Genomic DNA, 57,671 nt, shown 5'->3' with positions numbered 1-57,671 from the left:
GGTTTCACCCTGAAAATCGTCGGTTTGACTGACTTGTTTCTCGGTTCGGTGATTGGCCGCGAAGGGCTGGACGCCAATGTGCTCGCCCAATTGCCGGCAGTCAAAGGTGCATTGGCGCAACTGTCGGGTGGCGACGTCACAGCCCTCAATGAAGCGGTGATCAAGGATTGCGGCGCGGACATTATTGTTGAAGCCACGTTTACCAACCCGGTGGACGGTGAACCGGCGACTTCGTTCTGCCGTTGGGCGCTGGAGGGCGGCCAACATGTCGTCACCACCAACAAGGGCCCGATCGCTTTGCACGGCGCCGAGCTCAAGGCACTGGCTCGACGCAAGCATGTCGCCTTTGAATACGAAGGCTCGGTCATGAGCGGCACGCCGGTGATTCGCCTGGCCAGGCAGGCGCTGGCCGGCAGCTCCATTGTCGGTTTTGAAGGAGTTCTCAACGGCACGTCCAACTTCGTGCTGACCAGCATGGAAGGAGGCCTGGGGTTTGCCGAGGCCGTCAGCAAGGCTCAGGAGCTGGGCTACGCCGAAGCCGACCCGACGGCGGATGTCGAGGGTCATGACGTACGCCTCAAGGTGGTGATCCTGGCGAATGAACTGCTGGACGCGAAGCTGACGGTCAGCGACGTCACGTGCAGTGGCATTTCCTCCCTCAGCCTTGGCGACATCGAAAAAGCCCGGCAGGACGGCGCTCGCTGGAAGCTGATCGGGTCGGCGATGCGTCATGCCGATGGCTCGATCAGTGCCAGTGTCGAACCGCGGCTGTTGAACAACGACCATCCGCTGGCCAGTGTTGGCGGCGCAACGAACGCGGTGTCGTTTACCTCCGAACTGCTCGGTGCGGTGACGGTTTCGGGACCGGGAGCCGGGCGCACGGAAACAGCGTTTGCGCTGCTCTCGGACATCATTAGCATCCATCAATCCATTGCACGCAACCAGGAGTAAACCTGTGAAATTATCGCGCCTGGTTCTGGATATCGTGGAGCCGCCTATTGAAGTCTTTAACGCCTATGACGGTTCCCTCATAGGTAGCGTAACGAATGTCTGTGTGTCGCAAGTTCCGCAGTTATTGGAGACAGGACGCAGTGGTGCACGAGCGTGCGCCGCGTTAGCGCGTCATCGTCGGGCTCGCATTCTTGAGCAAGCCGCAATCAACGTCGAACATGATGCCGGTGTGTTTGCCAGGCTGATCGTCGACGAGGCAGGGAAGACCCTCAAACAGGCGGAAAAGGAGGTCAAGCGTTGCGTCAACACCCTCAAGCTGTCGGCCGAGGAGGCCAGGCGCAATGCAGGGGAAGTGGTGCCTTTCGACGCTTATGAAGGCTCCGAATCGCGTCAGGGCTGGTTTTCCCGTGAACCTCTGGGGCTGATCGTTGCGATCACGCCGTACAACGATCCGTTGAACCTGGTGGCGCACAAACTCGGTCCGGCCATTGCGGGCGGTAACGCGGTGATTCTCAAACCCTCTGAGCTCGCGCCATTGTCGGCCATTAAACTGGTGTCTTATCTGGTCGCGGCAGGCTTGCCTGAATCAGTGGTTACCGTCGCCACCGGCGGCGCGGAACTGGGCAAGGCGTTGGTCGCCGCCCGTGAGGTGCGGATGATTTCCTTCACCGGCGGTTTCGTCACCGCAGAGCAGATCGCCCGCACGGCCGGGTTGAAGAAACTGGCCATGGACCTGGGCGGTAATGCTCCGGTAATCGTCATGGGCGACTGCGACCTTGAGGCCGCTGTCGAGAGTTGCGTGTCCGGAGCCTTTTGGGCAGCGGGGCAGAACTGCGTAGGCACTCAGCGCTTGCTGATTCAGGCGTCGGTTTATGAAGCGTTCCGAGAGCGATTCGTCAGCCAGGCCCGTGCGCTTGCGGTCGGCGATCCATTGCTGGCCGATACCGATATCGGCCCCATGATTACTGCGCAAGCCGCGCAGAATGCCGAGCAAGTGGTCAGCGAGGCCTTGCAAGAGGGCGCCACGTTGCTCTGCGGCCATCGGCGTGTAGGATCGTGCTACGCCGCCACCGTGCTGGAAAACGTCGATCACGCCAGTCGACTCTGGCGCAATGAAGTCTTCGCTCCGGTGGTGGTATTGCAGCTTTTCGAAACCTTCGATGAAGCCATCGCTTTGGCCAATGAGCCCGAATACAGCCTGCATGCCGGGATCTTCACCAATGATCTGGCAACCGCGATGAGCGCCGCACGGAGGATCGAAGCCGGGGGAGTGATGATCAACGACTCTTCCGACTACCGCTTCGATGCGATGCCGTTTGGCGGTTCCAAGTACGGTAGCCTGGGCCGGGAAGGGGTGCGTTTTGCCTACGAGGAAATGACCCAACCCAAGGTGGTGTGCCTTAACACGTTGGGTTAGTCGATTCGCGGTAAATGGATCCACTCGTATGGCATTGGGTCGGTTTGGTCACCGGCCCAATGCGTTTTGCTGAATGGGGAGAAAGGAGAAGTTGAATATTTCCACTGAGCTGATAATCGCCAAGAAAGCGTCTGTTGCGATCTGAGGGGCGGTGAGATTTGAAGAATGACGACTTCTGGCCGTTTTGTGCATGTCGTGACTGACCCTTTGGGCTTAAGCGGTCGGTGGCAGGCCAGTGGCAAATCGAAAGCAAGCGGGCGCGCTATCACCGAATTAACTGAATTTTATAGCGATGCCCTAACCACTAATGGACAATCAACTGGCTGGGCTCCCGATACGTCGAGGGTCTCGATCAGGTGCAGGGCAGCCTTGCGACCGATCTCGTAGTACGGCAGTTGCACCGTGGTCAGCGGCGGGATGAACAGCTCAGCAATACCGATCATGTTGTCGTAGCCGAGCACGGCGACATCGTCGGGAACTTTCAGGCCACGGCCCAACAATAGCTGATAGGCACAAAAGGCAATGCGGTCGTTGCCACAGATCAGAATGTCGAATTGGGGACGGCCATCAATGATGTGCCGGTCGAGGATGGCTGCGGTTTCACCATAGGCGTCATGATCAGAAAGGTCGTATTGCAGCAGTGCGTCAGGCGCCAGGCCGAATGCCTGACAGGCACGCTGCAGACCTTTTTGTCGCAGGTTCCAGGCCAGACTCTGTTTTGGCAGGTTGATACACAGAGGGCGCCGATAGCCCTGGCTCAACGCGTGATGTACGGCTCGATACTGCCCCGCTTCGTCGTCTGGCACATAACTCACCAGGCGACTGTCATCGGCCAGGCAATTGGCGAGTACCAGGGGTTTACTTTTCAATCGCTCAGGAATGCACACCTGGCGTAACCCCATGGCACTGAAGATCAGCCCGTCGGGACGGTGCGATAGCATCAGGTCGATATTCTGGTCGGTGGGCGGGTTGCTTAGCAGGTTGAGGATAAAGACATTCCAGCCAGCTTGCTGTGCGGTCTGTTCGATGGACAGCAGTAACTCGACAGCAAACGGTGTTGTAGCAGTGTCCAGTGCGAACACACCGATGGTTCGACTCTGGAGGTTGTCGCCGCGAATCTTTCGCGCCGACATGCTCGGTACGAATTGCAGTTCGTCAATGGCACGACGCACCCGCTGATAGGTTTCGGGGCTCAATTTTTCCGGATTGCTGAGCGCTCGAGAAACCGTCATCAGGGACACGCCGGCCAGCTGTGCAACGTCTTTCACTGAAGTCATGCGAGGAGAAACCGGTCAGATTGACGAAGAATCATGACACATGACACATGGTTTGCGCTTCTCGCGACTCCAATGACGCTGCTCATAACCATCCCGAGGCGAGAGACCATGCCCTGGAAATCGAGACACGTCCGCCACTCCCGCTTGCAACAAGCTTCACACCCAAACTACCGGGCTGTGGGTATAGGCGACTGCTGAGGCTGAAGCGCCCGTTTTCGTCGAATACCTCAATGGACGAACGATCGAGGAACACCCGCAGTGCCAGCACCCCTTGTGTCGGGTCTATCGCCACGCTGCGCTGACCGGTGACTTGTGCGCCTGAGTGGCTGCGGTCAAGTACCAGGCGCTGCAACACCGCATCGTAGTAGAGCAGGGTCTGTTCATGGCCATCGTCGCTACAGCGCAAGGCGATCCCCAAGTGCCCATCGGTGCAGCCGAGCACATCCAGGTGCACATGGATTTCCAGCCTATCGCCATTCACGTGCGGCACGTCCCGGGTTCCCGACTCATCCCACCAGGGCGTACTCGGCAACGCTGCCTGGCGCAGAGCGGTGAGCTCCCGTGCCGGAAACATGCAAAGGCGATCTGCGCTGAGTTCAAGCTCGCGTGGCAACCCGAGCATGCCGCACCAATGATGGGCCTGGCTTGGCATCGGGCTTTCCCACATGTCGAGCCACGCCCACACGAGGCGCCGACCATCGGGGGCCAATAGCGTTTGTGCGGCATAGAAGTCGTGGCCATTATCCAGCTCGATAAACGGCCCGCCAGTGAAGTGCCACTCGTTGTCGAGTCGGCCCACGCGGTAACCCGTCTGGTACTTGTTGAGCCGTTCGTAACCTTCGGACTGCATACCTTGAGGGGAGTACAGCAGTACATCGTGTCCGTTTAGCCGAAACAGGTCCGGGCATTCCCACATATAGCCATCACCCTCGCTGCCGCTTGCCACATAGTCGAGAAACTCCCAGGCGTGCAGATCGGTGGAACGGTACAACGGCAGCAGCGGCGTATCGCCCAGGCGTGCGCCGACAATGAGGTACCAGCAGCCATTTTCCTTCCATACCTTGGGGTCACGAAAGTGCATGATGGTGTCTTGCGGTGGGGTCTCGATGACGGCGCCATGCTTGACGAACTGGATGCCGTCAGTGCTGGTGGCCAGGCACTGAACTTGACGGATCAAGCGTTCATCCCCCACTTCTCCCAGCCAGGTGTGGCCGGTGTAGATCAGGGCCAAGGTCTCTCCACACACCACGGCACTACCGGAAAAACAACCGTCACGGTCGAAGTCTTCGCCAGGTGCCAGCGCGATGGGCAGGTGCTGCCAATGAACCAGGTCGGCACTCTTGGCGTGCCCCCAATACATAGGGCCCCATTTGGCTTCGAAGGGGTAATGTTGATAGAACACGTGGTATTCGCCACGAAAGTACACGACCCCGTTAGGGTCGTTCATCCAGCCTGCCGGGGGGGCGATATGATAATCGGGTCGATAATCCTGGATGACGCGAGACAGGCCATCAGTCAGTGCACGCTGCGCAAGGTCGAGGCAGGAAGACATTGGATCGCTGATGTTATTTGACGGCATGGTCATAGGGCCTGTACTCGGACTGCGTGCAGGGAGACATCACTGCGCGGGTTTTCAACGGTGTGGGGGGGGCGCTTCAAGGCAGTGCCGTCCTCGCCGAACAGGTGCAGGTTGCCGATGTCCAGCTGCAGCTCGACCCGATCGCCAGCCTGCCAGCCGGCGCTGACCTCACAACGACAGATCAGTGGCTCGTCCTGACCTGTTTCGAGGTGCACATACGTTTCGCTGCCAAGGTATTCGACCCCGGTCACGACGATTCCGGCGTCTGCCTCTGCCGCTTTGAGCGAAATGTGCTCGGGGCGAACCCCCAGGGTCAGCAGCGTACCCGCCGCCAGGTCGGCGCTCTCGAAGGGCAGGGTGGTCATGCCCAACACGGGGGCGTCGACCAGGCTGGTGGCTCCCGGGGCCTGCAGGCGTGCCGCCAGAAAATTCATTTTGGGCGAGCCGAGGAAACCGGCGACAAAGCGGCTTGCTGGACGCTCATAGAGTTCACGCGGTGAGCCGACCTGCTCTACGCGACCGCCGTTGAGCACAACAATTTTATCCGCCAGGGTCATCGCCTCCACCTGATCGTGGGTGACGTAGACCATTGTCGAGCCAAGTCGATCATGCAGCCGGGCGATTTCGTTGCGCATCTGCACCCGCAAGGATGCATCCAGATTGGAGAGCGGCTCATCGAACAACAAAATGTCCGGTTCGCGCGCCATGGCCCTACCCATCGCCACACGCTGACGCTGCCCGCCAGACAGTTCCTTTGGCTTGCGTTGCAGCAGTGTGTCCAATTGCAGGATTTGCGCGGTTTTCAGCACGCGCTCGCGCAGGCTGCTCTTTTCAGTCTTGGCCAGTTTGAGACCAAAGCTGATGTTGTCGTAGACGCTCATGTGCGGGTACAACGCATAAGACTGAAACACCATGCCGACGCCACGCTCGCGCGGCTCCAAGTCGTTGACCCGTCGCCCGTCGATCAGCAGGTCGCCACCGCAGATCGAGTCCAGTCCGGCGATCAGTCGCAGCAGGGTCGACTTTCCGCAACCCGAAGGGCCAACGAATACCACGAATTCACCCGCAGCAATCTCCAGGCTAACGTCGCGGAGAATCCGCGCTCCGCCTAATTGTTTGTTCACGTTTTCTAGCTTCAATTTGATCACGATGCTGTTCCTTGTATTTGTTGGGCATCAACCCTTTAACGCGCCGGTAGTGAGACCGGAAACGATTCGGCGTTGGAAGATCAGCACCAGAATCACCAGTGGGACGGTGACCAGTACCGATGCGGCCATCAACAGCCCCCACGGCAGCTCATGAGGGCTACCGCCGGAAATCAAGGCGATGGCGACCGGCACCGTGCGTTGCGTGTCTGTGAGGGTGAAGGTCAGGGCAAACAGGAACTCGTTCCACGCTGCGATAAAGGCCAACAAGCCCGTGGTAACCAGTGCGGGCCATAGCAGTGGCAACAACACCCGGGTAAGCGTGACCCAGGGCGAAGCGCCGTCCATGATTGCCGCCTCTTCCAGTTCATGAGGGAGTTGCCCCATGAACGTGGTCAGCACCCAGACAGTGAAGGGCAAGGTGAAAATCGTGTAGCTCAGGATCAACGCCCAAGATGTGTTGTACAGACCTAGGGCGCGGATCACTTCGAACAGCCCCGACAGTACAGCGACCTGGGGAAACATCGACACGCCGAGAACCATCATTAATACCGTTCCACGCCCACGGAATTTCACCCTTCCCAAGGCATAGGCGGCAGTCACACTGAGGAACAGCGCCAGCGTCACCACGCAAAGCGCGACCACCAGCGAGTTACCGATAGCCCGCAGGAATGAGGCTTGGTGGAGTACCGCTGCGTAATTGGAGAAGTCGGGGCTATCGATCCAGTAGCTCACCTCGAACAAGGCACTGGACGGCTTTAGTGACGTCACGATGGCGTAATAGAAAGGGAAGACCGCATACAGCAGCAAAACCCCGATCAGGCACCAGAAACCGAGGCGCAACAGTGCTTTTTTGAGTAGGCGCAGGCTCATGACCGAACCTCCATTTGACGGCGTCCGAGGTAGAGATAAAGCATGGCGATTACCGCAACGACCAGAAACAGCAGAGTCGAGGCCGCGCTGCCATAGCCAACATCCTGGAACTCCACCAGGTGTTGGCGCGCATAGACCGACATGCTCATGGTGCTAGAAGAATTTGAGGTCAGCACATAGATGACGTCGAATACCCGCAGGGAATCGAGGATGCGGAAGATCGCCGCCACCAACAATGCCGGCATCAACAGTGGAAGCGTGACGCGCCAGAACACTTTCAGCGGGTGAATACCATCGACCTTGGCGGCTTCATAGCAATCGCTAGGCAGCATCTGCAAGGCAGCCAGCATCAGTAGCGTGACAAAAGGTACGGTCTTCCAGACGTCGACGATGATGACTGCCCACATCGACAGATCTGCATCTGCTGTCCAGGCCAGAGGGGCATCAATCAGGCCGACGCTCAGCATCATGTGATTGATGATGCCGAACTGGTCGTTGAGCATCCATGACCAGATCTTCGCCGAGACAATGGTAGGTATCGCCCACGGAATCAGAATCAGCGCACGCACCAGGGAGCGGCCTGTGAACTTGATGTTCAGCAGCAACGCCACCAGCAGCCCCAGAACGACTTCCAGTCCCACCGACACCACGGTGAAATGCAACGTGTTGCGCACAGCGTTCCACCATTGTGGATCAACCAGGATGCCCGACCAGTTGGAACCGTCGTGGAACAGATAATTGCTCAAGCCCACGAAGGATCCGCCACCGGTGTCCGCCAGGTTGGCGTCGGTCAGGCTGAACCAGAATGTTCGCAGTAGCGGCCAGGCCGCCACCAGGGCCAGACACAGCAACATTGGTGTCAGAAACAGCCAGGCGGCGCGTACTCGTCGACGCTGTATGGGCGTTTCCCTGGTGAGCAGGCGCTCATCATGGGATGCATGGGTAATAGAGGCAGACATGGTGATTTTCTTCCTTGTGGCTTACCAGTTCTTGCGTTTGATGCGCGTGAGTTCGCTTTCCAGTTCGGCCAGCGCCTGATCGACAGGCAACTCGCCCGCCAGCACACCATGTACTCGATCGAAGAACGCATTGGAGACCCGTGGATAGCGCTCGGCGGTTATTGAAGCGGGACGCATGACCCCGTCATTGAGAATGCTGTGGAGCTGACTGTAGTAAGGCATTGCCGCGAGCAGTTCGGGATCTTGATACAGCGACTCAATAACCGGGTTATAGGCGCCTATCAGGGCACGATGTTTTTGCTGTTGGGAACTGGTCAGGTAGCTCACCAGTTCCGCGGCAAGTTTTGGATGAGCGCTGTAACGCGATACCGCCAGGCCCCAGCCACCGAGAGTGGATGCATGGGTGCCGGACATGCCGCCTCGGGGTAGGGGAGCGACTCCGACCTTGTCTTTTACGACACTGTCCTGGCTTTGCACCAGTGCCCAGACATAAGGCCAGTTACGCATGAACAACGCGTTTCCCGACTGGAATACGCCACGTCCTTCTTCCTCGGTGTAGTTGAGTACTCCGCGCGGGGAGATGTCTCCTACCCAGCTTTTTGCCAGGGTCAAAGCAGTTCTTGAGGCCAGACTGTTGACTACAATTTCTCCGCGCTGATTGACCAGCCCGCCTTCCGGCTGGCTGCTGATCCACTCCAGCGCATTACACGTCAGCCCCTCGTAAGCGCGTCCCTGAAAGATGTAACCCCACACGTTGGCGTTCCCGGCGTTGCGTTCAGCCTGTTGAACATCCCTGGCGGTAGCGGTCATTTCCTCCCAGGTCTGGGGAACCTGCTTGTTGTACTTCTCGAGCAAGTCCTTGCGGTAATACAGCAGACCCGAGTCGGTGAACCACGGCATTGTCACCAGCCGTCCATTCACTGTCGCGTTATCCACCTGTGCCTGGAAGTAGCCTTGGGTCGCGTTGGCGGGTAGCACCTCGCGCAGATCCATCAGATGTTTGGCCAGCATCCCGGGCCACACCATATCGATTTGAATGATGTCGATGTCAGTGGACTGCGCGCTGAGAATTTGTTGGTAGAACGACAACCTCTCGGTCGCCGAGTTAGGCGTGGAAACCACTTGGACGTTGTGGCCGGTCTGTTTGGACCATGCCTCGACTGCCTCTTTGCAGAGTTGCAGCTCCGCACCCACCGCGCCGCACGAGATCGTCAAATCGGCTGCGTTCGAGACGGATGGAAGTCCGACACAGAGGGTGAACAGTGCGGCAGGAAGAAGAGATTTCAGATGTTTCATTGATCACCCTTTATTTTTGTTTTTAGAGAAGTTAACGTTAACACAGCCAAATGTATCAGCGTATTTGCGATAAGGCATCCTTTTTTCGTCAATTGGAACAACTCGCAACTCACGCAAAAAAGCCCGGTCGCGGGAGCAAACAATAAAAAAATAGGAAATCCACCATGCGGAAAGGATCAAACTGGCTACTTGCAGGTGTGCTCGGCACATCGGCGGCAACCTCTCAGGCCATGACTCTGGAAGAGCGCATGGCCGCGTTTGAAGCCCGTGCCAGCGCAGCAGAACAGCGTGCAGCCGCGGCTGAACAGCAGACCCAAGCACTTGCCAGGGAACTGCAGCAGATCAAACTCGCCACACCTCCCTTGCAGCCCGCCGCGTCTACAGCGACAGTCATTGCGGAGCCTGCTTTGGATACCCGGGTGGCGAAACTCGAAGCCCATCAGCAAAGCCTGGAGAAAGAGGGCAATACCGGACACCTCACGGATGGGTTCAGCTTCCACGGCTATGCCCGCTCTGGATTGCTGGTCGACGAAGGGCTTGGTGGTGGCCGTGGTGGCCCTTATACAACGCCGGCCGGCTCGGTCGGTGGCGCAGTCGGGCGACTCGGTAACGAGGACGACACCTACATGCGCATAGACCTGTCGAAAGAAATCTATGCGCAAAACGGTACCCGTTCCAAATTCACGGTCTCCATCGCCGACGGGGTGGAAAGCTCCAATGACTGGACGGCCGACGAGAGCAAACTGAACGTACGCCAGGTGTTCACCGCGCTCGACCATGTGGCGGCGTTCAAAGGGAATTCAGTGTTCGAGAACGCCACACTGTGGGCAGGCAAGCGATTTGATAGAGATAATTTCGATATCCACTGGTTGGACTCTGACGTCGTCTACCTGGCCGGCACCGGCGGTGGCATTTACGATGTGCAGATGAACAAGAGTTGGCGCTCCAATTACTCCTTGATTGGGCGTAGCTACGGTGATTTCAGTCAGGGCGGTATTAATGCCAATGTGGAAAGCTACATCCTGACCTCCAACCAGTTCTTCGAGGAGGGTCAATGGCAGTGGATGTACAACGCCATCGGCGCAAAGAAAAACGATTTCGGTACCCGCACCAATAAGGCAGGTTTGACGCCTGCGAATTCCGGCTTGCACACCATGTTGGCCAATCACCAGAAAAACTTTTTCGGCAGAGAAGGCTTCTTCAAAACCGCGCTGCTCTATGGGCAAGGCCTGGGGGCCGAGGTCAAGAACGTTGGCTCGGACGGTGAACTGATTGACGACGCCCGCGCTCTGCGTCTTGCACTTTACGGTGAGACGCCTATTGCGCCTGACTGGCGCATCGGGCCCAGTTTGCTGGCCGAACAGAGCAAGGACAGATACGTCAAGGGTGACGACTACCGCTGGCTAACCCTCAACGTGCGATTGGCTAACCAAATCAACAGCAACTTCGAGATGGCCTACGAAATGAGTTGGCAAACCATGAAGCTCGACCCCAAGGGCTATCTACAACGTAATGCGGTCGACGGTAACTTCTGGAAATTCACTGTCGCCCCGACATTCAAACTTGACGTTGGAGATCTTCTCACACGTCCCGAATTGCGAGTGTTCGCAAGCTTCATGAACTGGTCTTCGGATCTGGACAGATTCAGTACCACAGACTCCTTTGGCATGACGGACTTCCACGCTGGAGGCGTATGGCAATACGGCATACAGATGGAAACCTGGTTTTAATATTTGAACGCGTCCGGCCAACCGCCTTCAGCGCACCTGTCGGCTGTTGTCGCAAACAGAGATGTCGGCTGCAGACATCTGCTTTGAAGTCGGCTATGAAAACCTCTCTAACTTCAACAGACACTTTCGCATCGAAATGGAACAGACACCGAGCGAATATCGTCGCGGAACAGGCGATGACGTTATTCAATCGAAACGGTGCTCATCAATCCCTGCCTTTCACCAAGGCGCATTGAGTAAGTGATTACCGGTCGAAGCTGATCAGCCAGCAGTTGTCCCTACGACAAGAAAATGAGGAAATGACGATGATATTGCCTCGCGCAGTAGTATTTGGCGAAGCCCTGACTGACCTTGTCCAAGGCACTCCTGGGCAGTGGAAGGGCTACCCAGGTGGTGCTCCCTGGAACGTTGCACGAGCGCTAAGTCGCTTGGGTGTTAGCAGCGCTTTTGCTGGGTCGGTGAGCATGGATTCACTGGGTGACGAGATAGTTTCGCAGTCGGAAGCGGCAGCATTAGATATGAGGTTTATTCAACGGGTAGACCGAGATCCTTTGGTCGCCATCGTTCCATCGAGCCGTCCTCCAAGATACTTTTTTGCTGGAGATGCCGATCTGTTTTTTGATCCAGATCTGATGCCCGAAGGATGGATCAACCAAGCAGAGCTGTGTCATTTCAGCTGCATTAGTTTGGCTCGACAGCCACTCGCAGACAGGCTGGTTAAAATTGCTCAGCAGGCCAAAGAAGCCGGTAAACGGATTAGCTATGATCCGAACTGGCGCAATTTAATGGATAGCCATTATCGGGAGCAGACCTTCCCTACGATGACCACCCTTGCTGACATGATTAAGCTTTCCGACGAAGACCTTCGGCAAATTTATCCAGGGCTGACAGAACACCAGGCAATGGATGAGCTTCGCGCTCTTAATCCTCAGGCGCAGATCCTTTTTACCCGAGGGGAACACGGGATGATTCTCCATACCCCGGACAGCCAACTCGATCAGCCGGCGATTGCCGTGAAGGTGGAAGACACGGTTGGAGCAGGAGACGCTTGTATGGCTGGTTGGTTGGCTGCGCAGTTGCTGGGGATCGTGGACTTGAGAGAGCGCCTGCAATTTTCAGCGGCTTGCGCATCCATATCTTGCCGCCATGCCGGAGCCCATGCTCCAGCGCTAGCTGATGTGGAAGGTTTGCTGCAGCTGCTAAAACATACTTGACCATGGTTGCCGACTCCGAGGAGTTGTCTAAGTAAAAAGACGCTGCGCCGAATTCACAATCCGGCATGCCCGGACTACCGGTAAAAACTATACTCTCGGCGATTTTGATGGCCTATCCCTTTGGGTGACTAAGTTGGGCGGCAAGCTGTGGCTGTTCCGTTATTACTGGGAAGGAAGCCAACAGCGCATGTCTTTCGGCGCTTACCCTGAAATCAGTCTTAAACAGGCACGTGCTCGGCGTGACGAAGCGCGACGATTGTCGGCCGATAACATCAGCCCCTGTGAGCACCGCAAGAAACAGCGCCATGAGGTTGGGATTGCCGTAAAGCAAACCTTTGAAGCAGTGTACAGCGAGTGGGTGAGCCTAAAGGAAGGGCGTTAAAGCACGCTTTCACTTTAAAAAAGACATTCTGCCCACCCTTGGCGAGCGCCTATCAAGGGCATTATCACATCCATGCTGCTTTCTTCTTCAGCGGCGATGAAGTGAGTGCCGACATCTATAGGGCACAGCGGATCGGAAATCTGCGGCAACGCATCACCCGTGGTCAGGGCTGCTTCAACAACTGCAACCTCGAGAAAGATAAATATCAAGACAGGCTGGGGGTTGGCCTGATCCACAGGCGTGACCTGGGCGCGCGCGGTAACATGCATTACGCCATGCGTTACCTAGTCAAGAATGATCAACATCTATGGCTCAAGTCTGTAAGGGCTCGATGCTTGCGTCAAGGCCAGGCAAAGAAGGTTTCTGGTGCGCCCAATCGATCCACTGTTCGGCGGATGTAATCTATTTGAGCAAGTTGGGTTTATGTCACACCCGGTGATGCGCTACCTGGTCAAGAATGCTCAGCATCTGCGCTTGAAACCCGAGGGGCACGATGCGTACGGATGGGCCAATTGATAGGTGTTTGCCGGCGCTGATCGGCTAAGCCTCGGGCGGCGCGGTGGGTGTTATTTCTGCGGCAGCGCCCATACCCCTCACGCTTCGATAAAGCAGCCGGGCTGGAATGTTACGTTATTTCTGGCTAAGGATTGTTATCGAAAGTCCGGAACAACGAAGGTGAAGTGGTGAGTTAATAACAGGAAAGGTCTGATTTCTGACGAGTCAGCGCTTTTTGAACATCTACCAACGAGGGTATCAAAAAACGCTGACTACTTCAGATCCTCCTTAGACGCCTCCATGCTATAAATGAGATCAATTAGAAAGTTCGACGAGCAATCTGCGTTACCTCGAAGAACTAAAAATCCAAGCAGTCAATCAAGTGACCGAAAAGAAACTGCCCTCGCTGATGTGGCTGCACGCTTTGGATAGCCTTGCCGTTGCATTTTTGGGGAGTGGTAAAATATTTTGTAATATGTATTAATGTTTTGAGCTTTTTTGTTACATGCCGGAAATATTATTGGCGCGTTTTTTTGAAATGCTGGGTTAGCTTGTTTTTGCCGTGATTGAGTGCTTTATATATAGCTCTCTCGAGACTTTTAGGTCTTTTTAATATGGTTGTACTGACTGGCTTTAGTTTCGGTTGACGCCGTTCGTTGTGCGAAGTCGATCATGTTGCCCCCCCAGTGTCCTAGGCGCGGAGTTGTAATGACTATGGAAGGTCAAAAGTTGAAGTTGTTGGTGTTTGGTGTGGACGGTGCTTCTTATGAAGTGCTGGGGCACCTGATGGCTCGCGGCCTGTTGCCTAACTTCAACGCGCTGCGTGAGCGTTCGTCTAGCGGGGCCCTGCAATCGACCTTCCCACCGCATACCGCACCCGGCTGGGCCTCCATATTTACAGGGGTTTCGCCGGGTGCGCATGGCATCTATCAGTTCTGGGCAACACAGTCCAAGGATTACCAGTTTCGCGCGATGAATGCCTCCGATTATGGCGGCGATCCGATAGCATTCAACGGCGATAGGGAACTGTCGCAGGTGATTTTTCGAGAAGAAGATTGTTGAGCCTCAGGTTGGGGGCATCCTTTTCAAACCATCTAAAGCATGCCCTCAGATGTGCCCCCAATGTAGCAATCCACTGGAAGTGAATGGAGCTCCATGGTTTGTTGAGAGGCAAAAATGATCAGATAAACAGGCTGTCCGACGACGCCTAAAGACTCTCAGGGTCGCCAAAAAACATTTTGACTGGGCTCTAGCGCAGTATTTTCAGGTCGGAAAAACTAAAATATGCCCCCAGTTTTGCCCCCAGTAGCGCGGGATATGCGGGCGATCGAGATTGGCGATCTCTGAGGCGGAGTAGGGTGGTCGTCGATGGCTTTCAGTGTAACTCCTCATCGGATCTGGCGGGGGGCAGGGCTCATCAAGGACCAGCTAATCCGCTCTCGGTCGAGAACAGCTACTCCGATCGACTGTGTTCAACCTAATATTTGCATCCGCCTAATTGGTTTGCTGGGCTTGGAGGTATCTACGAAACCAAGAGCGATTCATTTTGAGCGCAGTGGTCTTCCTCTTTTGTCCAAGGCTGACGCGAACTTTGAGGGAGCGGATTTACCCGCGAACGCCAACAAAGCAGGTGCCATTAACCTCGGCTGCTTTGGGCTCGCGTTCTAGCAATAATCGACAGCTAATTCCGTCGTCAGCCGACTGTGGTTCTCCATACAAGCGCATCTGCGCACTCACTCCAGCGTGTTTCGCGTCAGGACGTGTGTCGCGCAATGACCCATTGCTTGAGCATTCCGAAGGAGTGCTACGAACCTACGCATTGATAACGGTAAGGTTTGTATCGTCATTTCGTAACGAGACCGTCGGCAAAATAGGTTGCCAGTCAATCTCAGTTCAAAAATCTGAGTTTGATTGACAGGCTAGGGCTGAAAGCTCTCTCGATCTTTTTGATATCAAGGATGGATATGGTGAGGCGGTGGTTATCCCTGCTGGCAGTTTTTATGCTGCCACTGCTGTCGATGGTGTGCAGCGGTCAGGTCCGAGAAGTGCAGAGAGACCTCGATGCATTGAATGCTGAGCGTCCGATGCATGTGGCTATTTGGTATCCGGAAGGCGTCTGCACCGCAGGTGCGCAAGAGCTGTGCCTTGATAAGTCAGCGATTACTCATAAAGTCATCGTTGTTTCACATGGCAGCATGGGGGCGTCAGACGATTACGCCTGGGTTGGTAATGGCTTGGCATCCAAGGGGTACATTGTCGTTGGTCTGAATCATTTCGGTGAATCTCGGGTATACGGGAAGCACACACAGAGCTTGCGTGCCACGGGTATGGTGTGGGAGCGGGCGCTGGATGTGTCGCGGGTGCTGGATGCCCTGGCCAAACTGAATCTCTTTCAAAAAAGCGTCGCCTGGGACGACGCCATCGTCATTGGTCACTCCGCCGGCGGCCAGACTGCCGCGCTTCTGGCGGGAGCACGCTTTGATCTTCATGCGTTCGCCAAGTACTGCGAGTCCCTGCCAGACGGTGTTGATCGTTCGTGTTTTTACGCGCTGGATATCAAGCGAGCACCAAGCGCCTATATCGCGTTGTTCAACGGCAGCTACCGCGACCCGCGGGTCAGAAAAATAGTATTGCTTGACCCCGCCCTGGGCCCTGCATTGGTTGAGCAGTCCATGGCGGGTTCGCATATTCCAGCACTGGTGGTGGGGGCGCTGCACGATGACTTCCTGCCGTGGAGCCATCACGGTGCTCGCTATGCGGCGGCCATACCGGATGCAAAAACCCTGTTGCTGGAAGGCAACGAGGGGCACTTTGTGTTTCTTTCCGTTTGCCATTATGACGACAAGGTCAACGGTATCCCGCTCTGTACCGACAAAGCGGGAGTGGACCGCAAAGTCGTGCATGAGCGTTTGTTGTCTGGGCTGCTTGCTTTTGTTGCACCCGATGACGAGATCCCTCTGTCTGGAAAACGCGTAGTGCCCGCAGTTGCCGATGTCCCGGCTGCACAACTGACCGTGCTGGAAATCCTCCACTACACCCCGCGTTGGGTATTCGGTTTATTTTTCGCGCTTTGCGTATTGGGATTGATGCAGACACGTACGCGACAGGTGCGGTTCAGCCTCGCTTTGCTGCTCCCCATCGGGATGCTGATGTTGTCGGTGGCGGGCGTGTTTCAATACACCGATTATTGGGGCGCCGGCTTTGGGTTCTGGCTTGCTGGCCTTGTTGCTATCGGTACGATCGCCTCGCGTTTTATGGATGCCAACGTCGTGACAAGGAATAAGGCTTCGGGTCGACTGATAATGCGCGGTAGTTGGGTTCCATTACTGGTCATCCTTGGGATTTTCATCACACGCTATCTGCTAGGGGTGGCCCAGGCTCTGCAGTTTCCAGCACTCGATCATTGGCCAGTGCAGATGGCGGTCGCAACTGGGTTGGGGGCGTGGAGCAGCTATTTCGCTTGTCGGGGGTGGAGCTGCTGGAGAGCAGCTCGCCCGTAGCCTTGCAGTTGAATGGCGTGTTGATCGTCACGGGTGTGCAAGTTTTTATGTTTCGCTAAATCTACACAAATGTATCCACGAACGGTCACATCTAATTGCCATTATCTTCGCATCAGACTTCTGGTGCGCAAGAGCGGGATGACATTCGTTCGTGGCGCCTGGATCTGCGTTCAATACTGGATGAGCGTAATCAACAAGGAGGTTGTGGGGATGCAAGATTTACGAGGCATGGCGGCGATTATTCTGGCAGCTGGGATTGGCCGGCGTCTCCATGGATGGGAAGGGCCCAAAGGGCTTATTCAATTTGGCGGCAAGACCTTGCTGGCGCGCCATCTGCAAACGCTGCGTGAATTGGGTATTACCGACATATTTGTTACCGCCGGCCACCAGGCCGAAGCCATTCGTGCCGAACTTCAAACACTCGATGATCAGGCCACCGTAGTGGTCAACGAGCGCTTTTCATTGGGCAGTGCTATCTCTGTCCTTGTGCATGAGTCCTTGTTGCGCTCGGGCAGGCCTATCGTCCTGATGGATGCCGACGTGTTGTACGCCGAAGACATCCTGACTCGGCTCATTCAGTCTGCGCACGAAAGTGCACTGCTTGTCGACATGCATGAAGTCGATGATGAGGCCGTTAAGGTGTGCTTCAAAGCCGGGCAAATTGTGGACTTCGAAAAACGACCAGAGCACGCCTACGAAACCTGTGGTGAGTCGGTGGGGTTCTTCAAGTTTTCCCCTGCCGCCGCCGCCGCTCTAGCTGATCTGTGCGAGCGTCATATCGCTGAGCATGGGCCGAAAATCGAGTATGAGGCGCCCCTGCGAGAGTTGATTTTGGAAAACCCCGCACAGTTCGGCGTCGAGGTTGTAACGGGCCTGCCATGGGTAGAAATAGATTTTGATCATGACGTAATACGTGCTCGCGAGCAGGTACTTCCGCATCTTTAGTCGCTCTCGGTTCGTCTGTTTTACCGGTTGCGTCGTCAAGTGAATGAAACGCCGTTTTTCAAGGATTGAAGGAACTCGCAATGTTGCTTGATCAGGCAGGAATCGATCATTTTCAACGGTACGGTTGGTTGCATGTCCCGGGTTTCTTTTCTGGGGAGTCGATGGATGAACTTCGTCAATGGGTCGACCAACTGGCTTCATGGCCAGAGCAACCCGGCCGACACATGGTGTATTCCGAGCCGGACCTGCGTGTGCCTTCTTCGCGAATGGTGCAGCGCATCGAGTATTTTTGCGAAGAGCATTCAGGCTTCGATGCCCTGTTGAACCGCGACAAACTGGCAATCTCGGTGGCCCAGTTAATGGGCGAACCCGTGGCGTTGTTCAAAGAGAAGATCAATTTCAAACACCCTGGCGGCGCAGGGTTCGAGGCGCACCAGGACCAGCAGGCCGGGTGGTCGAAATACGCCCCATTATTTGTCTCTGTCATGGTCAGCATTGACCATGCGACACCTCTCAACGGGTGCCTGGAAATTGAGCAGGGCAACGAAGGGCGTTTACGCACACTTATCGGCGAAGAGTGGCAGCCGTTGGATGACACGCATCCGACCTGCCGATATGTTGCGGTGCCCACCGCGCCGGGCTGTGCAATATTTTTCGACAGCTATGTCGCCCACCGCTCTATGGCGAACTTGAGTGCTGAAAGCCGACGCATGTTGTACGCAACGTATAACCGCAGAAGTGACGGCGATCATCGAGCGTTGTACTTCCAAGAGAAGCGCCAGAACTTTCCCCCCGATTGCGAACGTGAGCCGGGAAAGACTTATAAATTCAGGGTTTGACTGAATCTTCGTTACCTCGCAACCCCTTTGTATTTGACCTTCAGGCATTCGCTGAATAACAGCGCAGTTGTCCTGGGTTAAGCAACAGAACTGTGCGCGTCTAGCAAATGGAGATTGTGGATGAAAATGTTGTTGCAAGAAGGTATCGAGAGGGCAAGCGTCGAGTTGCCACCCAGACGGGATCGCGACCGTGGCTGTCAGCTTCGCGAAGAGATCGCCACAGGCGGATTGGGATTCTTGATGGAGGCTCATAATGGGCTGTCCGCCAAGCTCGCCGAAGAAGCAGGGTTTCGCGCATTGTGGGCGTCGGGGCTGACGATCTCGGCCAGCATGGGATTGCGCGATAGCAATGAAGCTTCATGGACTCAGGTACTGGAGGTCATCGAGCACATGGCCGATGCTGTATCGGTGCCTGTCTTGGTTGATGCCGATACCGGCTACGGCAACTTCAATAACGTCCGCCGACTTGTACGCAAGCTATGTGAGCGCGGTGTTGCAGGTGCGTGTATTGAGGACAAGCTTTTTCCGAAGACCAACTCATTTATCGGCGAATACCAGCCCCTGGCGTCTATCGATGAATTCTGTGGTCGTATCATGGCGGCCAAGGACAGCCAAACCAACGATTCCTTCGTGGTGGTCGCACGTGTGGAAGCGCTCATTTCCGGGCGTTCCATGGAGGAAGCCTTTGAGCGCGCCGAGGCTTATTACAAGGCGGGCGCGGATGCGATCCTGATCCATTCCAAGAAGGCTGATGGTGCGCAAATCATCGAATTCGCCCGCCGATGGGCCTCTCGCAGTCCTCTGATTGCGGTTCCGACCACTTACTATCGAGTCCCCGTACAGTCACTCCAGGATGTTGGAGTATCAGGTGTGATATGGGCAAATCACAGCCTGCGCGCTTCCATTACGGCAATGCGCAGCACGGTCCAGAAGATCTATCAGGAACGCTCCTTGGTTGGCGTCGAAGGGGGCATCGCCACCGTCAAGGATATTTTCCGTCTGGTGGGTTGTGATGAATTGGAGGACGCCGAGTCCCGCTATTTGCCAAAAAACGCTGCGCCGAAGGCCATCGTGCTGGCGGCCTCGCAGGGCGACTTGGGTGAGCTGACCGAGAGTCGGCCCAAGTGCATGATCAAGTTGTACGGCGTACCTTTGCTTGAGCGTCAGGTGGGTATCTTGCGGCGTGCCGGGATCGCAGCTATCACCGTCGTCCGTGGCTATCTCAAAGAAAAAGTGACGGCCACCGGAATCCAGGTCGTGGACAACGATCGATATGCGAACACCGGCGAAGCCTACTCGCTCTATTGTGCACGTGACCGATTGGTTGCCGAGACAATTATCGCCTATGGCGACGTCCTGTTTCGCGAGTTCATCTTGGATGGGCTGCTGGATGACGACGCACAGATCCTGATTGCCGTTGATGCGTCGAAGACACGTCGCGAGGATGGGCGGATTCAGGATCTGGTCAGCGCCGATCATAGCCCGGTTGCCGACTTTCTCGACGAGACGGGGTTGTTGAAAGCGATGTCCGCTGACCTCCCGGCTGACGTGGTATCCGGTGAGTGGATTGGCCTTCTGAAGCTGGGTGTACAAGGGGCTGCCTGGGTTCGGGAGGAGCTGGAGTTGCTCGTTGCTGAAAACTTGCTGGAAACAGCTGATATGCCACTTCTCATTAGCCGGCTAGCGAAGCGGCACCCGGTCAAAATCCGTTATTTCGTCGGCCACTGGATGGACGTGGACGCCCTTGCGGATCTGGATGCAGCCCAGAGGTTCATGCGAGATGCTTGATCCTCGAGAATTCCTGAAGGTTGCGCAGCAACAGGGCTTCGACTTCATGGTCGGGGTTCCGTGTAGCTTCATGACATCACTGATCAACGCAGCGATGGCCTCCACTACGATGCCTTATGTTGCTGCAACCAGTGAAGGTGAGGCCATGGCTATTGCAGCAGGGGCGTGGTTGGCTGGGCGCAAGACGATTGTGGTGATGCAGAACTCTGGACTCGGCAATGCGGTGAACCCGCTGACGTCATTGAATGCGCCGTTCCAGATTCCTGCACTGTTAATGATGAGTTGGCGGGGCTGTCCCGGCATCGGCGACGAACCTCAGCATCGGCAGATGGGCGATATTTTGCATCGACTGCTCGACCTGATGGAGATTGCCCATGCGCCGCTGGGTACTTCCAGCGAGCACATGGCCGTTACGCTCAGTACGGCTGCCGCGTCCATGGACACGCAATCTCGAGCCTATGCGCTGATTGTCAAGCAAGACGATTTTATCGAGTCCCCCATGACGGCCAAGCTGCCTGCGGAACGCAGCAGGGGGCATGTTCGCTCGTTGACCAGCAATGGTGCTTTACCCAGCCGCTATCGCGTGTTGGACACACTGTTGAAGTTGCAAAACGACGCGGCAGTCATTGTCTCTACGGGCAAGGGTGGGCGTGAACTCTTTACCCTCGATGACCGCCCCCAGCACTTTTACCAGGTGGGCTCCATGGGGTGCGCTTCTGCGATGGCGCTAGGGCTGTCGCTCAATACCAAACGTCGGGTATTGGTGATAGATGGCGATGGCGCGGCCCTGATGAAGCTCGGTAACTGGGCGACTATTGGCGCCTACGGGGGCGGCAACTTTATCCATCTGTTACTGGATAACGGCATGCATGACTCGACCGGCGGGCAGCCTACCGTTTCGCCCGGAGTCCGGTTCGCAGATGCAGCCATCGCCTGTGGCTACACCTTGGCGTTGCTGTGCGACGACCTTGAGGGCGTGGCCCAAGCCTACCAAATGGCGACTGACGCGTCGGGTCCGGTGCTTATTCACGTACGCATTGCACCGGGTTCCCACAGCCCGCTGGGCCGGCCGACTATCAGCCCTGCTGCGGTGGCTAGACGGATGAGAGCGTTTGTAAACCAGGAAGGCGCGCAATGAATAACCCAACACCTTTGCTGTTGACCCCCGGACCGCTGAGCACCGCGCCCGCGACGCGCGCGGCCATGCTCCGTGACTGGGGCTCGCGTGAACCAGACTTCATCGCATTGACCCGTGAGTTGTGCAAGAAGGTCCATGACATTGCACAAAAGCCAGCGTCTCACGTTGTTGTGCCAATCCAGGGCAGCGGGACTTATGGGATTGAGGCTGTACTGTCCACCCTCATCAAGCCTTCGCAGCGTTTGCTGGTGTTGAGCAACGGCGCTTATGGGCAACGAATCGCAGCGATCGCCCGGCGCTTGGGGCAAGACGTTCAGCTGCTTGAGCATGACGAGCGCAGTGCGCTTGATCTGGTGCAGCTTGAGCGGGTGCTGCGGGACGACCCGAGCATCAGCCATGTTGCGATGGTGCATGGTGAGACGTCGGCTGGCCGGATTAACCCGGTGGAGCCCGTTGAACGGGTGGTCGCCGCTTTCGGTCGACGGTTACTGGTCGATGCAATGAGTACCTTTGGTGCTTACCCGATTGCGCTGGAGGGCACCTGTATCGCGGCGTTGATCGCTTCCTGCAACAAATGCCTCGAAGGCGTCCCTGGTATTGCATTCGCCTTGGTCGACAGTACGGCGTTGGCTGAGTGCGACGGCGTCAGCCGTACCACTAGCCTGGACCTGTATGCACAGTGGCAAGGTTTCGTGGCCAACGGCCAATGGCGGTTCACGCCTCCCGTGCAGGTGGTTGCCGCCGCCGTGCAAGCGCTTGAACTGCACACCGAGGAGGGCGGCGTGGCGGCTCGCTATCATCGTTACGCCACGCGCTCTGCCAGCCTGTTGGGCTGCTTGCGTACGCTGGGTATCGAGCCATTTCTTCCTGCAGACGTTAGCAGTGTGTGTATCACGGCGTTCGTCCTTCCCCAGTCGCTCAAGGACCGGTTCGATGCTTTTGTACTCGAACTACGCCAGCGTGGCATCGCGATCTATCCGGGTAAGTTGACCACCGTTACGACGTTTCGAATCGGTTGCATGGGGGCGTTTGATGCGGACGAATGGAGCTGGTTCCTTACTGTGTTCACGCAATTAATGGCTCAGGTAAATTCAAATGGGGAGGTAGCATGAGGGTGGCCATGGCCGTGTCTTATCGCCCTGCGCTGCAACCGGTCATGGCTGCCCGTGCGCAGCGCATATCCCATGATTACTGGTACCTGCTGGGCGCCGGCGTACGTGACTTGATTCCGCTGCCTGGGGCGCACTGCGATGAACTGGAGAAACTCCTGCCACCGCCCGGCAGCGAAGTACCCATGGATCAGATCACCGCCACGGTCGGTGATCTTGCAGCCAAGGCTGTGGAGGCGCTCAAGCAACGGCTTGAACCGGCTGATCTTGCGAAGATTGACGCTGTATTTTTTTGTACCAGCGGTATCGACTCGCCCTTAGGCGTTTCCGTGGCAGGGCGCCTGCAACACATTCTTGGGGCTACGACGGCGTTCCCCTGTGTCATCGGGCAGAACGATGGCTGCGCCGCGTTCGAAGCGATGCGCATTGCGCGTGCTTTTATTCAGGGGCCTGCGCGTGCGCGTAGTGTCGTGCTCGTGGCTTGCGAGTGTTGGCTGCAGCCCTATTTGCGCAGTTTTGGGCACTACGTGCAATACGGTGATGGTGCGGCGGCAATCCTTCTTGTTGACGATGATCAGAGCGGTCAGTTGAAGGGCGCGTTACAACCTCCGTCGCTCACGATTCTCCACGAAGCTACCAGCCGTTATGAGCACCAGCAGGGACCTTTCGAGCGGGGCCCGACGCCCTGGTACACCTCGGATCGCTGGGCGGCTGCTGTCGGGCGTTTTCTCCAAGCGTTTTTGGCTGAACATCATATTTCACCGGAACAACTTGGCGGCATTCATTCGCCAGCAATGGCCCCCGCGTTTCTGCGTGCGGTGGGCAATCACGCGCAGCTTGAGTTGGAGCAGGGCGTTGGCGGTGTGGTGTCTTGTGTTGAGCCACTGTTCGCACTTCAAGCCCTGATGGATGAACCCCGAAGCATCAGCGGGCCATTGCTGAGCTGGAGTGTCGGGCTCAATGGCGAAATGGGAGCCTGTTTGTATGAGCGCGATGTACCCCTCGTAAATGGGGACTCTTGAAATGAATTGGATCGGTATAGAAGCGGCCGCGTACTACTTGCCGGGTGAAAGCGCCTGCGTCAGTCACTGGATGACAACCATGGCGATTCCCGTGCTGACTCAGGAACGGATTCTTCGCGGGGGGCATCAGCGTTATTACCCAGGTGAGGGGCAGTCAGTCGCAGAACTGTGCCGCAATGCCTGCCAGCAACTCTTCCAGGCGAGCACATTGCAAGCGTGTGAGGTGGATCTGATTATCCATGCCCATACGATGGTGACCAGTGTTGCTGCGCCCCCACAGAGCATGGTGGCCGGTCTGGCTCGCGACCTCGGGGCGCATCGGGCGGCAGCGTTCTCGGTGTCCAACCTGCACTGCGGCTCGATGATTGGTGCGTTGCGAATTATCGAAAACCTCATGGCGACTGATAGCCGCATCCGTAACGCGGTGGTGGTGACGGCGGACACCGTCCGTGGCCCGGACTTTGTTCATCCGAATCAGAGCTACGTGCACAGCGATGGCGCAGCTGCCATCTGGGTGCGACGCAACAGCGGGCGCAATCGCGTGTGCGCTATCAGCGTCAACAATCTTTCGGATTTTCATATGGGGTACTTGATCACGGAGGAACAGCGGCGCCGTTACGACATGACCTCACAGTTGATCACGCTGCGGACAATCAAGCAGGCCATCAGGCGCTCGGGAGTCGAAAGCGCGCAAGTCCGTCATTTGGTGCCGCAGAACGTAAGCCGCCAGAGCTGGATCGAAGTTGCCAGACATATCAACCCTGCTGCGGATTTTTTATTCGACCGCAACATCGCCGAGAAAGGCCACGCCTGTTGTTCTGACATTGTCATCAACCTTCTGGATGGCGGCTTCCTCGATCCTCAAGGGAGCGATGCAATCGTTGCGGTTGTACGAGGTACTACCGGAACCTGCGCAGCGTTTGTCCTCCATGGAGTCCCTCTGACGGCCGACATGCAGACGACTGGCAACTAACGATTTTCAGTGGGAGAAAGCATCAATGGATTTGAATCAAGACGTACACATGACCTTGATCGACTTACTGCACCAATCCCAGCAGACGGTGGTGACGCCAGCCTATATCTATTCGGTTGAGCAGGTCGTAGAGAACTACAACGACTTGAAGGCCGCGCTGGGTACTCCTCTGATCGTTTCGATCAAGGCAAACCATTGCGCCGAACTTTTGGCGCGAACGGCGTTCAGCTTCGACGACGGCTGCGAGTTTGCATCGCTTGGAGAGCTGCGCCTACGGGCGGGAACCCGCAACAAGGTGTATGTGAACACCCCTGTGTATTCAAAAAAATTGATCGAGGTCGCCTCCAGATATGACGCGGTGTTCATCATTGACCACATCGCACAGTTGGACGTACTGGGAGAGTTTGCAGCCAAGGGCGCGTTCAAGTGTCCGGTTCTGCTGCGCATAAACCTGGACGCAGCCAAGGGGGGAGTGGCGTCATCGAGGGATCACTTCGGCATGGATACTCCGGGCGTCTTCGCGGCGGCGCACAAGGCGCTGGAGTTGGGTATTGAGGTGGCCGGGCTGCACGTGTTCTGCGGCTCCAATGGGTTTGTCGAGCGCTCGTCAAACTGCATAGAGGTTGTGGAAGCCCTGTTCGACGAAGTAAGCCAAGTCCTCGGTTACCCGCTGACATTGATCAATCTGGGTGGCGGTATTACGACCGATTGGCGTGAGCGCAATATTGACTTCGCGGCGTATCGACAGCGCATCGCGTCATTGTGCGCCAGAGCAACGGTTGTTCATGAATCTGGCCGGGCGATCTTTGGAAGTGCCGGGTATTTCCTGGCCGAAGTGGTCAGCGTCAAGCACGTCGGCGACAAGCACTACCTGGTCTGCGATGGCGGTATCGCGCAGAACTTTCTGCTGGCGCACACCGAGCACGTTATCCGCCGGCACGCCGCCCCAACGGTACTGACCAAACGGTTCACAAACCAGCCGAAGGATTACTTGCTGGTAGGGAGTTCGTGCAATCGCGATGACGTTATAGGCGAGTTGAAAAACTGCCTGCATGACATACAGGCCGGCGACCGAGTCATGTTCCGCAACTGCGGTGCGTACAACGCGCTGTACACGATGAACAAGTTTCTCGCCTTGCCGCAATCCTGTGAATACATCGTTTAATTCGTCCCGCGTCGACCGGTATCCAAGGAAGTGGAGTAACACATGAGGTTGGAGCAAAGCATTATTGAAGGGCTTGCCTCTCTTGGCACCCTGCCAGAGAGCCTGTGCTGCAGTATCGCAACGGGTGTCGTCTCGACTGTCGATACGCAAATGATCATCGATGATGCGCATTTTCATGCCCTTGAACAGGGCAAGGTGTTGCCCACGCATGCACAACAGCCTCTCTGCGAGGCCGAAGTCGAGATTGAGCGACTGTTACAGCGCATTCATGCCGAAGGATTCATGGGGGGGAACTTCCATCGGTTGGTCAGGCAGTTTGGCAGCATTCTGTTTGCGATGATTGCCAGCGATGCCCAGCAGCAAACGGCGGCTTCTTGGCATGCGCAGGGCATTGCTCATTTCGGCGGTTTCCTGATGGCCGACGCAGGGGGGAGTTCGATTCAACAATGGAACACGATGCTCACGTGCGAGGACGAGAGCCTGAAACTGGTCGTCGACAAGGTGTGGATTATCGAGGGTCATAAGCTCGATTACGCCTCCATTGTCGCCGCCACGAGCCAGAAACTTTATCCCAGCATCGTGTTGGTACCGCCCGATGCGTTTTCAACGCTGTCACGGTCTCCCGTCGGGCGGCCTTTCCTGGACGGTACACTGCAGCTGGGCAATGTGCAGGGCACAGTTTTCCTTGAAAAAGATGCGGTGCTTGGAAAGGGTAGCCTGGCGTCCACGGCGCTTTTTCTGTCAAAGATCCGACCCCGGTTTGTGCGTGCGTTGATGGGCCATGTGCAATGGCTTGCGAGCGTCGGCAAGGTGACACCCTCTGCGATGGAGTGGGAGGCTATCCAGGCTCTGGATGTAATCGCCACGAACTATTGCCATTCTTTGGTAGAGCGGGCGCCGAGCTTACCGATTGCACTCGCGCTGAAGTTTAGTGCCAACCAGGTACTGTTGGGACTGGTGGCTTCAGGGCGTGTCCAGGACGCGGATACGCGGCGCGATTTGATGGCTTTCTCGCGCATGGAAGGCAGCTCTTATCGGTGCCTGTTCGAACTGGCTGCAAAGCTGAGAGCACGCTGATATGAATTCGGTTGCGATCCAATCGATTCATATCCACGACAGCGAATTCCTGCGCGGCATGCACGCCGACCATTTTGTCGACGCTGTCGCGGGCCGACTGGCGAACTTCGTCACGCGTGTGGCAGACGTCAGCGGTTCAGACGTCGCGCATTACATTTGCAGTTCATCACTGGACTTTACGTGTTCAGGCGGTTGGTTCGATCCGGCACGGTTGTGTGCCACCACGCTCAAGTACTGCGGTGTTCCATGTTCCTTTTCCAACGCGCTGCAATGCGCCACATGGGGGTTCATGCTTCGCCAACACATGCGCTGCAAACCGGAGATTCGCCATGTCGTGCTTTCCATCGTCGATGCGAACCCGTTAGACCTGCAGTTTTGGGATGAGAACTCATCTTGGGGGCGCACCGGGCATCGTTTGACGCAATTGCACCTCGAACTTTGCGAGGCAACCGATACGGTGTGGGTAAGTGGGTGCAATCCCCAAGTGATGCTTTATGACTATGCACGGGAGATCAACCGATTGATGGGCCTTCATGCAGGGCACACGCTTGCGTTGCCGTTCTTCGAGGCCAAGATGCGCAAAGGTCTGCGCCGCTCAGTCTCTGACTTTCCCTGCCTGGCAGACCATTACGAAGAGTTTGGTCATTTGTGCGGTTCTGATCCCTGGATGGCAATTGCACGACAGCAGCTTGTTGAACCTGATGGGGAGCGTCGCTGCATCGTGTCATCGATTGCTTCGCAGGGGTACGCCTGTTTCTTATCTGCCCAGTCAGGTCCATGGACCTCCACGTTCATTGAGGGGCACGCATGAGCAGTGTGATCGAAGGTTTCCGCGGGCGCTTGGATATCACCCTCCGGCGTCGTGAACTGATCCCGACCTCGCTGGGTGGAGCCCCGTTCAGTGATGACGAGTTGGCCGTTCCGCTTCAGTTGAATTTCGATGAGAAGCTGCCCATCGTCATGTCCTTTCATGAGTACTACCGCTTCCTGGAACGGCTGGTCACGGTAGTGCTGGGAGACGCTAGCGTCCCTCTGGTGCTGGCGCGAGTCAGGATGCCTTCGACCATCGCGTTGCCGACAATTCTTCTGGACCCTCGGGTGGCGTTGTTCCACGACCTCGATGTCGAAAGCCTCGAATTACAGCGACGTGGGCTACCTCACCTGTGTATCGACGCCAACTTCAGACTCTACTCATGGTCATCGGCAGATAACACTTTCAGCGTCCACTGGGTCGGCGCTGATACTCGTCAACTCGAGCCCGAAAGCCTCAAGCGGATCGAGGCGGTCATCCAGACTCTTCCCGCTGAGTTTCATCAATTCATCGACACCAGACCAGGGCAGTGAAGCCAGATGTTTTCCCTAAGAAAAGTTTGTAAACAGTATGGTCGCGCGCCCGTCACGGGCTTTGCGGTGCGTGATATTGACTTAAACATTGCACGAGGAGAGCTGGTCTGCCTGGCGGGCAAGAGTGGCAGCGGTAAGAGCACGTTGCTCGGAATCCTCGGCCTGATCAACGTGCCTTCGTCGGGCGAGGTGCTGTTCGAGGGTAAGAGCATCGCTGGGACGACAGATGCGCAATTGGCCCGCATTCGTCGACAGCACATCGGCATCATTTTTCAGCAGTTCAATTTGCACCCGGCGCTCACCGCGTTGGAGAACGTGATGTATCCGCTGTTTATGCTCAAAGATCACCAGGCACATGACAAGGCTATGGCGGCGTTGGCCGAAGTGGGAATGGACAGTTTTGCACAGCGCCGCCCCCGAGAACTTTCCGGCGGACAGATGCAACGCGTGTCTATCGCACGTGCGTTTGCCAAACGCCCTGACCTGATCATTGCGGATGAGCCGACCGCCAATCTGGATGCCGAGAACAGTGACATTGTCTATGGGCTTCTGCGTCGCCTCAACCAGGAAAAAGGGGTCACCGTCGTGGTGGCTACCCACGACCGGGATTTCTCCGATCACTGTCCGCGGAAAATTGATATGCAGGATGGACAAATCATTAGTTCAAGGGAATGAAATCATGAACAAGATCTTTTTTACCTGCCTCTTTCTGACGCTTGCGGCCTGTGGGGATGCTCATCAAGTACCCTCGAGCAAAAATGCAGAGACCGCGGCCGTTTCTGCGTCAACGGTGCCGAACGATCCGGTAGCCGTATTAGCCAACGCACGTCAGGCCACGTCATCTGCGGGCGCGAACGAAGATCAACTGGATGTGGCGATCAAACAAATCCAGGCACTGATCGCCGACGGTGGAGCAGAGCGGGTAGAGGCAGTCGGTCATCATGAGGCCGAGCTTATCTCGACGCTCGGCGCGCTGTACGTGCGAAAGGCTGTGTTTCACGTCGATAACGCGCGCCAGGCAGGGGCATTGGTGGCTACTGGGTTTCGTTACTTGGATCGCGCCGTGGCGCAGTTTCCGGACAATCTTACCGCTCGTATCAATCGAGGCCTGACCTGCGCAAACGTCCCCGAGTTTATGGGCAAGGCCGAACTGGCACGTGAAGACCTCAGAATCGCTGCCGCCAGCCCTGGTTTTGTTCGACTGCCGGCAGGGCTGCAAGACAAGGTTCGTAGCACCCAGGCCATGCTTGATCAGCAACCGGCAGCGGCTCACACCCAGAACTGACGCTAATCCGACATCAGCAAGGACTGCTTTTTATGCGAATTTTATTCGTCACTCGACTCATTCTGTTGAATGTCTTGCGTGACTGGCGAAAAAACATGATCGCGTGCGTGGCGATCATCGTAGGCACGATCAGCCTTGTGCTGTTCGGTGGTTACGTGGCCCAGATCTACGAAGGTATTCGACTGGGCAGTATCTACTCGCAGCTTGGCCACTATCAGGTTTTCTCCTCTCGACAAGGGGAGGAGGCCTATGCCAGCAGTTTGATCGACAGCGATCAGGCGGTGAGCGCGATCCGGGCACTGGAAGCGCAGGATGAGGTGCGCCTGGTCAGCCGCCGTATCGAAGCTCAAGGTTTATTGTCTTTTGGCAATAAGTCTGTGGGCATTCTGGCCTACGGCGTTGAGCCCGATGCGGATGCGGAGATCAGCAGGGCGGTGCGTGTGGTACGTGGAACGGGTCTGTTCGCCAGCAAACCAGAAGGAGCGCTGGTAGGGCGCGAATTATTGGCCGAGTTGGGGGCTGATATTGGCGACATTGTCACCTTCCTGACGACTACCTCCGAAGGGGCCATCAATGCGGTGGATGTCCAGGTGGTGGGTGCTATGGACACGGGGGCCAAGGAGCTGAACAAGCGTTTCATGAAAATCAATCTGCCTCTGATGCAAGAGGCGTTGTATTCAAAGTCCATCACCAATCTCGTCGTACTGTTGGACGAGACGCGCCTGACTGCTGCTACGGATCAGCGTATACGCGATGCAGTTGCCAACGCGGGCGACAAGTTGACGGTGAAATCCTGGTCCGAAATGTCGGAGCACTACCATCAGATCAAGGCCATGTTCGACAACATCTTTGGGTTCGTGACGGTGTTGGTGATCATCATCATTTTTGCGGCCATTTTAAACACCATGACCATGGCGGTGATGGAGCGAGTGTCCGAGCTATCCACCATTCGAGCGTTGGGCATTTCTCGCTCGCAACTGCTGATCATGGTGCTGTCCGAAGGCGGCATGGTAGGGCTGATCGCAGTGGTGATGGGGGTGCTGGGTGGTGTCCTGCTGAGTGAACTGATCAACCATGCCCGTATCTCGATGCCGACCCCACCGGGTTCAACCTTTTCCTACCCGTTACGCATCCTGCTGGATCAGAAGACCCTGTTGTTGCCCGCCGTTTTGTCGCTGGTTGCCACGTTCGTTGGCGGCCTGATACCCGCGTATCGAGCCGGCAAGTTGCCTATCAACGAAGCGATGCAACGCTAAAGGAGTAGACCGTGAATAGCATTTTACATTGGGCCCGCCTGGCGGTTCTGGTGATGGTGATCTTCGGCCCGAAAATCGCATCGGCAGACTCGTCGTCATCAGAAGTGATGCGGGTTTTGGGCAATATGGAGTACCTGCGTGGCTTTAGAGGAACAGGGTTCAATTTTTCCGCCGAAGTCATCACGGTGGAAAATGGCAAAGCCTCCGAGCAGCACCAGTTGGATGTGAAGATCAGTGAAAAGGGTTACGCCCTCGTTGAAGTGTTGGCTCCCCGAAACCAGTTGGGGCGCAAGACTCTGCTTCGCGATCGCGACCTGTGGCTTTACCTTCCCAACAGTTCGAATGTGATTCGTATAGCGCCACTGCAGCGCGTATTCGGAGCGGCGTCCATCGCAGATGTGCTGAATATTTCCTACCTGAAGGGGTACACCGTTTTATCCAGCAGCCGGGCGGGTGCAGGTAATCGACTGCAGTTGAACCTGAAGGCCAATGACAGTGCACAGACCTACGCACGCATTGAGCTGGACTACGACCTGGACACTGACCGGCCCGTGGAAACCCGTCATTTCACGGCGTCTGGACGCCTGTTGAAAACCATCCAGTACAAGGAGTTCCAGCAGTACGACGGCAGCGAAAAAGTCGAAAAGATCGTGATTCTGGACAGCCTGCGGACTTCCAGTTCGGTATGGATGCGTATGGGTAAGTACTCCCGCGCGACCTATTCGGATGCGCTCTTCACCAAAGCCGCACTGGTGGGTAAATGATGGATGACTGCGAGATGCACATGGATGAGTTGGAGTCAGCAGCGCGTATCAGCGCCTTGGCGCAGGGGATACCTTTTCGGTTCATCGACAGGGTCCGCTTCCTTGATCGTGAGCGTGTAATCACGGAGTTGCATCGGCAACCGATGCCAGGACGGTTCGTGGACAACGATCCGATTGAGATGATCGCCTTGTTGGAGTTCGCGGCGCAGTCCTCCGGGCTGATTCTGCGCGAGCGCAGGGAGCGGCCTGGAGGACCGGGCATGATCACCTCGTTCAGCCAGGTACAGCGCAAGTTGCTTTCACCGCTGCAGTTTCCTTTGTATCTGGAGTCACGCCTGACGGATGAGCGTCACGTACTTTTTGATTTCGCCTTTGAGATTCGCTCAGCTCATCAGCCTGCCGTGTCCGGCAACGTCGGTATCTACCTGAGGGGATGAAATGGAACACATCGACGTAGAAACCTTTCTGGTTCAGACCGCGCCTTTCCGCTTTGTGGACGACGTCATCTTCTATCCGCTTGAGGGCGTTATTCGCTCCACGGCACGCTATGTCGGCGACGAGGTTTTCTTCGCCGGGCACTTTCCCGGGAACCCGATTGTGCCGGGCGTGATTTTGGTGGAGAGCATGGCTCAGTCTTGTCGGGCCTGGTTCAACCAGCGGCTGGGACGCAAGTCGGAAGGCTTCATCGTGTCTATTGATCGTGCATCGTTTTCGGCACCCGTGAAGCCCGACGCCACTGTTGAGATGGAGGCACGCCCGTTGAATCCGGTCTCGGATCAGCACACAGCATCTTCACGTTTCTGCCGTTTTGCTTGTATCGCACGTTGCGACGGCAAAACGGTCGCCAAGCTCGACGTCACCCTGTACCAGAAAGTCTGATGCCGGCCAGGCAGGTTGGTCATTTCTCCACAACAAAGAGAGTTCACCATGAGTAATCAACGCCAGAAAATCTTCCACTACATCGTCCACACCATCCTCCTTGAGCGTCTTGAGCTCGCCGATGATGGTTACACCGCGACGGACTTCTCCGAGCAGACCCTGTTGCTGAGCGAGGGGGGGCTGGGGTTGGACTCCGTGGACGCGCTAGACCTGTTGGTCGGCCTTGAACGTGCGTATGGGCTGGAGCCGATAGAGATCGAAGGGGACTTTATCGAACAGCACTTCGCATCCATTGCGGCCGTGATCGATATGGTCCAGGCCCGACTGCCAGTTGCTGTTTGAGTGAGACCTCCTATGCGGCATCTACTGATTAATGGCCATGGCGCTGTCGCCATGGAGCTGGGTAGCAGGCTACGAGCCGATGGCGGGCAAGTTGATGAGCTTGAACTCGTATCGGTGCTCGACGGGGACGGACTTAAAACGCTATTACGCCAGGCTGCCGTTGGCGGGAGTTATCGCAATGTGTTCCTGGATCTGACCGATGGATTTGATGAGCTGGCGGAATTTGCAGCGGACCCGCGCCTAGCCATTGAGGCCATGCATAGGCGCACAAAGACCTTGCTGCACACCCTCAAGCACTGTGCCCAACATATGGCCAGGGGGGGCGGAGGGCGGATCTGGGTGTTGTGCTGCGACCATAGCCTCAACTCGAGTCTTGATGTGCCGTGCAACCCGGTGATGAACCAGGCGGCGACCGCTGCCGTGTGCTGTCTGGCCAAGGAGGTTGCTCACCTGGACGTTTATCTCAATTTATTCATGATGCATCCCCCTGAGGGCACCGTCGCCAGGGAGTCTGTGCGCCTGGCACGGGACAATTTGCATGTGTACGGGCTTCGTTACCGACCCCAGCCCGCCGCCAGCCTGGCGGAAACGTTGCACATGTATGCATCCCTGAATGCCCTTGCTACCACCGGTGGAGTGATCCCTCTGGGCGGCGGTATTTCGACCTGCAACATCTGAGAGACCGATATGAAAGCAGTGATCATTACCGGGGGAACCCGTGGTATCGGCAGAGCCATTGTGGATGAAGTCGCCCGTCAGATGCTTGCCGGAGATCCCTATATTGCTGGGGCACGCCTGGTCGTTACCTATCGCAGTGATACTCGCAGTGCAGAGGCATTGTTACAGACGCTGCGCTGCGCAGGGTTAGACGCCGACGTCATCGAGATGGACCTGGAGGTCCCCGAATCGATCAACACCTTCTCGTCTTGGGTGGCTGATACGTTCGAGTCGGTCGGCGTACTTGTAAACAATGCTGGAACCACCCACGACGGCTCTTTTCTGTCCCTGAACGACGCGTCAGTGGACCGGGTACTGAACGCAAATCTGGTCGGCACAATTGACTTGACCGAACAACTGCTCCCGCTCTTGCGTGCAGCGTTGCCGGCGTCGGTGGTGTTTATCGCCTCCGCGGCCGGTGTCTACGGCAAGGCTGGACAGGTGCCATATGCCACCACCAAAGGTGGCCTTATCGGGTACACCCAACTGTTGGCCCGACGGTTCGGACGCACCGGTCTGCAAGTCAATGCCGTGGCGCCGGGCTTCATCGCCACTGAAATGGTGGCGGGTCTCTCACCGGTGATGTTCGAACCCATCTTGAACAGTGCATCGCTGGGCGCGATGGGCACATCAGGGGATGTTGCACGCGTGGTGTGCGGGTTGCTGCAACCGGGCTACATACAGGCTACGACCATCAAGGTTGATGGCGGTCATTTACGCTGAGGGAATCTGTTGATGAGCACTTTATCTGTCAGCGCGCCGCCTGTCGTTATTACCGGAATGGGCATTTTCACACCGCTCGGTCGATCCGTGGCCAGTGTGTGTGAGGCGATCCTTGAGGGGCGTCACTCCATTGTCCCGTCCACGAACATCGACGCTCAACAATTGGCGTGCTTGGCGTCGGAGTTTATTTCAGGCGATACGTTTGGCCTCGACCCGGTATTGACCGCGAGCACCGATCGGGGTCTGTGGTTCGCCCTTAAGGCCATGGAAGAAGCACTCGCCAATGCCGGGCTGGACGCTACCCGACTGGACAGCGAGCGCACTGCGGTAGTGGTCGGTACTTCGCACAGTGGTATCCAGCATAGCGAGAAGGTAATCAAACGTACCCTGGCGGGAGCCGTTGAAACCCTGACGCCGAACGATATCTATGCCGGGTTGGTCGATCATGTCGCGACCATTGTCTGCCGGCGCTTGGGGCTCAAGGGCCTTAAAGCGACGGTTTCGTCCGCCTGCTCGTCCAGCAACACTGCCGTTGGGTACGGGCGCGACTTGTTGGCGACCGGGCAGGCTGATCGGGTCATAGTGATCGGCACCGATACGTTGTCCGATACTATTGCAGCTGGGTTCAACAGCCTTAAAGTGCTCGGCAAGGCACCCGCAGCACCGTTCTCCTCGCCGTCCGGGATTAGCCTGGGAGAGGGGGCAGGGGTGCTCATTCTTGAGCGCCTTGAAGATTTAGGCGAAGGCGAACTCAAGGGTCGCTATCACGCCGAGGTACTCGGTTACGCGCTTTCGTCGGATGCCTACCATCCAACCGCAGTCGATGAAAATGGGCTGGGCATTGCCACCGCTATCACCCATGCCCTCGCGAACGCGGGCTTAGCCGCTGAACACATTGATTACATCAGCGCCCACGGGACCGGCACCGACAGTAACGACGTGCCCGAGTCGCTGGCAGTCGCCCGGCTGTTCGGCAGCGACACTGCTATTGCCAGTGTCAAATCGAGCATCGGCCATACCCTGGGCGCGAGCGGTGTCATTGAGCTCATCATCAGCGTCGCCTGTGCCGAGCGAGGTTACCGCGCGCCCAACAACCATTTCACCACCGTGCGTGACGGCTGTGCATCTCTGAATTATGTGCACGGCGATCAGGCACCGGGAACCGTGAATACCATCCTGTGCAACAACTATGGCTTTGGTGGCAACAACTCTTCACTTGTCATCGCACGTGAAGCCGGGCGCTTCGCTCGTGTGCAGCGCCAGGCTAGCGCGGTGTTCGTGACTGCCTACGGTGCGCACACCGCCTATGCACAAACTGCTTCTGACTGGATGGACCTGTTGAGTACGGGACTTGCGCCGCGGCAGAACAACGATGCGTACAGCACCTATTTGGGTAGGGCCCCTACACCAAACGGGGAAAAAAGCAGCAGTCGCCGTAGTTCCCCAAGCATACAGTTCGCGCTTCAGGCCATGGACGAAGCGATTGTCGGCTACCAACTCGAAGCGCTCGTTGGCGAGCAACGCTACGGCACCGGGTTGGTGGTCGGCTTACTACACGGTGCGCAACGCGCAGTCGAGAAGTACATGTTTTCCGTTTATGAGGAAGGCCTGCGTTACGCGCGCAGCATTCAGTTTCCACTGACAACCCTCAACGCAACGGCGGGGGAGGTGGCAATCAAGTTTGGCATTAAAGGTTTCAACACCACTCTGTGTGGGCCACTTGGCAGTATGAAGCTGGCCTGGGACATGGTGAGGCTTGGTCGCCAGGAACGGATCTTTGCTCTTTCCAGCGACGAACATACCCCCATGGCCCTCCAACTATGTGATCAGTTTGGAGCCTTGGGACGCTTCAACGGTGAGGAGATGGGCCAGGGTTTTTACCTGACAGAAGGAGCCAGTGTGACCTTGCTGGAGTCAGCTGATGCGGTTGAAGCCCGTAACGGGACAAAACTTGCCCAAGTGTTGGCTTTTGAAGTGGGGCAGGAAGGTGTTGGCCATGCCTTGTCCGGAAACGGGCAGCGCCTCGCTGAACTGGGTCGAAAGGCGTTGGCGCAATCTGGTGTAGCGCCCGAAGAAATCGACCTGATAATTGGTGTCGGCCAGGGCACTGAAGCTTTCCTGGCCAATGAGCGCAACGCACTGGAGGCGCTGTTCGGGAACGCAGAGCCTCCTGTGACATCTGTCGCGATGCACCTGGGCTATTCGCCCACTGCCATCGTTGCGCAGATGGTGAACCTTGGTGCCGCTGTATTGAACGGAAAATCCTGCTCCATCGCTGATCGGACCAAGACGGTATGGCGACCAGGGGAGCAACGGTGCCCCAATAACGTGACCCGGGTCTTGATTCTCTTTACCTCAATGACGTTCGAAAGTGCGGCCATTGTATTGAGCAAGGTGGAGTGAGCATGGTCCCGTATGTCGTAGCCTTTGCAGATACCGACGCCGGTGGCGTCATGCATCACGCACGCTATATCGAGCTTGCCGAGTACGGCTATCACGCCTGGTTTCGTGAGCGGAGCATGGCGTTGAGCCGTATCGGCTCTGAGCACGGGTTCTCTATGGTGGTCAGGCGTTTGACCGCCAAGTACTTGGCCCCGATCTTCCTCGAGGATGAAGTCTGCATTCACACGCGCTTGAGCAGCATTGATCGTACCGGGCTGAACTGGGAGACGGACATCACCAAGGCCGGGAAGCGGTGCTTGCAACTGAGTACGCGCATGGTCTGCCTGGAACGTGGCTCGCGGACCATTCTTCCTGTGCCCGCCAGCATAATTGCGCTGCTTGCACCGCAAGGGCAGGGCAGACGGCATGAGCAGGAGCGCGAACATGTATAGGGTCAGCCTGACCGATATGGTCTATTCGCCAGTCGAATCGAATGCAGCTACCGCGGACATCGCACGCAGCGCCCGTGAAATCACTGAGGTCTTGCAGCGACATGTTGCGACGATCGGCCAGGAGCGTTATTCATCGGTGGCTCACCATTACCTGTGCAGCACGATGATGGATTCGATCTTTAGCGCAGCCGCGGTTGAAGCGTCATCTCTGCTTGGACCCGAACATCAAGTTCCGACAAGTTTTACCCACGCCTACGAGTGTGCCTGCTGGGGCTATTGCCTGCGCCACCACTTGAAAAACAAGGGCGGTCCCAATTCATTTGCTATCTCTATTCTGGACGTGAATTCGATGGAAATGACCACGTGGAAAAGTAATCCGGCGTGGGGGAAGTCCGGGTTTGGCATCACGACCCTGTTCTTTTCTCTCATGGAAGATGAGCAGTCGGCATCGCCTGTCATGACCGGTGCCGCAGCCGGCGGCAACAATATTATCGCCTTCGCCAGTGTGGCTAAACAGGCGGCCCGGCAATTCCAGTCCGAGCTCCTGTCGCTGCCGTTCTTCCCAGACAATATGTCAGTCCCGCTGCGGCGTTCGCTGAAAGAGTTCAGCTTGCTGGGCGACTGCCACGCAACTTACGGGCACGCCTTCGGCAGTGATCCCTGGATTGCGGTGTTGCATGAGCATGCCCGGCTGACGCTTGCCGGGCGCAGGGTTGTGCTGGGGTCTCTGGCATTACGTGGTTACTACTGCTTCGCCAATATCCATATTGCGCCGTCTTTCAACGTCCGCCATTTCTAAGCCTCAGCGAGACTCTAACATCCATGAATGACATGTCGTGTCTTTCCGCGCACCGGTCCTCGTTCAAGCTTGACGAGCGTGATATCCATTTTCAATTGTTTGAGGTGCTGCGTATTCAAGAGAACGTGCTGCAATCGAAGGCGTTTGCGCACGTCGACCGGGTTGTGTGCGAGCAAGTGATCGATGCAGCGACGAAGTTCGCACGTGACTATTTGGGACGCAGCTATCAATTGGCCGACAAAGAAGGCTGCACGCGAGTCTCCGCTGTGCAGGTGTCTGCGCCACCGGTGTACAAAAAGGTCTGGGAGGCCTACACGCACGCTGGCCTGTGTGCTCTCTCCGCGCCGCCCGAATTGGGCGGCACCGGCACCCCTTACGTTCTCAATCAGGCGGTATACGGCATTCTGTATGGGGCTGACCCCGCATTCTGCGTCTATCCGGGATTCAACGTCGGCGCCATCTATCTTCTGCTCAAGCACGGTACGGACTTGCAGCAGCACCAATTTTGCCAGGCGTTGGCGACGCCGACCATGACCGCCTCAATGGTGATGACCGAGCCCGATGCAGGTTCCGATGTGGGCGCGATCCGCACCCGAGCAATCCCTATGGAAAACGGCTTGTACCGTATAGAGGGAGGCAAAGTCTTTATATCTTCGGGCATGCATGACCTGACCGACAATATTGTCTACTTCGTACTCGCCCGTGTAGAGGGCGCGGTTGCCGGCACTCGGGGTTTGAGCTGCTTCGTTGTGACCCGTTATCGGCTCAATGAGGACGGTACGCCAGGTGAGTACAACCATGTTGCCTGCGATGCGGTTGAAGGCAAGATGGGCCTGAAGGGGAACGCGACGGTCCAGCTTTCCTTCGGTGCCGAGGGGCATTGCTACGGCACTTTGCTGGGGCAGAGTGAAGGTATGGGCCTGTCACAGTTGATGCTGCTGATGAACCTGGCTCGGGTGGCCACCGGCACTTATGCAATGGGTATTGCGTCTTCAGCGTATTACAACGCCGTCGAGTACGCCCGTGAGCGTATACAAGGTAGCAGCGTACGTGCCGTGATGGCCGTCCCTTCCAACCGTTTGCCGATCATTGAGCACATGGATGTGCGGCGAATGCTGATGGATATGAAGGCCAGGGTGGAGGGGATGCGCGCTTTGGTCTTGAAAGCAGCTCACTATTCCTCGCTGGCGGCAGCCATGCGTGACGCTGAAGGCGAGAGCAAGGTGTTGCGAAAACGCTATGAAGCCTTGGCGGACCTGCTGACTCCGGTGGTTAAGGCATGGTGCTCGGACCAAGCCTGGCGCGTGTGTGAAACCGCTATCCAGGTCCACGGCGGCTACGGTTATACCAGTGCCTTTCCCGTCGAGCAGTACTGCCGAGACGTCAAGATCATGAGCATCTGGGAGGGCACCAATTACGTTCAATCGGCCGATTTAATTCGCTCCAAGCTCGCTATGGGCAAGGCCTCCAAGGCCTTCAACGGGTTGCGGGACGAGATCCGAATGGTTCTAGACCGCCGTGACAGTTACCCGCACTTCAATGACCAATTCGATGCGCTTGAGCGAGCACTGACGGTGGTCGCTAATACACTGGCAACATTCGGAGCCTGGCTTTCGGCGGGGCACATTGAGCAGATCTACCTGATGGCGACTCGGTTCATGGGCGCTTTTGGTGACATGCTGGTCGGTTGGCTATTGCTCGAAAATGCGCTCGCGGCACAGGCCGGGCTGGATGATTCGCCGAGTGCAACCGACGCGGATTTCTACCAGGGCAAACTGTACGCCATGCGGTTCTTTTTCCGTTATGAAATCGCAATCCTGGACGCGAAGTTGAACGCCATCTCTTTGGTGGACGACGACTTTACGCAGATCCAGTCGGCTCACTTCCCCGTGGGCCGATAGGTGAGCGAGATGTCAAAGCATGGGTTGGTTGCACTGTGTTATCTGATGACTGTCGCGGGCAATGCAGGCGCCGCTGTCTCAGGTAAGGAAAGGGGAGAAGTCGAAGCCCCATTGGTGCAGAGCGCGGCTTCAGGTCTAGCGTTGGTTGATCCGTTTGCGGCGAATGAGACTTCCGGTTTGCCGGCGGTTGAAAGCACGTCCTTCTCTGCATGGTCGGGCACCTTGGACGCGCTCTACCAAGGGACATACCTGCCAGGAGTCGGCGGTGACGCGGGGGGGCATCGTTCCAGGCAGGATGCGTTTCTGGATGGGGCCGCCACTTGGAAACCGAACAGCACCGCGTTGGTGGCCGGGCGATTGGTTGGCAACTATGAGGAACGTAAGTCGGCCCAAAATGACGAGTACCAGAACCGATTAACCGCGCTGGAATACTACTACCAGCAGCGAACCGACAATGGGGATCAGGCGCTCACCGTGGGACGCCGTGTGCTTGGCTGGAGTTCAGGTTTTCAGTGGCGCCCGGCGGACTTGATTGAAAACGGGTTCTCGACAAAGAACATTGATCAAAAAAACCCCTATCGTTATCGCGGCGTTGATCAGTTGCGATACGACTTGATCGGCAGTTCTGCAGATCTGTCGATGCTGGTGTCGTCCCAAGACAACCACTTTTACGATGGCAATCAATTCGCTTTGCGCGCCAGTGTCCGCGGTTGGATAGGCGCATCCTTGCTTTATAGCCACAACGGTGATTATTCCAGCAAAAAGGGCCTGGTAATGGACGGGAATTTACCAGGCGCTATAACTTTTTCACTGGAAGCTGTTCATGTTGATGTGGATCGTCGGCGCATGCTGGCTCCTTGGCGGCGTGGAATCCGGTTGGAAAGTCTCAGCGGTGTCGATAATTACGAAGACGTTTACCTCAGCTTGACCCATTTCATTGATGAGAAAAGAAGAGTTAGCCTGGAGTACTTTCATAATGGCCGAGGCTTTCAACAAACGGCTCCGCAAAAAGGTGGCGCATCAATCGTAGGGAATAATAGTTTATTTGAACAGGAGTACTTGAGAAGGAATTATGTATACCCATCTTATACCGGGTACATCGATGAGTGGGCGCTGCAATGGAAGCCCAGCGTTATGTTTAACCTTGATGACAACAGTTACATGACTTCGTTTTCTCTGATGCGAGAAATAGGCGGCGCGTCGGAAGTTTCATTAAATTTTAATACATTCCATGGCACAACAGGTACTGAGTTCGGCTCGGTATCCAAGGGTGTTGGGGTGGGCCTTTCTTACACCAACCATGTTTTCTAAGGACGCATCATGACAAACGGAAATGAAACAATGATTGAATTCCCAGAGCTGCTGGAGCAACTGCAACACATTACCGCCGAGGCGGTAAAGACTGAAACGGTGGACGCGACCGTTCCGCTGTCAGAGATAGGCATTGATTCTCTCAATATCGTCGAGGTCATTATCGGCTGCGAGGAAATCTACAGCGATTTTCAGATCGACCCTTCTCGTCTGGAGTTTGACGAGATGACCTCACTCTTGGACATTCATAACCAAATGATTGCCTTCGAGATGGTTGTTTGAGTCCCCACTGAAGGAGCGCATTCGGTGAATGTCATTCGCGTAAATGGATTGGTAAAGAGATATCGTGATGTGCACGCACTCAAAGGTATTTCTCTCACGGTTGAACGAGGCGAGGTTTTCGCGCTGCTGGGCCCCAACGGTTCAGGCAAGACGACCGCTCTCGAAATCTTGATGGGCCTGCGCTCTATAGATGAGGGGACCGTTGAGTATGTCGACAAGGGCGGGGAGGTGTCCGAAATGCCGCGAATCGGACCGGTATTTCAGAGCCAGATGTACTACGACCGGCTGACGGTCAGAGAACTGATAAAGTATTACAGCAACTTTTACCGCTCGCCCTCAACTGCCATTCCGCGCTATTTAGAGATGATGAATCTCAAGGACAAGCTCGGCAGCACCTTCAGGCATCTTTCGGGGGGGCAGAAACAACAGCTGGCAATTGTTTTGGCACTGGTTAATGATCCTGAAATTTTATTCTTCGATGAGCCGACCACGGCGCTTGACCCACAAGTAAGGCTCAAAATTTGGGAGCTTATTCGTGTTCTAAAAGAAGAGGGGAAGACTATTATTTTCACGTCGCATTACATCGAGGAAGCGGAAGCGCTGGCGGACCGGGTATCCATATTGAGTAAAGGCGAATTGGTGGTGACTGATACACCTCAAAATATAATTCGCCGGTATAATAATCGGTGCAATGTCGAGTTGTGCTTCAAGGGTGATGTGGCGATACCTGCGATAGAAGCCTATGGTTTTGCGAACGTACAGTTAATTAACGGCGTCTGTTCATTCAATGTGCAAGCTATCGATGCTGACGTGATGCGCAAGCTCAGCGATCTTTGCGATCTTTACCCTTTGTCGAGGATCGAAATCGGAAAAGAGTCTCTGCAAAGTGTATTTGTAAAAATAACCGAGGAGGCGGTGTCGTGAGGTTATTCATAAGCTTTTTCGTTGCTCAGTGCGTACTGGCCTCACGCAGCAGGATCGCTTTATTCTGGTCGTTCGTCTACCCGGTGGCAATGCTGTTATTGATGCTTTCAGTATTCGGTGGTAGCGGGAAGTCGGACGCCACAGGTAGCGATCCCAGGCTGATAACGGTCACGGGCGTCTATGTGCTGACGATGATGTCCGGTGGTATTTTCGCGTTGGCTACTGTGCTGTCGGCAGACCTGCATTCGGGCATATACAAGCGACTCAAACTGACTGACCTGCAACCAGCGCAGGTGTTGGCTGCACTGATCCTGCGTCAGTTCGTGACTGTCATCCTGGGCATGGCGTTGGTGTATGCAGGCTCAACGTTATTGTTCTCGGTTACGCCCCATGGCAACTTCTTCGCTATCGCTTTCCTCACAGTGGTCGCCACTGTGTTGTTCTGCTCGATTGGTTTGATTATCGCCAACCTGTGCGCTCACCCACCCACGGCTACAGCGACCGCCAACGCGATCTTTCTGGTCATGCTTTTTCTCAGTGGTTCCACATTTCCAAAAGCCTTTTTCCCTGGTTGGCTCATCAATGCCGCGCAAGTCTTGCCCGCGAGCCACCTTTTTGATCTGTTGGAAGCTCAGCTCTATTACAACGAGGGGCTGACCAGCAATATGCCCAGCCTTGTTGTCCTGTTGGCGATGTGCTTGGTGCTTTTCGTCATTGCCGTCAAAACGTTTAAATGGAAGTGACCGTTAATGGATAGCATTTTTACGTTGAAAGACTTGGTGGCTGGCCTTATCCAGGGGACTTGGAGCGGGCAGATCAGTACTGATCAAGAAAACGGTGATTGCCTACATCCCTGCTTGGAGGCAATGGTGCAGAACTGTGCTGCGATCCGTCACCAAAGTAGGGTTGTGGTTCGAGTCTCGAACAGCCTGGAGACGGTCGCTGCGTTGCTGGCTGTCTGGTACCACGGTGGGGTCGTAGTTCCAGTGAAGAGTGATGTAGCCCCTTCAGCGTTGCAGGGGATTGCTGATGACTGTGTAGCTGACTATGTGCTTAACCCGGCCACAGGAGAGCTGAGATTGCAACGACCGGACAGCGCACAGTTGATGCCGTCTCCCTTTCGCTACCTGACTGCTCCTGGCCTCACCGGAGTAGACTTGGCGCTGATCATTTACACCTCGGGCAGTACCGGTAAGCCAAAGGGAATTATGCTTACCCACGCAAACGTGATTTCTTCGATACGCTCGATCCTGGCCTATTTAAAGATAGGTAGGAGCGACACGGTTTTGTTGATTTCGCCGCTTTCCTTCGACTATGGCCTTTACCAACTGCTTTTCTGCCTGGCCACCGAGTGTCGATTGGTAATGTGCTCACGCGGTATTAACCCTCTTTCATTGTTGAAGCTGGTTGAGGAACGGCAGGTCACAGTGCTTCCACTCATTCCTGCACTCGCTACCGCGCTTCACAAGTACCTGGACAAATTTGGTATCGAAGTCCGAGGCGTGCGTTTGATCACCAGTACTGGAGGGGTGTTGCCTGTACCCACGGCACTTGGCCTCGATCGGCGCTTTCCGGATGCACAGGTTGTCAAGATGTATGGCCTGACTGAATCCAAGCGTGTGTCGTACCTGCCCGCTGAGCAGCTTGCGCAATCTCCCGATTCGGTAGGCATACCGATGCCGGGGCTGGATGCCAAAGTTTTTCACGAGGTAAGGGAACATGATGATACTACGTACCTGCAAGAGGTGCCTCGAGGTGTAGTTGGCACCTTGTTTGTCCGCGGGGTCTCTGTATTCCAACGATATTTCAATCAAGACAACGATGGAGGTGCACGCCTGCACAATGGCCTGTACCGCGATGATAATTGGCTGGCGACGGGAGATCTGTTCATTCAGGACGAAGAGGGGTTACTGCATTTTAAAGGGCGAAGCAAAGACCTTATCAAACAGCGCGGTTTTTGCCTCTACCCACGTGACTTGGAAGCTATTGTCTACCGCCATCCATTAGTGGAGCTTTGTACCGTAGTCGGTATTACAGACGATGAAGGAAACGAGGTCGCGAAGCTGTTTGTGTCTTTAACGGAAAAAGGCAGAGATACCGAATGCGTTTTGAAGGCGTGGCTGAAGCAAGAGGTCGACCCTGACTACATGTTCGGCCAAATCCAGTTCCTCGACAGCCTTCCATTGTCGGCAAATGGAAAAGTCGATTTGGCGCAGTTGGTTCGGTCAGTTCGACGGACTGACGACGAAGTAAAGACATAAGATGATTGTCAGGTAACGCTTAGCAATAATAGGTGAGCCGCCCTATATCAATGCAAACCACGCGCGAGCCTGATGGCTTGAATCATCAGGCCGTGCGGCGGCTGAGCCAATCGAATAATTTACGATAAAGTCCACGAGCTAAGCCAGGTGCGTGGATATAGCCGAAGGCGATACTAAGCTGCTGGTTAGCGATCTATTCATCGTTGCGATCCACTGATTCACCTGATTTGTTTACGAAAAACCACCCAAGTCCTTAACGGCTTCCTCGGCCAAGAGTCCGACAACAACAGTAATGCCCGCATCTCGCAGCATTTTCTTGTTCGATAAAAATATCATAAGTTTCGAACAAAGGTTTGGGGGTGCGAGCCATGTGATGCCAGCCATTCTAATGATAAGTTAAAGACTTGTAGCTATGACAGTAGTCGGAAGTTGGCAGCTTATCCGCGAGGATAGCTTCAAGCGACCATTTTAGCGACAAGGCCTCCAGCGCAACGAGGTAGCTGTATAGCGCTCTACGGCGGCTGAGAGCAACCGCGAGTGATATTTCGCGAAGGGGTGTGTTGGACCTTGAACTGGGGGCATCTGTTTCAACGTTCCCAATACATGCCCTCAGATATGCCCCCAAGTATTTCATCCTCTGGAAGTGTGTAGACCTCCATGGCCTATGAAAAACCAGAAATGATCAAATTAACACCCTGCCTGACAACGCCTAAAGACTCTCAGGGTCGCCAAAAAACATCTGAATCCGCGACCGCAACCACCGCTCACCCGGATCGTTGTCCTGGGACCCACGCCACGCCATGTGCAATTCAAACGTGCGCACCGGCAGTGGTGGTTCTTCAGCCCTTAACCCACCGGTTGCGGTCAAAGCTTCAGCGGCGTAGTCCGGCACGATGGCAACAATATCGGTGCCCGCCAGCAACGTGCCCAGCCCGTTGAACTGCGGCACGGCCAGCACTACGTGGCGTTTGCGGTCGAGTTTTTCCAGCTCTTCATCAATAAACCCGCTCAGGTCACCGGCAAACGACACCAGGGCGTGAGGTCGGGTACAGAAGTCGTCCAGGCTCAATGAGCCGGGCACGCTGTCGGCGCGCAGCAGTTTCGGCAGGCTGCGGCGCAGCACCTTGCGTTTGGCGTTGGCCGGCAAGTCGGTGGTGTAGCTGACGCCGATGGAGATTTCACCGGAGGCCAGCAGGCTCGGCATCAATATGTAATTGACGCGGCGTACCACCAGCACGATGCCGGGGGCCTCGGCACGCAGGCGTTTGAGCAATTGGGGGAGCAGGGCGAATTCGACGTCGTCGGACAGCCCGATACGGAATACCGCGGTGCTGGTGGCCGGGTCGAATTCTGCGGCGCGGCTCACGGCGGTGGAAATCGAGTCCAGGGCCGGGGAGAGCAGGGCGAAGATTTCCACGGCGCGGGCCGATGGCTCCATGCTACGCCCGGTACGTACGAACAGTGGGTCATCGAACAGCCCGCGCAGGCGCGACAATGCCGCACTGATGGCCGGCTGGCCGAGGAACAGTTTCTCGGCGGCGCGGGTCACGCTGCGCTCGTGCATCAAGGTTTCGAATACGATCAAGAGGTTAAGGTCGACACGACGCAGGTCGTTACGGTTCATCTTGTGTCCTGGAAGAGTCAGCAAACTTGACGAGAGCGGCCATATAAGAACCCCTTGGATTCCATTTAGAAGCATGACCGGCATGAATCTTACGGGGAAAGGCTGGTACTCTGCACCGGCTAATTGAGTTTTCTTACAAGCGCTGAGGTCAATTCCTCAGATGCGGAATCAATGGCAGGCATGTCGACTATTAACGGCGACCGGTGGTCTTACCCGTAAAGCCCAGATAGAGTTCATGGCATTAGAGGTTACTTTGACGAGGTTTGCGATGTCCCGCACGATTCGTTTTCACAAGTTTGGTCCGGCCGAGGTGCTCAAGTGCGAAGAGCATGTAGCCGCGCAGCCCGCACCGGGCGAAGTGCAGGTGCGTGTCGACGCGATTGGCATCAGCTGGTACGACATTCTGTGGCGCCAGAACCTGGCGTCTTCCCATGCACGTTTGCCATCAGGCCTTGGCCATGAGATGGCCGGGGTGGTTGTAGCCCTCGGCGACGGCGTGGATGATTTGGCAGTGGGCGATAAAGTGGCCAGTTTTCCGGCCGAGAGCCCCAATGATTACCCGGTGTATGGCGAGCAGATCGTCCTGCCCCGTTCGGCATTGACCCGTTATCCCGACGTCTTGAGCCCGATTGAAGCCAGCGTGCACTACACGCCGCTGCTGATTGCCTACTTTGCCTATGTGGATCTGGCGCGGGTCAAACCCGGCCAATTTGCCCTGGTAACCGACGCCAGTCACTGCGCTGGCCCTTCGTTCGTGCAACTGGGCAAAGCCCTGGGTGTGCGGGTGATTGCTGCCACCAAAGACAGCGCCGAACGCGAGTACCTGTTGTCCCTTGGGGCTGAGAAGGTGATCGTCACCGAAGAGCAGGACCTGCTGATGCAAATCAACAAGTTCACCGATAACCGCGGCGTTGATGTGGTGTTCGATGGCTTGGGCGGCCCGCAGATGTCGTTGCTCGGTGACGTACTGGCGCCGCGTGGCAGCCTGGTGCTCTACGGCCTGCAAGGCGGCAACCAGACACCTTTCCCGGCTTGCGCGGCGTTCCAGAAGAATATTCAGTTCTTTGTGCACTGCATCGGCAATTTCACCGGCAAACCGGAACTGGGCATTATCCAGGATCAGGTCGCCTTGCAACGCGCCTTGCGTGACATCAACCAACTGACCGCTGACCGTGTGCTGGTGCCGCTGAAAACCACAGTGTTTCCGTTCAATCAGTTCGTGGAAGCGCACCGTTATATGGACGAATGCCCGTGCCGCGAGCGCGTTGCGTTGCAGGTTGAAGCTGTTTGAGGTGTAGGAGTATTCGCAAACGATTACTCCAAACCCCGGGCGCATGGGGCAAATGCGCCATTTGACAGGGCTTTCCCCGCGCGTTGTCTGAAGCGTGCATTCGTCGTTCGGTCCTGTAAACGATACCTTTCCCCTTGGCGCCGCCCTGAATCTCAGTGCGGCGTTGTTGTGTGTGCCTTACCAGCGCATTGCCTGGTAGTTATCTGAACTGGTTTTCGCCCAGGTTCTGTATCTGTTAATCATTATTCCAGTCCTGATAATTGGGTCTTCACTTTCATCTCAAGGATTGAGTAATGATTGACTCTCTACTATCGCTGCGGGTAGTTCCTGTCATTAATAACGCTGCATCTGCTTGGGCTCGAGGATATGGGTGTTTCCAAGGCAGGTCCCAATCAATAAGCAGGCGGGTATCGAAGTTTGGCGAGCTTTATTTGTCGGATAAATCTTTGAGTTCAGGGTTAAAGCGCCGTAGGAAGTTGTCGGAATATTCCTAGGGTTGTCGCTATCAATGCTCTGGGCGCTTGGCCCGCGGCCTTTTCAGGTGATGGATCTCCAGGGGTGGCCAAGTAAGCAGTCCCTGTCGTTTTGTTGCAAGGTGCTAGTGTCTGTTTGTCATGAACACTATGCCGAAGCGACATTCTTAGAGACGTAATAGAACGAGCAAGTACTGTCAGCAGTTGCTTGAAACTGATATTTCAACTCAGGTAGTAGAACAATGAGCGCTATTCACGAGCAGGCTATGAATTATGTTTATCAGCAAGTTTTGCAACGGTTGATTGGGCACTTCAATCGCGCAGAGCGCACAGCACTTCAATTGCTGATCCAGCGTATTGTCGTGGCCGCAGGCGGCATGGAACAAATGGGCGATTTCCGGATACTGCTGGCCCATGGGGGCGGTGAAGTCAGCAGTTATACCCTGGCATTGCTGCGTGCTGCGCAATTGACCATCGCCGGACGTGCGCCCAAGACGTTCCAACTGCGGGTCGCCACGTTGCGCCATGCAGGCATGACTCAGGGCACCCTCGACACGCTCCACCGTGGCTACAGTCGATTATTTTTCCACGATGACCCCAGGGTTGAGCTACTGATGGTGGAAAATGAAGAGGTGCTGCCTTTTAACCACCAGCGCCCGGCGTCCACCTTCGGGCGCGAAACCCGTCAACGCAACATGTTGATGGTGGGGCATCTGACCTCCGGCGATATTTGCGCGACACTGTGTAACGATACCTACTTGGCCCTGGGGGATTTCTATCAGCGTGTCAGCACCTGGAATGGCGGGGTGCATGCGCTGGTCAGCGGTGATTCGGCGCGCAAGCAGAGCCAGCTCCTCGCTTGGCTGAAAAAGACCGTCCAGGCAGCAGGCGTTGTAATTCCAGCGGACAGCTCTTCATCGCTCAATGGGTTGTTCGCGCGCATGGATGGGTGGAGCGATGACTTCTACCGTGATCTGTACGGCGAGCATTATGTGCCGAAGGCAGACGCCAGTCAGGGCGGGCACCGCCACCTGGCATATATCGGGATTGCCGACCTTGTGGCGGGGATTGGTCGTGGCTGTACACCGTTGCTTGCCGACTTCATGGCCTATACCCCGGACCCGTTGGGCTTTCATTTCAGCCATCCGGCCTACGCCCATCCGATGTTAATGGCGCACCTGCGAGGGTTGCAGGCCGAATGTCTGCGGGAGATGGCTTACGAAGAAGGTGTCGAAGTGTTCATTCAGCAGGCGGCTAAGTACCTGCGTCGTCTACAGGTTCCCGAAGAGTGGGTGCTCCAGGCCATCAGTCATGAAGGGCGCACCCAGTCGGCCAGTTTCGCCCAGCAGTTCTTCGGTCTGGATGAAAGCCAACTGGTCTGCCTGTTGTTTTCGCCTTTCATCCATCACGGCGAACGACTGGAAGGTTACTTGCGCCAGTGCCATCCGGGCATGCTGGTGGCACTGCCCGAACTGCACAAGGTGCTACAGGGCAAGCCTGCCGCCGAGATGCTGCAGCAGTGGGTGACCGACACCAGTGGGTTGCCGCTGCCTTTGCTCCAGCACTTGTACCGCAAACGGCCGGTGACCCTCGGCTTGGGCAGTGCTGTATGCAGCCGTAGTCATGAGAGACCTATGGCCAACGATGACATGGTCTTTCAGCTGTCCGGACGATGACGCTGCGTGGCGTTCGACAGGCGGATTTTGCCTATCAGGCAGTTTATCGCTACATGATCAACCTGATTAACGAGGTCAGTACCGATACCCGGGTGAAACTGCCGTCTCTGCGGCAGTTATCCGAGCGGTTGAACGTGTCGATCTCCACTGTCCAATATGCCTATTCGCTGCTTGAGAAAGAGGGCAGGATTTATTCGGTGGCCAAGTCGGGCTATTACGCCTGGCCCCTTGCCGGGAACCCTCTGGCGTGGCCAGGCGAGGATTTGCTCGAGCGCCTCTATGTTGCCGCCCGGCGTCCTGGCATGGTGGTACTCAGCGGCGATGAGCCTGCGTTGTTGGCGTCCCTGGATGGCACGTTATTGCGGCTGGAGCGAGAACTGGTGCGCCAATACCCATGCCATTTGCAGCCCTGGTCCCAGCCGTGCGGAGTATGGGAGCTGCGGGCGGCGTTGGCGGCTCGCTATACCTCGTCGCCGACCCGCTGCTGGCAAGCCGACGACGTCTATATCGGCGCAGACCTGCGCGGTGTGCTGGATATCCTGATCGAGGTGCTGGGGCTGCGAGGTACCGCGGTGATTGTCGAGTCGCCCTGCGACTGGCTGATCCTGCGTCTGCTGCAGGATTGCGGGGTACGCCTCATCGAATTGCCCTGGACACATGATGGCTGCCTGGATTTGGTGTCGCTAGAAGGGATGCTGCGCGACGAGTCCGTGCAGTTGGTCGTGCTGTCGTCAGTGAGCAGCCAGCCATCAGGGGTTGCGATGTCACCTCACGACCGACAGGCGGTGGCGCAGTTGCTTGATCGATACGGCTGTTGGCTGCTGGAAAACGACACCTATGGTGAGTTGAGTTTCAAACCGGCCCAGACGGCGTTGCGTGACTTGGTGAACCCAGAGCGACTGATCGTATTTTCCTCTTTCGAGAAAGTACTCGGGCCTGAAGCCCCTTATGGTTACGCGCTATCCCGACACATGAGCAGCGAATTGCAGCGTCAGTTCCTGTTGCGCTCGTTCCGGCTATCAGCGATTCGCCAGCGCGCGATTGCCCGTTTGTATCACAGCGGGCGAATCGACCAGCACTTGCGCGCCTTGCGTCAGTTGCTACGCGAACAGGCGGGGGAGATGAGTCGGCGTCTGGACCAGCATCTGGGTGAACAAGTGACCTATCGAATGCCCGTTGGCGGCGCCACCTTCTGGTTAGGCTCTACCCAAACGGTGGACATGCGCCAAGTGTTCCAGTATTTGCTGGCCCGGCAGGTGGTGGTGGCGCCGGGTGAGCTATTCAGCGTCGGTGGCCTGCATCACCAGCACTTACGCTTGAGTCACACCTTTCATGGGCAGCCCAACCTGGAGGCTGCCCTAACGGCCCTGAGCGAAGCATTGCGGCAGGCGCAGATCGATTAAGTGCGTGAAATTTCTCTTGGTGATGTGGGATAGATACCGTCGCGCAGTAGTCCAACTCTCAGTAAACTGTCGTTTTTTCCAAACCCTTCTTTTCGAGGTTTATGCATGACAATCAGTCCTTTTGCGGGCAAGCCGGCGCCAGCCCAGTTGCTGGTGGATATCCCGCGACTGGTCACGGCCTATTACACGGGCCAGCCTGATGCAGCGATCTCCACCCAGCGCGTGGCCTTTGGTACTTCCGGGCACCGTGGCAGCTCGTTCGAGCTGAGCTTTAACGAATGGCATGTGCTTGCCATCAGCCAGGCCATTTGCCTGTATCGCGAAGCCCAAGGCATCAACGGTCCATTGTTCGTCGGCCTGGACACCCACGCGCTATCGACACCTGCCGGTGCCAGCGCCCTGGAAGTACTGGCCGCCAATGGCGTGCACGTGATGCTCGCCGAAGGCGATGAATACACGCCCACCCCGGCGATTTCCCACGCCATCATTTGCTATAACCGTGGCCGCACCAGCGGCCTGGCGGACGGCATCGTCATCACGCCGTCCCACAACCCGCCGCAAAGTGGCGGCTACAAGTACAACCCACCCAATGGTGGGCCGGCCGATACCCACGTGACCAAGTGGATCGAAGCCAAGGCCAACGAGTTGCTGGCCAACAAACTGGCAGGGGTCAAGCGCATCACCCACGCGCAGGCACTCAAAGCCGACACCACCCATCGTCATGACTACCTCAACAGCTACGTGGCTGATCTGATCAATGTGATCGACATGGACGCGATCCGCAGCGCCGACCTGCGTCTGGGCGTCGATCCGTTGGGCGGAGCAGGGGTGCGCTACTGGTCGGCAATCGCCGAACACTATCGCTTGAACCTGGACGTGGTGAACACCGAAGTCGACCCCACCTTCCGTTTCATGAGCGTCGACTGGGACGGTCAGATCCGTATGGACCCGTCCTCCAGCTACGCGATGCAAGGCCTGATTGGCCTCAAAGAGCGTTTCGACGTGGCCTTCGCCTGTGATCCGGACCACGACCGTCACGGCATCGTCACCCCGTCCGGCGGGCTGCTGGCGCCGAACAACTATCTGGCGGTGTCCATTGATTACCTGTTCCAGAACCGTCCTGACTGGCGTGCCGACGCAGCTGTGGGCAAGACCGTGGTCAGCAGCGGCCTGATTGATCGCGTCGCTGCGCGTATCGGTCGTCGCCTGTATGAAGTACCGGTGGGCTTCAAGTGGTTTGCCGATGGCCTGTTCGAAGGTTCGTTGGGGTTTGGCGGTGAGGAAAGCGCCGGTGCTTCGTTCCTGCGCAAGGACGGCAGCGTGTGGAGCACTGACAAGGACGGCCTGATCCCAGCCTTGCTGGCGGCAGAAATGACGTCGCGCAAAGGCCAGGACCCAAGCCAGATTTATCGTGGCTTGACCGATGCCCTGGGCGAGCCGTTCGCGATTCGCGTCGACGCCAAGGCCACCCCGGCGCAGAAAGCCTTGCTGGGCAAGCTGTCGCCGGAGCAGGTCACGTCCACGCAATTGGCCGGGGAAAGCATCCAGCAGATTCTCAGCCATGCGCCGGGCAACAACCAGGCGATTGGCGGGTTGAAAGTGATGACCGAAAACGGCTGGTTCGCCGCGCGGCCATCGGGCACCGAGGACATCTACAAGATCTACGCCGAAAGCTTTATTGGCGAAGATCACCTCAAGCAACTGGTGGAAGAAGCTCAAGTGCTGGTTGACGGTGCGATTACTGCTAACTGACACACGGCTGTAAATGTGGGGGCTGGCTTGCCAGCTCCCACACTTTAAGTGTGGCCAGGGCTGAAGATCAGGCCAGGTCGACCAACACGATCTCGCTGTCTTCAATCGCAGTCACCCGTAACACCTGCTCATCCTCAACCGCCACACCGTCTCGAGCTTGCGCACGCAAGCCATTGACTTCAATCACCCCCGTCGCCGGTACCAGATACGCCCGGCGCCCGGCGTCCAGCCGATACTCGGCACTTTCCCCAGCTTTCAGGTTTGCCGCCACCAGACGTGCATCGGCGCGAATGCGCAGGCTTTCGCTGTCACCGGTCTTGCCGCTGGCCAAGGTCACAAAACCTTCGCGATCGCCCTTCGGAAAGGGCTTGGCACCCCAGGAAGGCGGCAGGCCGCTTTCATTCGGGATAATCCAGATCTGGAAAATCTTGGTCGGCGTGGCTTCCAGGTTGTATTCGCTGTGGGCGATCCCGGTGCCGGCACTCATCACTTGCACATCGCCAGCCTCGGTGCGGCCTTTATTGCCCAGGTTGTCGGCATGGCTGATAGCGCCTTCACGCACATACGTGATGATTTCCATGTCGCGGTGCGGGTGCTGCGGGAAGCCGGTACCTGGCGCAATGATGTCGTCGTTCCACACCCGCAGGTTGCCCCAGTGCATGCGGCTGGGGTCGTGGTACTCGGCGAATGAGAAGTGGTGATGGGCGTCAAGCCAGCCATGGTGGGCGCCGCCCAGCGTGTTGAAAGGTCGAAGTTCAAGCATGATCGTCTCCTGTTGATGGTGCCCATGATCCAGCAGTACATGATCGATAAAAAGCGTAAAAAGTGCCGGATTCCTATCCATTAATTCGATTGCTTGCTGGCGTTTTGACTTTCACTTCATCGCCTAACTGCATGACGTCAAAGCAATTGGCTGGAACTGAACGCCGATTCCGGCGACCATGGCGCATTCGCTAAAACCACCTCATCGCTGGAGTCCGCGTGCCGCAACAAACGCCTGATCTGCCCCCAGAACTTCGCCCATTAGCCGAAATGCCCCTGCTGAAACGGCTCGCAGCCCGCTTGTTTGGCCATGGCCTGACGCGCCTGCGTGCCCAGCACCGGTTTTCCTGGCTGCACGGGCAGGCCGACGGATTTCGCAGCGGGCATGAGGCCGGTGTGGAGTATGGCTACCGCGAGGGCAAGGCGGACGGTATCGAGGAAGGTCGCCAGGTCTTGCTGATTCGTGATTTTCGCCCGGATGAGCACCGTGCCCCCGGCGTGGATGACAGCCTGTTCGACGATTGGCGCTTGCCCCTGACCGCCGACGTGAAGAAACGCATCAAGGCTGACGTGGCGCGTTTGCTCCCGGCCCATGCGCAGCCGAGTGCCGCGCAATGGAAGATGATCTTCAGCGACACACCCTCGACCTCAGTGATTGCTGGTGCGGGTGCGGGTAAGTCCACTTCGTTGGTGCTGCGTATCCTGCTGTTGACCCATTACTTGGGTTTTGAACTCAGCTCGATGACGGTGGTGACCTTCACTCGCGAGTCGCGCAAAGACTTCATCAACAAGCTCATGGAAATTCTCAGCCTGTGGGGCCAACCCCTTGGCTTCAAAGAAGCCCAGGCCGTTGTGCGCACCTTTCACTCGCGCATTTTGCCGATGGTCCGCAGCCTGCCGGGTTTTGAGCGGTTGCAGGCCTTCGAGAACCTCAGCAGCGGTTTTGAAGACGCTGACAGCAACCCATTCGACCTGCGCATCAGCGACGCCCAGCGCCAACAGATGAATGCCTGTTACCACCGGCTGCATGGCCGACATGAGCGCTTTCGCGAGCTGATTGCGCCGTTGGCCCGCCATGGCCTGCAACTTAAGGAGCTGGAGCGCGATCATCCGGATGTACAGAAGCGCGTGGCGGTGACGGAGCTTGCAGCCAAACGTGATGAAGAACTCTGCGATGTGATCGAAGACCTGTGGTTTCAAGCGGGCGCCTGGCCGATCAAGGGGATCGAGCCCAGCCGCCAGACTTTCGAAATCAACGGTGCGCAATTTCACTGCCACGGCTACATCCCGCAGCTGGATGCCTGGGTGGTGCTGGGCTTCGACTCGCGGGAGAACGCCCAGATCAGCCGACCGAATTCAAAACTGGCAGTACGCGCGGAGTGGGCGGTTAAGCGCACCTTGTTTCAAGCTTTCTGTCGTAAGCCAATGATATGGCTAGATAGTTATGAATCATCAAAGCGTCTTTTGAGCAGCCTCGTCGGGGATGCTACTGCCGGGCCGGGCTTTGATTACAAGGTCAAAGGCGAGCTGGCCTCAGCGCCGTTGCTGGACAGCTTTGTCATGGCTGCCGGGTTTATCGAGAATCTCGGGTTGGACGTGCCAACCGCCGTGGGCCAGATGAGCTTTGCCAAGGATGACCCCGACCGGTTCTTCTTCGAAGCCTTGAGCATTTTCTGGAAGGCCCTGGAAGACCACTTGCTGGACCAGTCGCCGCCGATCATGACCTACAACCGGATGTTCTCGCTGTTTGGCGAGAACACCCCGGAAAACCTCAAGTTGCTCAGCGATCCACTGTTGCGGCCGATGTCGCACCTGATGATTGACGAATTCCAGGACGTCTCACCGCAGATCGTTTCGTGGATTCGTGCCAGCTTGCGCGAAATCCGTAGCCGTGGCCCGGCAATGCACGTGGGCCGGGGTGCGCAACGCTCGTCGCTGCTGTGCGTGGGGGATGACTGGCAGTCGATCTATGGCTGGCGCGGCAGTTCGCCCAAGTACTTCATGGCGTTCAACAAGGAATTTGCGTCGCCGAGCACCACTCGCGTGATGTTGAGTGAGAACTACCGCAGCCATCAGCACATCATCGACGCCGCCGAGCATATTGTGCGTGCCGCGCCGGCGATCCCGGGTAAGAAGGCCAAGGCCAGTGGCGAACCCAAGGCACTGGTACCTGTCATGGTGCTGGCGCGGGACGATGCGGCGCTCGGGCGGCAGTTGCTGGAGCGCTATCAAAAAGGTGATTCAGTGTTAATGCTTTATCGAAAAAGTAGCGATAAGTTATTGATACAAGAGCATATTCAGTCTGTAGTTAATGTGGATTCTAGTTTGCCTCCACAGGACCGCAGGTTGAAGCAGTTGACCTATCACAGTGCCAAGGGTCTGCAAGCGGATGCTGTTTTTCTGCTTGGTGATTGCCAGCATGTCACCAGTTCGCCTTACAAGAACCAGGTCTACCGCATGGCCGGGCTTGGCAAGGACGGTGACAGCGAGCCGTATGACAATGCGCAAAGAGACGAAGTACTGCGCCTGGCCTATGTCGGCATTACCCGTGCGGTCAGCCATTGTTATTGGTATGTGGAGAAACCGGAAGGCCAAGGCGTGAATGTGCCAAGGGCGTCGGAGCGGGTAGATGGCAAAAAGGCGTTCTTTGATGATCAACGCAGCTAGAGAGTGAATGCAATCCAAATGTGGGAGCAGGCTCCCACATTGGTTATTCGTTGCCTGATAGATCGTGCTCAGGCCCGCAAAGACAGCGACGGCACAAAACTCGCCAGTTCATCCTCGACCGCCTCGATGATGCGCTCCACATCGCTGGCATTCATCACGGTGGCGCAGGGGATGCCGGCGATGGCGATCAACGTCTCGCCGCTGGCACGGTCGAACAGGCGGGCGACCATACTGCCGGGGGCGTCCATGCTCCCCTCGAAGCCCATCGGATGAAAATGCCAGCGCATCAGCTGGCAGGCGTTGGGGAACGTCACTTTATTCATGTTGCCCACCTTGTTCATTGAGCGCTTCCTTTAGCTCGCCGGAGGGGGCCATAACCTTCACTGGTCGTGGCATCGAAGAACCTCAAAATAGCATTCGTTCGCAAGTACAAGGTGAGTTTTTATGCCCCGTTCGGCGGTTCCTTTCCGATAAGTTGATGTGGGTCATCTGGCCCTTAATCGGAAGTACCCATTGGCCATTGAAGCGCCCCGTAAAATTCGGCAATCTCAGCCGTTTATTCGTCGCAGAGCCTTACATGCCCGAGATTGCCCCAGACGATGATTGTCAAAACACTCAAGCCACCGGCGAGTTGGTCTTGCGTCACCACTTATGCTGGCGCCATCGAGACCTTGATGGGGTGATGTCCTACTATCATCCACACATCCAATACCACGACTTTTTCCAGAACCGCGTGGTGGGTTACGCCGAACTGCGGGAGTACCTGCAAGCCAGCATGCCTCGCGGTGCCGATGAGGCCATTGAACACATCGACCGCATTCGCGCCGACGGCGACACGGCGTTTATCCAGTACCGCATTACTTTGCGCGGCGGCCAGGGCCTGGTGTCGTTTCGCACTAGCGAAGCCATTACCGTGCGCGATGGGCTGATCTGGCGGGTCAATGAATATGCGTCGCTGGTGCATGAGCAGCCGACCCAGGCCATGCGTCCGACGGTCAGTCGCTTGGGCCTGTCGCCCCAGCAATTGGGGCATATGGCCAATGATTTGCAGCAATATTTCGACCTCAAGCAACCCTACCTGGATCCGGAGTTGGACCTGCAGCGGGTCGCCAAGGAATGCGGCTACAGCCGCAATCAGATTTCCTACTTGTTGAACCAAGTGCTCGGGCAGAGCTTCTACCGTTACGTCAACCAGGCCCGGCTCCAGCATTTACTGGCCGCACTGGATAAAGCCCTGCCACCGATCAAAGTCGATGACCTGGCGTTTGCCGCCGGTTTCAATTCGCTGTCCGCGTTCTACAGCGCGTTTCGCCAGCACACCGGTCAATCGCCCAAAGCCTACGTCAAACAAATTTCCCTGCGTGCACGCGCGCAAGACAGCCAATAACACAGCGCTCTAGGATCGCCCCTATCGAAACGAGGTAGGGGAGCTTGGCATGCCGGCATGGCGCAATATCAGTTTATGGATGGACCAGTTGGACGACCCGCTGCGGGCGCGGCCGTCGCTGGAGCATGACCTGGACGTCA

53 protein-coding genes and 1 pseudogene (2 of these 54 cut by a window edge) are annotated in these 57,671 nt (G+C 56.5%); 44 read left to right on the top strand and 10 right to left on the bottom strand.

What is annotated here, in order from left to right:
• A protein-coding gene (locus tag BFL40_RS07505) for a homoserine dehydrogenase (RefSeq protein ID WP_071483360.1) crosses the window boundary here: on the top strand, nucleotides 1-951 show its 3' portion. It extends 99 nt beyond the left edge of the window; the window shows 951 of its 1,050 coding nt (coding positions 100-1,050); its start codon lies off the left edge, out of view; the stop codon is at nucleotides 949-951.
• 4 nt (nucleotides 952-955) lie between these two features.
• The gene (locus tag BFL40_RS07500) at nucleotides 956-2,368 is read left to right on the top strand and encodes an aldehyde dehydrogenase family protein (protein WP_071483359.1); all 1,413 of its coding nucleotides are present in this window, start codon (nucleotides 956-958) and stop codon (nucleotides 2,366-2,368) included.
• Between the two features lie 284 nt (nucleotides 2,369-2,652).
• Here the strand turns inward: BFL40_RS07500 and BFL40_RS07495 are convergent, their stop codons facing one another.
• From BFL40_RS07495 to BFL40_RS07470, 6 genes are all read right to left on the bottom strand, one after another.
• The gene (locus BFL40_RS07495) at nucleotides 2,653-3,645 is read right to left on the bottom strand and encodes a LacI family DNA-binding transcriptional regulator (RefSeq protein WP_071483358.1); all 993 of its coding nucleotides are present in this window, start codon (nucleotides 3,643-3,645) and stop codon (nucleotides 2,653-2,655) included.
• Nucleotides 3,646-3,727: 82 nt separating this feature from the next.
• Nucleotides 3,728-5,197, bottom strand: a complete 1,470-nt coding sequence (locus BFL40_RS07490; protein ID WP_408003968.1) for a glycoside hydrolase family 32 protein — start codon at nucleotides 5,195-5,197, stop codon at nucleotides 3,728-3,730.
• A gap of 29 nt (nucleotides 5,198-5,226) precedes the next feature.
• A complete protein-coding gene (locus BFL40_RS07485) occupies nucleotides 5,227-6,372 on the bottom strand; it encodes an ABC transporter ATP-binding protein (RefSeq protein ID WP_071483356.1) in 1,146 nt (381 codons plus the stop codon).
• 27 nt (nucleotides 6,373-6,399) lie between these two features.
• On the bottom strand, nucleotides 6,400-7,242 hold the full coding sequence (locus BFL40_RS07480; protein WP_071483355.1) for a carbohydrate ABC transporter permease: 843 nt from the start codon (nucleotides 7,240-7,242) through the stop codon (nucleotides 6,400-6,402).
• A complete protein-coding gene (locus BFL40_RS07475; RefSeq protein WP_071483354.1) occupies nucleotides 7,239-8,201 on the bottom strand; it encodes a carbohydrate ABC transporter permease in 963 nt (320 codons plus the stop codon). The genes BFL40_RS07480 and BFL40_RS07475 overlap by 4 nt, the downstream gene beginning before the upstream one ends.
• A 21-nt stretch (nucleotides 8,202-8,222) precedes the next feature.
• Entirely contained in the window at nucleotides 8,223-9,497 is a 1,275-nt protein-coding gene (locus BFL40_RS07470) for an ABC transporter substrate-binding protein (protein ID WP_071483353.1), read from the bottom strand.
• 164 nt (nucleotides 9,498-9,661) lie between these two features.
• Between BFL40_RS07470 and BFL40_RS07465 the strand changes: the two genes are divergently transcribed.
• The 4 genes and pseudogenes from BFL40_RS07465 (at nucleotide 9,662) to BFL40_RS07455 (ending at nucleotide 12,823) form a co-directional block, all read left to right on the top strand.
• On the top strand, nucleotides 9,662-11,227 hold the full coding sequence (locus BFL40_RS07465) for a carbohydrate porin (protein WP_071483352.1): 1,566 nt from the start codon (nucleotides 9,662-9,664) through the stop codon (nucleotides 11,225-11,227).
• A 22-nt stretch (nucleotides 11,228-11,249) separates the two neighbouring features.
• Nucleotides 11,250-11,463, top strand: a pseudogene (locus BFL40_RS32835) (helix-turn-helix domain-containing protein); the annotation flags it as partial.
• Nucleotides 11,464-11,532: 69 nt separating this feature from the next.
• A complete protein-coding gene (locus BFL40_RS07460; RefSeq protein WP_071483351.1) occupies nucleotides 11,533-12,441 on the top strand; it encodes a carbohydrate kinase family protein in 909 nt (302 codons plus the stop codon).
• A gap of 58 nt (nucleotides 12,442-12,499) precedes the next feature.
• Complete coding sequence (locus BFL40_RS07455) at nucleotides 12,500-12,823, top strand: integrase arm-type DNA-binding domain-containing protein (RefSeq protein WP_071483350.1); 324 nt, start codon at nucleotides 12,500-12,502, stop codon at nucleotides 12,821-12,823.
• Between the two features lie 14 nt (nucleotides 12,824-12,837).
• Here the strand turns inward: BFL40_RS07455 and BFL40_RS34040 are convergent, their stop codons facing one another.
• Entirely contained in the window at nucleotides 12,838-13,059 is a 222-nt protein-coding gene (locus BFL40_RS34040; protein ID WP_159440213.1) for a hypothetical protein, read from the bottom strand.
• A 967-nt stretch (nucleotides 13,060-14,026) separates the two neighbouring features.
• Between BFL40_RS34040 and BFL40_RS07445 the strand changes: the two genes are divergently transcribed.
• From BFL40_RS07445 to BFL40_RS07295, 31 genes are all read left to right on the top strand, one after another.
• Nucleotides 14,027-14,380, top strand: a complete 354-nt coding sequence (locus tag BFL40_RS07445; RefSeq protein WP_074851410.1) for an alkaline phosphatase family protein — start codon at nucleotides 14,027-14,029, stop codon at nucleotides 14,378-14,380.
• Between the two features lie 938 nt (nucleotides 14,381-15,318).
• A complete protein-coding gene (locus BFL40_RS07440) occupies nucleotides 15,319-16,818 on the top strand; it encodes a DUF6622 family protein (RefSeq protein ID WP_139213471.1) in 1,500 nt (499 codons plus the stop codon).
• A gap of 210 nt (nucleotides 16,819-17,028) precedes the next feature.
• Nucleotides 17,029-17,763 carry a phosphocholine cytidylyltransferase family protein gene (locus BFL40_RS07435; protein ID WP_218027733.1) on the top strand — a complete coding sequence of 245 codons (735 nt, stop codon included), beginning with the start codon at nucleotides 17,029-17,031 and terminating at the stop codon, nucleotides 17,761-17,763.
• 80 nt (nucleotides 17,764-17,843) lie between these two features.
• Entirely contained in the window at nucleotides 17,844-18,602 is a 759-nt protein-coding gene (locus BFL40_RS07430) for a phytanoyl-CoA dioxygenase family protein (RefSeq protein ID WP_071483346.1), read from the top strand.
• Between the two features lie 120 nt (nucleotides 18,603-18,722).
• Complete coding sequence (aepX, locus tag BFL40_RS07425; protein ID WP_218027734.1) at nucleotides 18,723-20,390, top strand: phosphoenolpyruvate mutase; 1,668 nt, start codon at nucleotides 18,723-18,725, stop codon at nucleotides 20,388-20,390.
• On the top strand, nucleotides 20,383-21,528 hold the full coding sequence (gene aepY / locus BFL40_RS07420; RefSeq protein WP_071483345.1) for a phosphonopyruvate decarboxylase: 1,146 nt from the start codon (nucleotides 20,383-20,385) through the stop codon (nucleotides 21,526-21,528). Before aepX ends, aepY begins: the two co-directional genes overlap by 8 nt.
• The gene (locus tag BFL40_RS07415; RefSeq protein ID WP_071483344.1) at nucleotides 21,525-22,640 is read left to right on the top strand and encodes a 2-aminoethylphosphonate--pyruvate transaminase; all 1,116 of its coding nucleotides are present in this window, start codon (nucleotides 21,525-21,527) and stop codon (nucleotides 22,638-22,640) included. The genes aepY and BFL40_RS07415 overlap by 4 nt, the downstream gene beginning before the upstream one ends.
• A gap of 8 nt (nucleotides 22,641-22,648) precedes the next feature.
• Nucleotides 22,649-23,659, top strand: coding sequence for a beta-ketoacyl-[acyl-carrier-protein] synthase family protein (locus tag BFL40_RS07410; protein ID WP_071483343.1), 1,011 nt, complete (start codon nucleotides 22,649-22,651; stop codon nucleotides 23,657-23,659).
• 1 nt (nucleotide 23,660) lies between these two features.
• Complete coding sequence (locus BFL40_RS07405) at nucleotides 23,661-24,632, top strand: beta-ketoacyl-[acyl-carrier-protein] synthase family protein (protein ID WP_074851413.1); 972 nt, start codon at nucleotides 23,661-23,663, stop codon at nucleotides 24,630-24,632.
• 49 nt (nucleotides 24,633-24,681) lie between these two features.
• Nucleotides 24,682-25,797, top strand: coding sequence for a type III PLP-dependent enzyme domain-containing protein (locus BFL40_RS07400; RefSeq protein ID WP_071483367.1), 1,116 nt, complete (start codon nucleotides 24,682-24,684; stop codon nucleotides 25,795-25,797).
• A 42-nt stretch (nucleotides 25,798-25,839) separates the two neighbouring features.
• Nucleotides 25,840-26,874, top strand: a complete 1,035-nt coding sequence (locus BFL40_RS07395) for a hypothetical protein (protein WP_071483341.1) — start codon at nucleotides 25,840-25,842, stop codon at nucleotides 26,872-26,874.
• A gap of 1 nt (nucleotide 26,875) precedes the next feature.
• On the top strand, nucleotides 26,876-27,685 hold the full coding sequence (locus BFL40_RS07390) for a hypothetical protein (protein WP_071483340.1): 810 nt from the start codon (nucleotides 26,876-26,878) through the stop codon (nucleotides 27,683-27,685).
• Nucleotides 27,682-28,218, top strand: a complete 537-nt coding sequence (locus tag BFL40_RS07385) for a hypothetical protein (protein WP_071483339.1) — start codon at nucleotides 27,682-27,684, stop codon at nucleotides 28,216-28,218. Before BFL40_RS07390 ends, BFL40_RS07385 begins: the two co-directional genes overlap by 4 nt.
• Before the next feature lie 6 nt (nucleotides 28,219-28,224).
• Entirely contained in the window at nucleotides 28,225-28,893 is a 669-nt protein-coding gene (locus tag BFL40_RS07380) for an ABC transporter ATP-binding protein (protein WP_071483338.1), read from the top strand.
• Nucleotides 28,894-28,897: 4 nt separating this feature from the next.
• Entirely contained in the window at nucleotides 28,898-29,503 is a 606-nt protein-coding gene (locus BFL40_RS07375; RefSeq protein WP_071483337.1) for a hypothetical protein, read from the top strand.
• Between the two features lie 32 nt (nucleotides 29,504-29,535).
• Nucleotides 29,536-30,759 (top strand): ABC transporter permease, encoded by a 1,224-nt coding sequence (locus BFL40_RS07370; protein ID WP_071483336.1) that lies wholly within the window; start codon nucleotides 29,536-29,538, stop codon nucleotides 30,757-30,759.
• A gap of 11 nt (nucleotides 30,760-30,770) precedes the next feature.
• Entirely contained in the window at nucleotides 30,771-31,523 is a 753-nt protein-coding gene (locus tag BFL40_RS07365; RefSeq protein ID WP_071483335.1) for an outer membrane lipoprotein-sorting protein, read from the top strand.
• A complete protein-coding gene (locus BFL40_RS07360) occupies nucleotides 31,520-31,960 on the top strand; it encodes a hypothetical protein (RefSeq protein ID WP_071483334.1) in 441 nt (146 codons plus the stop codon). The genes BFL40_RS07365 and BFL40_RS07360 overlap by 4 nt, the downstream gene beginning before the upstream one ends.
• Before the next feature lies 1 nt (nucleotide 31,961).
• Nucleotides 31,962-32,402: a 3-hydroxyacyl-ACP dehydratase FabZ family protein gene (locus tag BFL40_RS07355; protein WP_071483333.1), complete on the top strand. Its 441-nt coding sequence runs from the start codon at nucleotides 31,962-31,964 to the stop codon at nucleotides 32,400-32,402.
• Nucleotides 32,403-32,450: 48 nt separating this feature from the next.
• On the top strand, nucleotides 32,451-32,744 hold the full coding sequence (locus BFL40_RS07350) for a phosphopantetheine-binding protein (RefSeq protein ID WP_071483332.1): 294 nt from the start codon (nucleotides 32,451-32,453) through the stop codon (nucleotides 32,742-32,744).
• A gap of 12 nt (nucleotides 32,745-32,756) precedes the next feature.
• On the top strand, nucleotides 32,757-33,422 hold the full coding sequence (locus BFL40_RS07345) for a hypothetical protein (protein WP_071483331.1): 666 nt from the start codon (nucleotides 32,757-32,759) through the stop codon (nucleotides 33,420-33,422).
• Between the two features lie 9 nt (nucleotides 33,423-33,431).
• Nucleotides 33,432-34,184, top strand: coding sequence for an SDR family NAD(P)-dependent oxidoreductase (locus tag BFL40_RS07340; protein ID WP_071483330.1), 753 nt, complete (start codon nucleotides 33,432-33,434; stop codon nucleotides 34,182-34,184).
• A 12-nt stretch (nucleotides 34,185-34,196) separates the two neighbouring features.
• Nucleotides 34,197-36,587 (top strand): beta-ketoacyl-[acyl-carrier-protein] synthase family protein, encoded by a 2,391-nt coding sequence (locus tag BFL40_RS07335; protein ID WP_071483329.1) that lies wholly within the window; start codon nucleotides 34,197-34,199, stop codon nucleotides 36,585-36,587.
• 2 nt (nucleotides 36,588-36,589) lie between these two features.
• Nucleotides 36,590-37,018: an acyl-CoA thioesterase gene (locus tag BFL40_RS07330; protein WP_071483328.1), complete on the top strand. Its 429-nt coding sequence runs from the start codon at nucleotides 36,590-36,592 to the stop codon at nucleotides 37,016-37,018.
• Complete coding sequence (locus BFL40_RS07325) at nucleotides 37,011-37,817, top strand: hypothetical protein (RefSeq protein WP_071483327.1); 807 nt, start codon at nucleotides 37,011-37,013, stop codon at nucleotides 37,815-37,817. The genes BFL40_RS07330 and BFL40_RS07325 overlap by 8 nt, the downstream gene beginning before the upstream one ends.
• A 23-nt stretch (nucleotides 37,818-37,840) precedes the next feature.
• On the top strand, nucleotides 37,841-39,718 hold the full coding sequence (locus BFL40_RS07320) for an acyl-CoA dehydrogenase family protein (RefSeq protein ID WP_083374521.1): 1,878 nt from the start codon (nucleotides 37,841-37,843) through the stop codon (nucleotides 39,716-39,718).
• 45 nt (nucleotides 39,719-39,763) lie between these two features.
• On the top strand, nucleotides 39,764-41,029 hold the full coding sequence (locus BFL40_RS07315) for a hypothetical protein (RefSeq protein ID WP_143088328.1): 1,266 nt from the start codon (nucleotides 39,764-39,766) through the stop codon (nucleotides 41,027-41,029).
• Between the two features lie 9 nt (nucleotides 41,030-41,038).
• Nucleotides 41,039-41,311, top strand: coding sequence for a phosphopantetheine-binding protein (locus tag BFL40_RS07310; protein WP_083374522.1), 273 nt, complete (start codon nucleotides 41,039-41,041; stop codon nucleotides 41,309-41,311).
• Between the two features lie 24 nt (nucleotides 41,312-41,335).
• Nucleotides 41,336-42,235: an ABC transporter ATP-binding protein gene (locus BFL40_RS07305; RefSeq protein WP_071483323.1), complete on the top strand. Its 900-nt coding sequence runs from the start codon at nucleotides 41,336-41,338 to the stop codon at nucleotides 42,233-42,235.
• Nucleotides 42,232-42,978 carry an ABC transporter permease gene (locus BFL40_RS07300; RefSeq protein WP_071483322.1) on the top strand — a complete coding sequence of 249 codons (747 nt, stop codon included), beginning with the start codon at nucleotides 42,232-42,234 and terminating at the stop codon, nucleotides 42,976-42,978. The genes BFL40_RS07305 and BFL40_RS07300 overlap by 4 nt, the downstream gene beginning before the upstream one ends.
• Nucleotides 42,979-42,984: 6 nt before the next feature.
• Nucleotides 42,985-44,496 (top strand): class I adenylate-forming enzyme family protein, encoded by a 1,512-nt coding sequence (locus BFL40_RS07295; RefSeq protein ID WP_071483321.1) that lies wholly within the window; start codon nucleotides 42,985-42,987, stop codon nucleotides 44,494-44,496.
• A gap of 709 nt (nucleotides 44,497-45,205) precedes the next feature.
• Here BFL40_RS07295 and BFL40_RS07290 read toward each other — a convergent pair.
• A complete protein-coding gene (locus tag BFL40_RS07290; protein ID WP_071483320.1) occupies nucleotides 45,206-46,120 on the bottom strand; it encodes a LysR family transcriptional regulator in 915 nt (304 codons plus the stop codon).
• 268 nt (nucleotides 46,121-46,388) lie between these two features.
• On the opposite strand from BFL40_RS07290, the gene BFL40_RS07285 reads away from it, so the two are divergent.
• From BFL40_RS07285 to pgm, 4 genes are all read left to right on the top strand, one after another.
• Entirely contained in the window at nucleotides 46,389-47,411 is a 1,023-nt protein-coding gene (locus tag BFL40_RS07285; RefSeq protein WP_071483319.1) for a zinc-dependent alcohol dehydrogenase family protein, read from the top strand.
• A 715-nt stretch (nucleotides 47,412-48,126) separates the two neighbouring features.
• On the top strand, nucleotides 48,127-49,560 hold the full coding sequence (locus BFL40_RS07280; protein ID WP_071483318.1) for a hypothetical protein: 1,434 nt from the start codon (nucleotides 48,127-48,129) through the stop codon (nucleotides 49,558-49,560).
• Nucleotides 49,557-50,963: an aminotransferase-like domain-containing protein gene (locus tag BFL40_RS07275; protein WP_071483317.1), complete on the top strand. Its 1,407-nt coding sequence runs from the start codon at nucleotides 49,557-49,559 to the stop codon at nucleotides 50,961-50,963. Before BFL40_RS07280 ends, BFL40_RS07275 begins: the two co-directional genes overlap by 4 nt.
• A gap of 105 nt (nucleotides 50,964-51,068) precedes the next feature.
• Nucleotides 51,069-52,715, top strand: coding sequence for a phosphoglucomutase (alpha-D-glucose-1,6-bisphosphate-dependent) (pgm, locus tag BFL40_RS07270; protein ID WP_071483316.1), 1,647 nt, complete (start codon nucleotides 51,069-51,071; stop codon nucleotides 52,713-52,715).
• A 67-nt stretch (nucleotides 52,716-52,782) separates the two neighbouring features.
• Here the strand turns inward: pgm and BFL40_RS07265 are convergent, their stop codons facing one another.
• Entirely contained in the window at nucleotides 52,783-53,478 is a 696-nt protein-coding gene (locus tag BFL40_RS07265) for a pirin family protein (protein ID WP_071483315.1), read from the bottom strand.
• A gap of 218 nt (nucleotides 53,479-53,696) precedes the next feature.
• On the opposite strand from BFL40_RS07265, the gene BFL40_RS07260 reads away from it, so the two are divergent.
• Complete coding sequence (locus BFL40_RS07260) at nucleotides 53,697-56,144, top strand: UvrD-helicase domain-containing protein (protein WP_071483314.1); 2,448 nt, start codon at nucleotides 53,697-53,699, stop codon at nucleotides 56,142-56,144.
• A 68-nt stretch (nucleotides 56,145-56,212) separates the two neighbouring features.
• Here BFL40_RS07260 and BFL40_RS07255 read toward each other — a convergent pair whose 3' ends face one another.
• Nucleotides 56,213-56,485 carry a DUF1652 domain-containing protein gene (locus BFL40_RS07255; protein ID WP_071483313.1) on the bottom strand — a complete coding sequence of 91 codons (273 nt, stop codon included), beginning with the start codon at nucleotides 56,483-56,485 and terminating at the stop codon, nucleotides 56,213-56,215.
• 236 nt (nucleotides 56,486-56,721) lie between these two features.
• Here BFL40_RS07255 and BFL40_RS07250 point away from each other — a divergent pair, with 236 nt between their 5' ends.
• A complete protein-coding gene (locus BFL40_RS07250; protein ID WP_071483312.1) occupies nucleotides 56,722-57,531 on the top strand; it encodes a helix-turn-helix transcriptional regulator in 810 nt (269 codons plus the stop codon).
• Between the two features lie 49 nt (nucleotides 57,532-57,580).
• A protein-coding gene (locus BFL40_RS07245; protein ID WP_071483311.1) for an NAD(P)/FAD-dependent oxidoreductase crosses the window boundary here: on the top strand, nucleotides 57,581-57,671 show its beginning. 1,316 nt of this gene lie beyond the right edge of the window; 91 of the gene's 1,407 nt are visible here — the first part of the coding sequence; its start codon is at nucleotides 57,581-57,583; its stop codon lies beyond the right edge, outside the window.

Origin of the sequence: Pseudomonas costantinii, from assembly GCF_001870435.1 — a bacterium.
Taxonomy (GTDB): Bacteria; Pseudomonadota; Gammaproteobacteria; order Pseudomonadales; family Pseudomonadaceae; genus Aquipseudomonas; species Aquipseudomonas costantinii.
The sequence above is the reverse complement of the archived record's forward strand: the minus strand, read 5'-3'. Positions and strand labels throughout refer to the sequence as shown.

Bases quoted from the DNA above. Each gene is read 5' to 3' on its own strand.
- BFL40_RS07435 (WP_218027733.1), top strand. From the start codon at position 17,029: ATGCAAGATTTACGAGGCATGGCGGCGATTATTCTGGCAGCTGGGATT.
- BFL40_RS07410 (WP_071483343.1), top strand. From the start codon at position 22,649: ATGGCCGTGTCTTATCGCCCTGCGCTGCAACCGGTCATGGCTGCCCGT.
- BFL40_RS07400 (WP_071483367.1), top strand. From the start codon at position 24,682: ATGACCTTGATCGACTTACTGCACCAATCCCAGCAGACGGTGGTGACG.
- BFL40_RS07465 (WP_071483352.1), top strand. From the start codon at position 9,662: ATGCGGAAAGGATCAAACTGGCTACTTGCAGGTGTGCTCGGCACATCG.
- BFL40_RS07380 (WP_071483338.1), top strand. From the start codon at position 28,225: ATGTTTTCCCTAAGAAAAGTTTGTAAACAGTATGGTCGCGCGCCCGTC.
- BFL40_RS07275 (WP_071483317.1), top strand. From the start codon at position 49,557: ATGACGCTGCGTGGCGTTCGACAGGCGGATTTTGCCTATCAGGCAGTT.
- BFL40_RS07355 (WP_071483333.1), top strand. From the start codon at position 31,962: ATGGAACACATCGACGTAGAAACCTTTCTGGTTCAGACCGCGCCTTTC.
- BFL40_RS07490 (WP_408003968.1), bottom strand. From the start codon at position 5,197: ATGTCTTCCTGCCTCGACCTTGCGCAGCGTGCACTGACTGATGGCCTG.
- BFL40_RS07360 (WP_071483334.1), top strand. From the start codon at position 31,520: ATGATGGATGACTGCGAGATGCACATGGATGAGTTGGAGTCAGCAGCG.
- BFL40_RS07315 (WP_143088328.1), top strand. From the start codon at position 39,764: ATGACTGTCGCGGGCAATGCAGGCGCCGCTGTCTCAGGTAAGGAAAGG.
- BFL40_RS07335 (WP_071483329.1), top strand. From the start codon at position 34,197: ATGAGCACTTTATCTGTCAGCGCGCCGCCTGTCGTTATTACCGGAATG.
- BFL40_RS07295 (WP_071483321.1), top strand. From the start codon at position 42,985: ATGGATAGCATTTTTACGTTGAAAGACTTGGTGGCTGGCCTTATCCAG.
- BFL40_RS07350 (WP_071483332.1), top strand. From the start codon at position 32,451: ATGAGTAATCAACGCCAGAAAATCTTCCACTACATCGTCCACACCATC.
- BFL40_RS07430 (WP_071483346.1), top strand. From the start codon at position 17,844: ATGTTGCTTGATCAGGCAGGAATCGATCATTTTCAACGGTACGGTTGG.
- BFL40_RS07475 (WP_071483354.1), bottom strand. From the start codon at position 8,201: ATGTCTGCCTCTATTACCCATGCATCCCATGATGAGCGCCTGCTCACC.
- BFL40_RS07395 (WP_071483341.1), top strand. From the start codon at position 25,840: ATGAGGTTGGAGCAAAGCATTATTGAAGGGCTTGCCTCTCTTGGCACC.
- BFL40_RS07370 (WP_071483336.1), top strand. From the start codon at position 29,536: ATGCGAATTTTATTCGTCACTCGACTCATTCTGTTGAATGTCTTGCGT.
- BFL40_RS07445 (WP_074851410.1), top strand. From the start codon at position 14,027: ATGACTATGGAAGGTCAAAAGTTGAAGTTGTTGGTGTTTGGTGTGGAC.
- BFL40_RS07405 (WP_074851413.1), top strand. From the start codon at position 23,661: ATGAATTGGATCGGTATAGAAGCGGCCGCGTACTACTTGCCGGGTGAA.
- BFL40_RS07480 (WP_071483355.1), bottom strand. From the start codon at position 7,242: ATGAGCCTGCGCCTACTCAAAAAAGCACTGTTGCGCCTCGGTTTCTGG.
- BFL40_RS07325 (WP_071483327.1), top strand. From the start codon at position 37,011: ATGTATAGGGTCAGCCTGACCGATATGGTCTATTCGCCAGTCGAATCG.
- BFL40_RS07250 (WP_071483312.1), top strand. From the start codon at position 56,722: ATGCCCGAGATTGCCCCAGACGATGATTGTCAAAACACTCAAGCCACC.
- BFL40_RS07495 (WP_071483358.1), bottom strand. From the start codon at position 3,645: ATGACTTCAGTGAAAGACGTTGCACAGCTGGCCGGCGTGTCCCTGATG.
- BFL40_RS07285 (WP_071483319.1), top strand. From the start codon at position 46,389: ATGTCCCGCACGATTCGTTTTCACAAGTTTGGTCCGGCCGAGGTGCTC.
- BFL40_RS07255 (WP_071483313.1), bottom strand. From the start codon at position 56,485: ATGAACAAGGTGGGCAACATGAATAAAGTGACGTTCCCCAACGCCTGC.
- BFL40_RS07330 (WP_071483328.1), top strand. From the start codon at position 36,590: ATGGTCCCGTATGTCGTAGCCTTTGCAGATACCGACGCCGGTGGCGTC.
- BFL40_RS07375 (WP_071483337.1), top strand. From the start codon at position 28,898: ATGAACAAGATCTTTTTTACCTGCCTCTTTCTGACGCTTGCGGCCTGT.
- BFL40_RS07390 (WP_071483340.1), top strand. From the start codon at position 26,876: ATGAATTCGGTTGCGATCCAATCGATTCATATCCACGACAGCGAATTC.
- BFL40_RS07320 (WP_083374521.1), top strand. From the start codon at position 37,841: ATGAATGACATGTCGTGTCTTTCCGCGCACCGGTCCTCGTTCAAGCTT.
- BFL40_RS07415 (WP_071483344.1), top strand. From the start codon at position 21,525: ATGAATAACCCAACACCTTTGCTGTTGACCCCCGGACCGCTGAGCACC.
- BFL40_RS07460 (WP_071483351.1), top strand. From the start codon at position 11,533: ATGATATTGCCTCGCGCAGTAGTATTTGGCGAAGCCCTGACTGACCTT.
- BFL40_RS07470 (WP_071483353.1), bottom strand. From the start codon at position 9,497: ATGAAACATCTGAAATCTCTTCTTCCTGCCGCACTGTTCACCCTCTGT.
- BFL40_RS07290 (WP_071483320.1), bottom strand. From the start codon at position 46,120: ATGAACCGTAACGACCTGCGTCGTGTCGACCTTAACCTCTTGATCGTA.
- BFL40_RS07340 (WP_071483330.1), top strand. From the start codon at position 33,432: ATGAAAGCAGTGATCATTACCGGGGGAACCCGTGGTATCGGCAGAGCC.
- pgm (WP_071483316.1), top strand. From the start codon at position 51,069: ATGACAATCAGTCCTTTTGCGGGCAAGCCGGCGCCAGCCCAGTTGCTG.
- BFL40_RS07385 (WP_071483339.1), top strand. From the start codon at position 27,682: ATGAGCAGTGTGATCGAAGGTTTCCGCGGGCGCTTGGATATCACCCTC.
- BFL40_RS07280 (WP_071483318.1), top strand. From the start codon at position 48,127: ATGAGCGCTATTCACGAGCAGGCTATGAATTATGTTTATCAGCAAGTT.
- BFL40_RS07310 (WP_083374522.1), top strand. From the start codon at position 41,039: ATGACAAACGGAAATGAAACAATGATTGAATTCCCAGAGCTGCTGGAG.
- aepX (WP_218027734.1), top strand. From the start codon at position 18,723: ATGAAAATGTTGTTGCAAGAAGGTATCGAGAGGGCAAGCGTCGAGTTG.
- aepY (WP_071483345.1), top strand. From the start codon at position 20,383: ATGCTTGATCCTCGAGAATTCCTGAAGGTTGCGCAGCAACAGGGCTTC.
- BFL40_RS07440 (WP_139213471.1), top strand. From the start codon at position 15,319: ATGCTGCCACTGCTGTCGATGGTGTGCAGCGGTCAGGTCCGAGAAGTG.
- BFL40_RS07265 (WP_071483315.1), bottom strand. From the start codon at position 53,478: ATGCTTGAACTTCGACCTTTCAACACGCTGGGCGGCGCCCACCATGGC.
- BFL40_RS07345 (WP_071483331.1), top strand. From the start codon at position 32,757: ATGCGGCATCTACTGATTAATGGCCATGGCGCTGTCGCCATGGAGCTG.